Below are 57671 nucleotides of genomic sequence, written 5' to 3' on the forward strand. Positions count from 1 at the left end.
GGAATCAAGCAAAGAGACATCTTCGTAAATTTAATGGAATACCAAAAGAACATTTTCACTTATTTATTAAAGAGTGTCAATTTAGATTTAATAATCCAAAAGTTGACAAACAGTTGGAAATTATATACAATTTAGCAAGAAAGGAGCTTTTTTAGTTATCTAGGACAGCCCCTAATTTTTTATAATTTTGTAATTTTAACATATGAAAAGATTTTTATTATTGCTATTTATTATAATTAATATTCTTTCCTATAATTTGTTTTCATATATAGAAGAGAATACTAATGATATAGAAGAAAACACTAATCATTTTTTTGATAGTTATTTAATTATTAGAAAAAGTGATATTAAATCTTCTAAATCTAAGAACTTAGCAGAAATTATAAAAGAGTTTAGTAATATTAACATAAAAAATAAAAAAGTATATTCTCAATCTACTTTTATAATCAATGGAAATAGGCTGAATGATGAAGAGAAGAAGATATATTTGTTTTTGTACGATAAAAATAATATAGATTCTATTGATATAAGATATAATATTTATGATGGAAATATAATTTATAATATAGTTACTTCTAGATATTCTCAGGGTGAAGAATTGATTTATAAAAACATATTGGAAGGTGTTTCTTTAGAAGTTACGAATCAGAAAATATCTTATAAGAAAATAGAAACAAATTCAAGTAAAACTTATGGCAGTCTAAATGTATTAAATTATAAAATAAAAAAAGATGATAACTCACTTAATTTTAAATTGGATACATCTGGAGAGGAAAAAGGTTTTAGCGGCAGAAAGAGTAAAAATGCAGATTTAAGAACATATTTAAAAAGTGATGTAAGTTTTAATTTGAAACCTATTGATGAGATAAGTTTTACAGGTAAATATTTTTTAGATTTGCAAACAGATATTGGTTTACTCGGACAAAATGAAACAAATAATATAAAAACTCAAAACATATATCAAGGGGGTACTTTTGGAATAAAATTAAAGCCTATTGATTTTATAATAATAGAAAGTATGTATTTTATAACAAGCAAAAAAGATACTTTAACTATTACAAATAATAGATATTTAATGGCACAGGGAAATAAAACAACTATTACTTTTAATATACCATTAGCTTCTATTAATTCAAGCATTAGATTAAAAGGCAATTATTCTTATCTTTCAGGAGCAAATACATATAATTTAAGCGTTAATAATAATTCACTTCCATGTCTTCCAAAGCATCAATTTAATACATCTTTGGAATATGTTTATGGTGTTAATTTAAATTATGAATATGCTTTAATGTTTAATGTACAGTATATAGGAGATGATTATAATAATACTACTAAAAGTGATACTGATAAATCTTATACTACTTTTGATTTAATATCTTCTTTTAATTATAAAAAGACACTTTCTCTAAAATATGGAATAAAAAATATCCTAGATATAAAATATGAAACTATAAAAGGCTATCCTATATCAAGCAGAGAATATTTTGCAGATATTACAGTAGTTTTTTAACCCCTTATAGTTTATTTTTTATTTAATTAAATATTAATACATGAAAAGTTAAATAGCTTGCAAATAAACACCATAAAATATAAGGTATTAATATATAGCTTGCTGCTTTTGATATAGTTTTAAATTTCATCATTGTAATTATAATTAGTATATCTAAAATTATTATTTCTATAAAACCAAATAATGGACTTTTTAATCCAAAGAATATATAAGTCCAAAACATATTTAAAATAAATTGAACGATAAAAAGAAATATATAATTTTTAATATTTTTCTTTATTTCTAAATCTTCTTCATCTATATATTTATTAATTATAATAGCTATTGATATACCCATTAAAACATATAATATACTCCAAGCTATAGGAAATATTATATTTGGCGGGTTTAGAGGCGATCTATTTAGAGAATTATACCATAAAAAATTATCAGCTTTAACAGATATTCCAGCTAAATATCCCATAAACAAACAAATGGCAATAGTTATAATAGGAATTATAAAGTATCTTTTTTTCATTTTATACTCCTTATAATTACTTCATATTATAATTATAACAAAAATATAAAAATTTAAAAAGAATTATAATTCATATATTGACCATTTTAGTTAATTATTTATCTTCTTTTACTATTTTTTTATATTTCTCAGATAAATGAGTTTCTAGTAAATCTTCTAATTTTTTATTTGTATAATAGTTAGCCTTTGCTTTAGCAACAATATCCATAGTATCTTTTTTTGGTATTTTAATTGCTTCTCCAGAGAAAACATTATAATTATTATGCATTATATTTAGAGTTTTATATGCCATCAATGCTGCTATTAAGCAAAAATGCCTATATCCAATTGCCTTTTTTTCTATTTCCATTATATATTTTATAGTATCCTCAAAATCGTCCATGGCATTATCAACCATTTTATTTAGAATCTCTATAGCCTTATCTCTATAAGTTTCATCTTGAAAATATGATGCTATATTATCATCATTAAATAAATTTTTAGGCCAAAATATTCTGTTTTCTTTAAAATCATTTCTTACATCTTTAATGATGTTTACTTTTTGAAGGAATCTTCCAAACTTTTTTGCTTTTTCTCTGTCAAGCGATAAGTTGTCCAAAGCCCTAATAAGTTCCGTTAAGTATACTCCCACAGTTCCCGCAACATAATAACAGTAATCATTCAAATCTTCAAAATTGTTTATAGTATGGTCCTGATAATATATCATTCCATAACCCATCTCATTTAAATATGATATAGACATATTTTTGATATGAGAATCAAAACTAAAAAATGTTTTTAATACCAAATCAATGTTTTCTATCAATATTTTATCATTATCATTTATTGTTTTTTCTAATACTATACGTTTGAAATTATCAAGATTTTTAATATTTTCTAAACTTGAATATTTTAATATATTAATAAATCCTGTTATTAGGGTTTCTTTATCATTGGTGTTATGAATAGAATCTTCTATAGTGTCTATAATTCTTGCTAGTAAATATTGAACTTCCACTTTAGATTTTTTATTTTTATCTAATAGCGGTATAGTTAAAGCAAAGCTTCTAGATACTAAATCAAGTAAATATTTGTTTGTAATTTTTGTTCCCATATTTCTTCTCTTATATTTTTTCTAATAATGTTACGCAATGTACGGCTACTGCTTTACCTTCACCTACAGCATCCATTTTTTCGTTTGTTTTGGCTTTAATAGAAATATTATCTATACTAGTATTAAGAGTTTTTGATAGATTTTCTCTCATTAAATCTATAAAGTCTCTCATTTTAGGTTTTTCTATAATGATAGTAATATCAGTATTTGATAATATGTAATTTTTTTCTTTCATGATTGAAATAGTTTGTTTTAATAGTTCCATAGAGGATATATCTTTATATTTCTCATCATTATCTGGAAAATGACTTCCTATATCTCCCAAAGCTAATGCTCCGAATATAGAATCTATTAAAGCATGTATTACAGCATCGGCATCTGAATGACCTTTTAATCCTAAATGATATGGTATTTCTATTCCTGCTAAAATCAATTTACGATTTTCTTGAAATACATGCGAATCATATCCATATCCTATTCTCATTGTTTATCCTAAAAATATTATTTATAAAGATTATATAAAAAAACAAAAAATTGTCAAAATAATATATTTTTAATTAAATAAAAAAATAAGCCATTATTTTACTAATGGCTTATTTAATGTAAGAAAAATATAAAAAAGTTTATTTACCTGTACTTGTTATTATAGTAGTTGTATCTTCTATTCTATTTTCTGGTATCTTTATTAATCTCAAGTCAAACATTACCATGAACATACAAGGCAAGAATATAAGTGTAAGAAGAGAAGCAAACAAAAGTCCATAAGCTAAAGCCATAACTATAGGTATAATGATATCAGCTCTTCCTCCTATACCATAAACAGTAGGTAAAAGTCCAACTACAGTAGTAACAGTAGTTAAAAATACTGGACGAAGACGCTGCTTAGCTCCTTCAACAATAGCTTTAGCTACTCCTTTTTTACCACCCTCAACGCCTTCATCTATGATTTTGTTGATGAGGTCAACAAGTATAATACCATTGTTTACAACAACACCTGCCAAACCAATGATACCTACAACACCCATGAATGATAAAGGCATTCTGTGAATAGCAAATCCAAGAAGTACACCAATTAAACCAAATGGAATAATTATCATAATCATAATAGGCTGTATAAATCTGTTTAACTGAAGTAGTAATACAATGTATACGAATATGAAAGCCATAGCAAAACTAAAAGCTAATTGCTTTAATGCTTTTACAGTTTCTTTAGCCTCACCACCGAACTCTAATTTTAATCCTCTATACTGTTTTGAAAAATCTTTATATTTCTCTCTAACAGCATTCATAACCTGCTGAGAAGTATTTTTACCATATTTTATACCTGCTGTAATTGTTATAGTTCTTTCACCGTTATAATGTTTTAGAGTAGCAAGTCCATCTGCTTTTTCAATAGTAGCTAAGTTTTTAAGATAAATTAATCTTCCAGTAGAGTTTGGTATTAATAAATTTTCTAAATATTTTGTATCATAAGTATATTGATCATCAAATTGTACTCTAAAGTTTAGTTTATTATCAAGTTCTTGTATATATGTAGCCTCTGTACCATAGTATGCAGTTCTTACTTCATTAGCAACACCAGCAACATTTACACCAAGTTCAGCTATCTTGTCATAATCAAACATAACTCTCAATTCTTCTTTACCTATTTTGTCATCATCATCAATATCTATAACACCCGGAACAGTAGCTAAATATGCTTCAATATCTTCTTTAGCTTTTTTAGCAAGTTCAGTATCATTACCAACTATTCTAATGTCTACAGGATCACCAGGGTCAACACTTCCTTTTGTATTCATAGTAAATACAGGAACAGTTTGTCTAATATCTGTTTTATCTATTTCCTCATTTATTAAAGCAACAAGCTCATCAGCAGTTCTATCTCTTTCTGCCGCAGCAACTAAATAAACCATAATACCCGCTAAACTTCCTTTCTCTTCAGAAACAACCTCTTGGTCAACTTGCTTACCAACAAGAGAGTATAAAGCTACAAGCTCTTCTGGTTTTACTACACGTGATACAGCATCTTCTATTTTAGCTATGCTTTCTGTTGTAACTTCTTTTGTAGTACCTGTAGGCATTTCTATATTAATTACTATTGTATCTGCACTTGTATCATAAATAAGCACGAAATTTTTAAAGCTATTTTGTGCTAAAAATATTGAAGCTATAAACATAACTACAAAAAAGCCTATTACTATGTATCTTACTTTTATTAGTTTTTCTAATGCAGCACCAAAAGGTATTTTCATTTTATCAAATAAAGCATCTTTGTCGAAATCAAGAGGGTTTTTGAAATTAAATCTTTTCTTTTTAGGCTTGTATGATTTGTATTTATCCTCTTTATCTTGTAATTGGTTTGGAAGCAGCAAAGTAGCCTGAAGCATACTAACAACAAGAGTAAATATTACTATTTTTGGGAATATATTTAATATTTTACCCATCATACCGCTTATTGTGAGCATAGGGAAAAATGCAGCAACAGTTGTAAGTGTTGAAGCAAGCATCGGCATTACAACATCGCTTACAGCAAGTCTTGTAGCTTCAAGTCCTTTATAACCAGCCTGCTTAAAGTTAAATATATTTTCTGATACTACGATTGAATTGTCTACTATCATACCAAGTACAGTAATAATAGCAGCTAATGACATAGTGTTAAATGTTATGTTTGACACTTGCATATATATAAAACAAGCAAACATTGTAACAACCATACCCAAACTTGTAAACATAGCACTTTTGAAATCCAAGAATATAATCAAAGTTATAAATATAATTACAAATCCTTGAATAAGGTTTGAAGTTACAATACTTAAAAGTGAATTGATAGTTCTTGATTTATCGCCCATAACAGATACTTGAATATTATCTGGTATTAAATCAGCATTTTCTTTTAAATATTGGTTTACAGTTTCAATAGTTTTAAGAATATCAGCATTTTCGTTTTTAACTATATCTAAAGAATAACCAGAAGCTCTGTTTACTCTCATTAAAGTAGTTTTTTCTTCAAAGCCTTCTTCTATACGAGCTATATCATTTACCCTTACTCTTTGACCGTTAAATGTAGAACGTATTATAACATTGCTTGCTTCAGTTGGAGTTTGAAATTCACCGAAAGTAACAACAGTTTGTTCTTTACCAGCAGATTCCATATCACCGCCAGTAGCTCTAACGTTTCTTATACTAAGAGCATTAACTACATCGCTTAAAGAAATATAGTTTTCCTGCATTTTTATCGGGTCTACATATACTTTAACTTCAGGGTCAGTTCTTCCGTTTATTCTTACATCAGAAACACCGTCAAGCCTTACAAGTTCATTTTCTAATCTTTGACTTACATCGAATAATTCTCTCTCATCGCCTTCCATCCCCTCTTTAAAGTGTACAGCTAATGTATATATAGACATCTTGTTAGGGTTTAAGTCGTAGGTTGTAACCTCTTCTACATCTTCTGATAAATCTGGAATATTTTGCATCTGCCTAAATATTTCATCTTTTACAGGCTGTCTGTTTGGTATAGTTTCATCTAATTTTACTATTATAATAGCAACATTTTCAATAATTGTTGTATTATATTCATCTATACCAGATATACCTTGTAATTGTTCTTCTATAGGTATAACAGCATTCTGCTCTACGTCAAGCGGAGTAGCACCTGGATATGTTACAGCTATAAGCATCATATCCAAGTCTGTAGATGGAATTGATTCTTTTCTTAAATTAAAATAGTAATAACCTCCTACAAATAATACAGCCATTACTATTATATTAACAAGCATAGTTTTCTTCGCAAAAAATACTATAATTCTTTCCATATATTAGTTATTCTCCTTGATATTAACTTCTTTTTTTACACACGTTTTTTATTGATAGTCTATAGCAAGTAATGCTCTATAGTCAAATATAGTTGTAATAAACTCATATTGTAAGTTTAAGAGCTCTGTTTGTGTTGCTACCAAATCTAATCTTGAAGTAAGCAAATCATCTATTTCTAAACGTCCTTGATCAAGTTTTTGAAGCTGTGTGGTTATTCTTGAGTTAATTGCTCTAATTTGTGCTCTTTTACTATTCATTAAATTTTTATAGGTTTCAAATTTATAAATATATCCCTGAAGCTGTGTGTTATAATCTTTTTCAAGCATATCATATTGAGCTATTATTCCGTATAAAGAGTTTTCAGCCATTTTGTATTGAGCTTTGTTAGCTCTGTTTCCAAGAGGGTAGGAGAATTGTACGCCTGCAAAAAAATCAATATTAGTCATACTTCCAAATGAATTAAAATAACCAGAAGTATTCGGACTTACTCCATTTAAACTTACACTTCCTACTATATCTAAATTTGGCAATGTACCATTTTTTATAGCAGATAAAGCGTATTCTGCTCTAATTTTTGATTGATATGCTATTTGTCCATTAACACTATCAGCAAAAGCAACTGCCTCCATAGTCATATTGCTTCCCAAATCTAAATAAGAATCCCAAGTAGTATGATCTGGTTTAAGATTAGTTACAGGGAAGAAGAAACTTATAGTAGTTAATAGTGTATCCAAAGCGATTTTATTTTGTGCATAATAATCGCTGTAAACTAAAGTCTGTGTTCTAGCATTTTGATAAGAGTCATTATCTATAAGTCCATTATTGTATCTGTCTCTCATCTGATTTTCAAATCTTCTTGCTGTAATATACATGTTTCTATAATATTCCAATAGCTTTTCGTACATTATCCATTGATAATATAATTTTTGATAAGCTACTAACACACTAGCATCATCTAGTCTTCTTTGAAGTTTTGCTATATTTAAAGCGTATTCAGCATCTTTTATAGGGTATCTATCTAATGCTCCAAAGAAGTTTCTTAAAAGAGGTTGAGTTACTTCTAATGTTAATGATGGCTGATAATTTTGAAACTTTGTTTTTGTACCATCAGGTGAAACTAAATCTCCTGTGAGAAAAGAGTTGTGTGTTAAGTTTACAGACCATTTTGTACCTGTATATGGTATTAAACTTCCAAGTCCAATTCCTGCTTGAATACCTGTAGCACCAATAGATGGACTTAAAGTAGGAGCACTATATCCTGATGATAAACTTCCATATTTACCAACTGCTCCAAATTGTGCAGATAGGTTAACATCTCCACTAGATTTTGCACTAAGCAAATTCATTTCAGCATTTGTTTCTGTTACGGCATTGATTTTTAATTCAGGTATCAAATCTCTAATATTTTCCATATATTTTGCATAACTTAATGTATTAGTAGTTTGAGCGTATACTAAATTTATATTAAAAAATATTGATAATAACACAATAATGTTTTTTCTCATTTATGCTCCTTTTTAATAATCAAAACTTAAGTTCTAAAACCATATTTGTATACATTTTTACTTCCAAGTAAAAGTAATAATGTTTTATATAATGTATCAATTAAACCATCTAAATTAACTTCTAAATCTTTATTTTTTCTTTTTTCCCCCTTATAGTAATAAAGCTTTCTGTCTAAGTTATAATACTTGTCTAATATTAATTCATTACCTATTCCTCCAACAGTGACTATCATATGCATATAAATGTCATGTGCATTAAGTACAGGAGTAAAATATTTTTCATCTATTTTTTTATCTATAAATATTAATAATTCACCAAACCAATAATTTAATATAATGTCTTTATTAATATTATCTTTTAATATTTTTAATCTCTCCATATTGTTGAAAAACATAGGCTGTAACTCAAACATTATTTTTCCAAATTCTTTTGCCGTTACAAAAAAAAAAATTCTAAAAGCATTAAATAATTCAAATATAGCCTTTTCAGGATCATTACTATATTTATCTATTAGTTCTTTTGGTCTTACAGGTACAGTAATGGTATTAAGTAAAGCTACAACAATTTCATCTATATTTGAATAGTATTTGTAAACACCTCCTTGGCTTAAGCCAGATTCATTAACTATATCTTTCATTGTAACGCTATAAGCAGGTTTTCTCTGAAAAACTCTCATAGCAGCTTTTAATATTATTTTTCTCTTATTTTCAAAATATTCTTTATCTACTTTTGGCATTTTAGTTTTTTTGTGTTCACCTCATGTAAATAGAGTTAATAAAAATGACATTGCTGTCGTTTTTATTTGGAAACTAATATTAATACAATTAAAAAATAATGTCAATAGCAAATTTATGAAAAATTATTTAGAAGTATATGTGATTATAAAATCTAAAATAATATTTTTATTTATGATTAGAGCTAAACCTTATTAAGTTTTTTGTTTTTTTATACCAATACCGAAAGCTACCTACTCGGTAAAGAAATTGCATTTAATAATGAAGTATAGTTTTTTATGTATAGACGAAAATATAGATATTATTTTATATTTACATGTTTCAAAAAGATAAAGCTAAAACACTCGCACTTTTTTGTCCTTTGACGAAGTCCACACCATGTAAGGCGGAAAAGAACAATAAAAAATTAATAAAATATAATCACTTTAATATGTATTAAAGATTTTTATATTTTCGAAGTAAGTGCTTGTGTGGTAAAGTCATTCAAATAATAAATTTAAAAACTTAAAAAAATCACTATACTCCTTCATGCCTTTTTGTTATAAATAATTATAAAACATAAGTATTTGATATAATTCTATAATAATTTAAACTATTACTTAGGTCTTGACATTGGAGCATACTCTAATGCTATAATTAAAACAAAAAAGACTAGGGGCTTAAATTATGACAATAGCTGAAGTAAGCAAAAAGACAGATTTATCAACCGACACTTTGAGGTATTATGAGAGAATAGGGCTTATACCAGAAAATAGAAAGAACTAGAAAGCGGTAATTATACTGATTATGATATAGGCTGGATAGAGTTTGCTAAATGTATGCGAAGTGCCGGTATGGGTATAGAGTCATTGATAGAATATAAAAAACTCTACAATAAAGGTGATGCTACAATAGAGGCAAGAAAGCAATTACTATTAGACCAGAGAGAGATAATAGAAACTAAAATTAATGAGCTTAAAGAGACTTTATAAAAATTAAATTACAAAATAAATAATTATGATACAAAGATGAGGGAGTGTGAAATAAAATTGTCAAAGAAATAATTAAATTAAAATAATGAGGATAAAAAAAATGAAAATATTATTAAGCTTTTTAATTTTTATAATGACAGCATGCAATTCTATTTATGGAGATAGTACAAATATGAATACTTTAAATAATTATGTTTCCTTAAAAATCAATAACAAAGAATACAAATTAATATTGTATGATAATGACACAGCGAGAGATTTTTTAAAAATGCTCCCATTAAAAATTACAATGAATGATTTAAACAGCAATGAAAAATATCATAATTTAAGTTCAATACTCACAACAAAAAGTGAAAGGGTAGGCAGTATAAAAAGAGGCGACTTTATGCTATACGGCAATAATTGTTTGGTGTTATTTTATGAAAGTTTTTCAACATCATATAGCTATACAAAAATTGGATATATAGAAAATACAGACGGCTTAAAAGATTCACTTGGAAGTGGAAGCATAGAAATAACTTTTAGTGCAAATTAGTTTTTTGAAGATTAATTTATCAACTAAAATATTTATGCAATTATAAGATTTAGTATTTTTAATTATGATATTGATTTCATTTTTTAATTATGAAGGAAAAGTATATGCAAAAAAGAAAACTTGGAGAGTTAGAAGTTTCGGCTGTTGGTTTAGGGTGTATGGGTTATGGCGTAGTCTATGATGAGAATTATGATAAAAAACAATTAATATCTATCATACATGAAGCTATAGAATTAGGTATTAATTTTTTTGACACAGCGGAAGCCTATGGTCCATACAAAAACGAGGAGATTGTAGGCGAAGCATTAGAAGGTCGTAGAGATAAAGTTGTAATAGCTACAAAGTGCGGAATAAAAACTGTAAATGGAAAGCCTGTATTAGATGCAAGAAAAGAGACTATAATATCATCTCTAGAAGGTTCATTAAAAAGACTGAAAACTGATTATATTGATTTGTATTATCTTCACAGAGTTGACCCTAACACGCCTATTGAAGAAGCGGCAGATACAATGAAAAAATTAATAAAAGAAGGCAAAATTAAACATTGGGGCATTTCAGAGGCAGGGGCAAACAGCATAAAAAAAGCTAATGAAGTATGCAAACTCACAGCCATACAAAGCGAATATTCTATGATTTGGAGAGAACCAGAAAAAGAGATTATACCGTTATTAGAAGAATTAAATATTGGTTTTGTGCCTTTCTCTCCATTGGGTAAAGGTTTTTTAACAGGCAAGCTTAACAGCGATTTTTCAAAAAATGATTTTAGAAGCTCTATTCCAAGATTTCAAAAAGAGAATTTTGATAAGAACAAAGCATTGATTGATATTTTGGAAGAGATTGCTAAAGCTAAAAATGTTTCAAAGGCTCAAATAGCATTAGCTTGGGTGCTTCATCAAAAGCCTTTTATAGTGCCTATATTTGGAGCAAGCAAGATAGAGAGATTAAAAGAGAATGCTTATTCTGTTAATGCGGATTTTAGCAAGGAGGAATTAAATAAGATAAATGAAGCTATTTCACAAATAACGATAGAGGGCGACAGGTATCCGAAGGAGCATATGGAGATAGTAGGAAAATAATTTTATAAGTTTTAGATTTATTTCAGAACAGGTTATAAATATTTATATTGTTTTTTTGTTTTATTCAACTTTTTCCCGCCGCAAAAAGTTGCAAAAAGTGCAAGTATAAAATTACTACTAAATAATACTAATTTATTTTTATGTAATATGAATTATTAAATTTAATCTAAAATATAGCCTTTTTGCTTCTTTGTGGCAACAAAAGAAGTGGGGGTGTGGGGGCTAGTCCCCACAAATACTAAAAAACTTATTAAATAATTTTATCAAACAGTTTTGAAGTAAGTCCATTAAATAAAAAATAATAGGAGCTTAAAATGAAAATGTTGATAGCTTATTATTCGCATTCAGCAAACACTAAAAAACTTGCTGATACAATAGCAAAAATTATAAAAGAAGAATCACAAAATACTGTGGTAGACTTTTTTAATACAGAGCCTGAGAAGGCATATTCGCCAAACTACAGCACCGTATTAAACGAAGCTAAAAGAGATATAAATAGCGGACATAAACCAAAATTAAAAAACAGCATAAAGAGCATAGACGATTATGATATTATATTTGCAGGAAGTCCTAATTGGTGGAACACAATGGCTCCTCCGTTAAATACGTTTTTGAACAGTTTTGACTTTTCTAATAAAATAATAATGCCTTTCTGTACGCATGGAGGCGGAGGGTGCGGAAGCATTAAAAGAGATATAGAAAAAGAATCAAAATCCAAACAGGTAGCAAAAATATTAAGCGTGTACGGAAGCTCTGTAACGAGTGCTGAGAGTGAAATAAGAAAATGGGTTAAGGATATATTAATAAAATAATAAAAAGGAGAAAATAAAATGTCTGATTATAAATATCAAAAATCACCAGAAAAAACTTTATTCATAAAAAATGGAGAAGGCAAAAAGTTTAAAGGAGCCAAAGAATATTTTACAGGCGATGTTGAAGTAGAGATTATCACAGAGCCTAATGAAGATTCTCATTTTTCTGTAGCCTATGTAACATTTGAAGCAGGTGCAAGAACAGCATGGCATACTCACCCTTGCGGTCAGCATTTAATCGTAGTTGAAGGAATAGGACTTACACAAGAAGAGGGCGGAGAAGTTTTAGAGTTTCACGAAGGAGAGGCATTATACTGCCCAAAAGATAAAAAGCATTGGCATGGAGCTTCACCAGATTGCAAAATGAAACATATTGCGATAACAGGCGACAAAGACGGAAATAATGTTACTTGGTTAGAGCATGTTACTGATGAAGAATATAACGCCTACAAGAAAAATAAATAAATTTTAAGCTAAATGATTATATTTTATTTTAATATCTGGGGCTTTGCCCCAGACCCCACTTCTTTTGGTGCCCTAAAGAAGCAAAAGGACTGCAATTTTATATACTAAAATTATACTGAAAATTATATAACTAATTTTATTAAGCTCTTCTGAAATAAGTATAATAAAAAGCCCTCCCTAATAAATATTAAGACAGGCTTTTATTAATATATTATTGCATTTTCATTAATGTTCCTTCATAAGTAGCTGAATATGATTACCCTTGATATTCCATAGTACATACTAAAGTATCTTTAGGAGCATTATTATCTGTAAAATCAACTTTATGTTTTAAAGTCGATTTTGCTCCCTCTTCTGTAACTTCAGAAGTAAATTCAAATACATTATCAGATACTTTATTAATCTTATCTAAAGCTATTGTTTGCTGAATAACTTCATCTTTGATACTGCCGTCTGCATTAATTGTAAAAGATGCCGTCATTACTTCTGTGGCAGCAGCATAACCGCTTACTTTACTTACTTCTCCCCCCCATGTTCCTTGAAACTTAGCTACTTCTTCTTTTGTTGGCGGTTTAATTGTAGGGCCTGTGGTAGGGTCTGTGTTCTTATTACCGCAGCTAATTGCCAAAAAACTTAATACAATAGTAATAATTAATAAAATTTTTTTGTTCATGTTGAACTCCTTTTTAATAATTTGTGTATTTAAACATTATTTCATTTTCGTTAATGTTCCTTCATAAGTAGCTGAACCTAATTTCTCTTGATTTTCAATATTTTCCATAGTACATACTAAAGTATCTTTAGGAGCATTATTATCTGTAAAATCAACTTTATGTTTTAAAGTAAATTTTGCTTTAGCTTGTTTAACTCCAGAAGTAAATTCAAATACATTATCAGATACTTTATTAATTTTATCTAAAGTTATTGTTTGCTTAGTATACCCATCTTTTATACTGCCGTCTGCATTAATTGTAAAAATTGATTCAAATGTTTGTGGCTTAATAGCATCATCACCGCTTACTTTACTTACTTCTCCCCCCCATGTTCCTTGAAACTTAACTACTTCTTCTTTTGTTAGCGGTGTAGGTGTAGATTTAGGAGCTGGTGTAGGTGTATGTGTACCTGATCCGTCTGTAGTGCCTGAGTTGTTTCCTCCTGTTCCTGTAGAATTCTCATTACTACAACTTACGCCGAATAATGATAAAGCCATTATCATTACAAATATTGATAAAATCTTTTTGTTCATGTTGAACTCCTTTTTAATAATTTGTGTATTTAAACATTATTGCTAATACTTAATTGCGAAACTAAAAAGTAAAGTGATATGCTTTAGTGTGAATAATTGTTTTAATAGAATTGATTAACCTATCAAAAGATTGCAATACAAAATATAAAAGTGTATTTAATAATTGATAATATTTTTTTAGAGAATTATGCTGTGAGCTGTGAGCTGTGAGCTGTGAGCTGTGAGCTGTGAGCTGTGAGCTGTGAGCTGTGAGCTGTGAGAGTTAAGCTCATTGATGAAATACTAAATAATTTACCCTTAATCATATAGAAAATTATAGCAAATCTATAATTTTATGTCAATACCTCTACATAAAAAATTGTGCACAGGTGCCAAACATATTGCAGTTAGGAATTCCTTAATTTATTAAAGTATAGCATAGGTGTATCATAATTTAAAGCAGAATGTATTCGTTTATGATTGAAAAAATGATTATATTTTTGTATGTTTTTATTTGCTTTCTTTAAGGTTAATTCTTTAGTACAAAAATCATAAAATTCTTTTTGGTCTAGCCTATGTGTACTCTCTACTACACCATTGTATCTTGGTGTTGCTATAGGAATATATCTTCGTTCTAATTTATTTTTTAAGCAGTATTCATCAAAAATATTTATTTTAGGAGTATTAATACAGCGATAAGTATATTCTATACCATTGTCTGTTTGTATAGCTTGTATCTTAAAAGGTGAAGTTTTTAAGACATATTTTAAGAAAGATAAAGCACTATAAGGTGTTTTATCCTCATAGATTTGCCTCCAACTATAGCGAGTAGCTAAATCGACAGCAGTAAATTGATAAACTCTTTTTCTGCCTAATTTGATATATTTAGTGTCTATTTGAACTATTTTGCCTTCTTTTTGTATTTTAGAGACAAATTTTCGTTTATCATATCGCTTCTTTTTCTTTTTTATTTTGTATCTCCAAAGATTATTTCTTTTTAGTACATTCTCTATAGCTGTAACACCTATCTTAATGCCTTTACGATTTAAATATGCTTTAATATAATGCTTACCTCGATATTCTTTAGTATAGAGTTCAATAATTAAATTAATAGCTTCTTGATTATTAAAGATATTTGGAGAAGTTTTCGGTCTAGTACTAAAATTAGCAACTGTTCCAGTATTTTTATGTTTCTTAATCCAAGTATAAAAAGTAGATTTGGGTATTTCTTCTATCTTTAGAAATCTTTTAATATTTTTAGTTTCTAATGCTTCATCCACTATAAATAATTTAAATTCTGTGCTATAATCTTTTTTCATAGTAGTATCCTTTATTTATTTTCTATATCAGAATATTATAACAAGGATACTGCTTTTTTTATACTAAAAAATGTCCAATATCTCATACTCCTAAACAGACCTAAATATGTACAAAATGTATATTATTCTGGCAAAAACAAGTGCCATACTATAAAAATTCAGACTGCTATTAATGCTGATAGCAAAAAAATTATAGATTTTGTTTTAGATAAAGGAAGCGAACATGATTTCAATATCTATAAAAATACAGCAGAACATTTTGATTGTAAAAGTAGAATATATGTAGATAAAGGTTATTATGGAATTAATAAATATCATAATAAAGTTTTAATCCCCAAAAAAAACAAAAAGAAAATACCATTAAATAAAAATGAATTAAAACAGAATCAAAAAATTAATAAAATCAGAATACGAATAGAACATGTTTTTGGAGTTCTCAAACGATATAAAATACTTTCTACTCGATATCGAAATCATTTACAAAAGTTAAATACAAGATTTTTTATATTAGCATCAATATATAATTATCAGTTAAAAAATGACTTTTGAAACAAGTCTAATATAATACAAATCAGAAAAAAAAGATAGTATTAACTATTAATAAAGTTGTTTAGGAGCCATACATATTGCACGTTTTTTAGTTTAAAAAAAGCAGGTATTCCTTATAATTTAATTAATTAAAATAAAACAAAAGGAATACCTATGAAAGAATATACTTCAAATCAAAGAAAAAAGATAGTTATAAAAATCAATAAAGTTAAGAATAAAGAAGTATTAGCTTTAAAATATAAGATTAGTATTAGAACATATTATTATTGGAAAAGCCAATTAGAAACTTATTCTATTATAAAACCTAAATCTACTAAACCTAAGAATAATAAAAATAAATTGAAAAATAAAAAGATTATTAAAAGAATAATTGAAATAAGAAAATTATATGGTTATGGTAAATTAAAAATAAAAAAACAATTAGAGTTAGAAAACATTAAAGTAGGAACAACAGCTATAGAAACTGTCCTAAAAGAAAATAATTTGTATAGAAGTAAAAAGAAAAAAATTAAGAGAAAGCATAAAGGAAAACATGCAATTTATATCAAGGAGGCAGGAGAAAAGGTACAAATAGATGTTAAATATGCTTTTTTTGGAGAAATACGTTATTATCAATTCACTGCTGTAGATTTAGCTACTCGTTATAGTTGGAGAGAAATCTATGAATATAAAACACCTTCTAGTGCTTTATCTTTCTTAAAATATGTATTGAAAACTTCACCTTTTAGGATACAAGCTATACAAACAGACAATGGTATAGAATATACTTATCGCTGTATTAATACTCCTAAAATAAATATTTTTGATGAATACTGCTTAAAAAATAAATTAGAGAGGAGATATATTCCTGTAGCTACACCAAGATACAACGGTGTAGTAGAAAGAGTACACGGCATAGACGAAAGAGAATTTTATTCACGATTAAATAAAAATATCACAGTAGAATTATTAAGAGAAAAATTAAAAGAATATACACATTTTTATAACAATCAAAGATTGATTTCTTCGTTATTGTATATTACAATCAAAGAAAGAATCAAAAATATTATAGCAAGTAAAAGTACAATATCTATGGCTCCATGACATTATATACATAAATTATCGGAATTATGTTAATATAATGATAGAATTATTCATTTTTTTAATATAGTTGCTATTATATAAAATATAATTCTATCTGTATGTTTATTGATAGGATCAAGGTTTAATATATCTTTTATCTTTTTCATTCTATAAAGAATTGTATTTCTATGCATATTTAATTCTTCGCAAGTCTTATTTATATTCATATCATATTTGCTCATCGTTATAATAGTTTCTTTAAAGGAAGAGTTTTTTTTGATGAGGGCTAATTTGTTTTTTAAAATGATGTTTGAATTAATATAGCCTTCATTTAATATAATATATTCCAAAATATAATTATCTATAAAATATAATCCGCTATAGTTATTTATATATTCACATAGGAAATTTGCCTGTTCATAACTATTATATATATCTTCTAATCTATTAACTATACATCCGCACATAAAAGCAAAGTTAATATTTATTTCTTTTTTTAAACTATTAAAGAATAGTTCTAATATTTTATTTTTATCTGAAGTTTTATTTTTTATATCATTAAAACTTTTGATTATAAGAAATAGTCCGTTTCCTATATATGTTATAATATCTTGCTTATAGTAATAGATAATATTTTGTATTTTATTTATTATATAATCTACCATTTTTTGCATATTATAATTATTATTTTTTTCTATTTTTATTATGCATACACTTCTTTCAATATTAAAATTATAATTGTTATTTTCTGCCCAAATATTAATAGAAGATATATGATGAATAACTTCTTTAGAGATTATTTTATAGACATAATTATTTAATGCTCTTTGCTTGGAGATTTTTTTATCTGTATCTATTTCTTTTTCTATAAGTATTTCTGTAAGCATTTTGACAATATTAGCTATAAGTTTTATTTCTTTAGGGTTTCCAGTGACTCCAACTACACCAATCACCTCATTATTAAAAATTAGAGGCATATTAATACCGGGTTTGGCACTTTCTTTATCGCTGTCTACAGAGTCAAAATATTCTATAGTTTTAGCATTTTTTATTACATCTAAAGCTCCTGAATGTATTTTTCCTATTCTTTGTTTATCGCCGCTTGCTATAATTTCAGCATATTCATTCATGATATTAATATTTACTTTATAGTCAATATTGTCCATAATTTTTTCTACTAATTTTTGTGCTGTAGTATTATCAATAGACATAATTATACCTCCTATATAGCAAATAATAATTAATTGTAGTATTTATTTTTAATAAAATCAAATTGATAATTAAGATAATAGTTATAAAATAAGCATATAAAATATTTAGTTATTTCACATGTAATAATATATTTTATATGCTTTTTAATGTGTAATAAATTTTTAAGATATTATATAAATTATTTATTAATTTAATATTATAGTATCTCCTGTTGAGAAATTACATACTTCTATAGCATTATCATTTTTTATGAAGTTTTTTACTTTATCTCCTGAACAATGACAAAATCCTGCTTTTTTAAGCCCTAACTTTTTAATATCGGTTATAGTGTTTTTTATTCTTTTTTCATCGGCTTCAACCAAATGTATTCCTCCAAAGATATTTGTAACTGGAGTATTAAAATAATCACTTATAGTTTTAGTCATATTAACAATACCGGGGTGAGAGCAAGCAGTCAATAATGTGAGTTCATTTTCTGTTTTTAATACCAAGCATATTTCATCATCGAAGTTATCAACATTCATATTTTCTCTAATATTTCCATATTGAAAATAATTAGCAGACATTTCGTATGATGTATCTCTTTTGAAGTTACTAAAACAATATGTATAATCATCTATTTTATAAATATCTTTACAAATAATATGTTCTATATTGTTCTTTGCCAAAAAAGTTTCATTAAAAGGGTTGCCTATATAAGTATATTTTCCATTATCCACTCTATATTTGCGTTGGAAAAAACCATTTCCAGTGATAAGCTTTTTTATTTTATAATTATTAACAACATCAACAAATCCGCCGCTATGATCATAATGTCCATGACTGCATACAACCACATCTACTTTATTTAAATCAATATCCATTCTCTGAGCATTATATAATAAATTATCACTAGAGCCAAAATCAAATAATATATTATTGTATGGGGTTTGCACAAATAAAGAGAGTCCATGCTCATATTTTAATGATTTATTTTCTGACGGACTATTTTCTATTAGTACAGTTACAGCTACCATATTTTATTCTCCAATAATTATTTTAGAAACAAAGATAATATAAATACTATTATAATAGTTGTCAATCCTTGTACTAAAGTAACACCTGTTTGGCATTTATAAGCTTGCTGCGGAGTCATATTAGAGAATTGTGACACTACCCAGAAATAAGAGTCATTAGCATGAGAAACTGTCATAGCACCTGCTCCTATTGCCATTATTACTAATACTTTTTGAATCTCAGAAGTAAAGCCTAAAGTAGCCATTAGAGGAAGCATCATAGAAGAAGTTACTATCATAGATACAGTAGAAGCTCCCATTGCTGTTTTTAATAACATAGCAATGATAAAAGGTAAAAACACACCTATATTAAATTGTAATAAAGAACTGCTTAATATATCGGCTATAGGAAGTCTTTTTAATATTTCTCCAAAAGAACCGCCTGCTCCTGTAATAGCTAATATAGATGCTGAGTTTAATATACCTTCAGAGATTATTTTTAAACGTTCATCTTTAGATACTTTAGTGAGCAAAGTCATAGATAAAAATATACCTAATAGCAGTGCTATAACAGGGCTTCCTATGAATGAGAAGAATGTTTTTATTGCTCCGTCACCAAAAGGATTTGAAGGGAAATCAGCTATAGATTTTAATGCTATTAAGATGATTGGCAATAGTATAGGAGAGAAAGAGTGTAAGGCTCCGGGCAATTTGCCGTATTTTTGCATCAAATCATCTACATTATCATTGCTGTTAGCAGGTATGTATATTTTACTAGCAACTTTTTTAGCATATATTATAGCCGCTATAACACTGGGTATAGATATTAATAGTCCAACTAAAATAACTAAACCCAAATTAGCACCTAAGGTACCAGCCATAGCTATAGGACCCGGAGTCGGAGGTACTAAACAATGTGTAGCATATAAACCTCCACTTAATGCTGTACCCATTATAGACAAAGATATTTTTGATCTTGAAGCTAATGCTTTTGATATTGGAGATAAAATAACAAATCCAGAGTCACAAAATACTGGAATACCTGTTATATAACCTGTTATACCCATTGTTAATACGGATCTATCTTTGCCTACTATTTTTAATATAGTATTAGCCATAGTTAGGGCAGCTCCTGTCTTTTCCAAAATAGTTCCTATAATAGTACCGGATATAATAACAACACCTATACTGCTTAATATACCGCCAAAACCGCTTTGTACTTTCAATACAACATCATTTACTTTCATACCTGATAGAATACCAACCAATACTGATATGGTAATTAAAACTACAAAAGGATGCTGTTTAAATTTACTTATTGCTATTATCATAACTATTACAGCAATAACTATTAAACTAAAAATATAAATACCGTTCATATTATTATTCCTCCTAAATTTATAACTAATATATAGATTTTAGTATATAAAAAAAGTTTTGCTTTACCTTGTATAGTAAATACAAAAAATTATATATTTATTGTGTTTTATAAACAAAGAAAATATAAATTAATTGACTATATTAGTATATATAAAAATTTTATTAAGGATTAAAATTGTGTATAAGATAGTAATAATACCAGACTCATTTAAGGGAAGTGCAAGCAGTTTAGAGGTTTGCGAATGCATAGAGAGAGGAGTATTAAAGGCTGTTAAAGATGTAGTTATAAAAAAAATACCTATAGCAGACGGGGGTGAGGGTACAGTTGAAAGTGTGATTTATGCTACTGGTGGAGAGTTTATAAGAGTTGATGTAAAGAACCCTTTAGGAAAAACTGTTAAGGCTAAGTATGGTTTAATTAATAATAATCAGGCTGTTATAGAGATGGCTGAGGCTTCTGGGATTACATTAGTGAGCGAGAAAGAGAGAAACCCATTAAAATATTCTACATATGGAACAGGGGAACTTATAAAAGATGCTATTAATAGAGGAGTTAAAGAGATACTTATAGGCATTGGGGGAAGTGCTACTAACGATTGCGGTATTGGTATGGCTAATGCTTTGGGGTATAGGTTTTTAGATGAGAAAGGAGAAGAACTTGAAAGCATTGCTGAGAACATGATAAAAGTAAAAAGCATAGATGACAGCAATGTTGATAAAAGACTTTTTGACATAAAAATAAATGTGGCCTCTGATGTTAAGAATGTGCTTTATGGAGAAGATGGAGCTACTGCTATATACGGCAAGCAAAAGGGTGTTACTAAAGAGAGTTTTGATGTGCTTGATGATGGGCTTAAAAATATTGCTAATCTAATAAAAGAAAAATATAAAAAAGAAATTGACTTTATAGAGGGTGCTGGTGCTGCCGGAGGTTTAGGAGGCGGGCTTATTGGTTTTTGTAATGCGGAGATTAAAAGCGGAATTGATGCTATGCTTGATATAATTAATTTTGAGAAAGAGTTGGATGGTGCTTCTTTAGTTATTACTGGAGAGGGAGCTATTGACGGTCAGACAAAAAAAGGAAAGGTTCCTGTGGGAGTTGCTAGGAGAGTAAAAAAATTAAACAAAAACATTTCTGTTATTGCAATTGTTGGAGATATTAGAGAGGGTGCTGAGGCGGTTTATGAGATGGGGATAGATTCTATTATGCCTGCTTTAAAGAGAGCTATGCCGCTTGAGGAGGCTATTGCTAATTCTAAGGTTTTGATAGAAGATGCTTCCGAGAGGGCTTTGAGGTTTATTAATATCAATATATGAAAAATTGTATTTATTTGTTTGCATATGGGCTTATTATATATTTTGCCTATATGCAATGATTTTATTTCAAAAAAATTATTCTTTAAAAATCATTCTTTAAAAATATTATTTAAAAAATATTATTTAAGTAAAGTTAAATTAGTTTCTATAAAAATAGCATATTCAATATTGCTTCATAATAAAAAATAAGTTTCTAATTTTATATTGCACAGGTGCCAAACATATTGCAGTTAGGAATTCCTTAATTTCTTAAAGTATAGCATAGGCGTATCATAATTTAAAGCAGAATGTATTCGTTTATAATTGAAAAAATGATTATATTTTTGTATGTTTTTATTTGCTTTCTGTAAAGTTAATTCTTGTGTACAAAAGTCATAGAATTCTTTTTGGTCTCGGTTGTGTGTACTCTCTACTACACCATTATACCAAGTGGAGGCTACAGGACTATAAACCCTTTTAATATAGTTTTTCTTACAAAATATATCTAATGGATGTTCAGTATTAAATGAATGTTTACGGTAAGTAAATTCTGTACCATTGTCCGTTTGAATACAATGTACTCTAAAAGGAAAATAATCTATAAGTCGTTTCATAAAATCAATGGTACTGTATGGACTTTTTTCATCGTATAAATATCTGAAGCTCATTCTTGTTGCTAAATCTACAGCAGTAAATTGATAATAACGTATTTCACCAAAAAAAGCATATTTGACGTCTATTTGTACCTTTTCTCCTGCTTCTTTAATATAAATCGCATGCTTTCCTTTATGTTTTCTCTTAATTTTTTTCTTTTTGCTCCTATACAAATTATTTTCTTTTAGGACAGTTTCTATAGCTGTTGTTCCTACTTTAATGTCTTCTAACTCTAATTGTTTTTTTATTTTTAATTTATCATAACCATATAATTTTCTTATTTCAATTATTCTTTTAATAATCTTTTTATTTTTCAATTTATTTTTATTATTCTTAGGTTTAGTAGATTTAGGTTTTATAATAGAATAAGTTTCTAATTGGCTTTTCCAATAATAATATGTTCTAATACTAATCTTATATTTTAAAGCTAATACTTCTTTATTCTTAACTTTATTGATTTTTATAACTATCTTTTTTCTTTGATTTGAAGTATATTCTTTCATAGGTATTCCTTTAAATTTAAACTATATATATTATAAGGAATACCTGCTTTTTTTAAACTAAAAAACGTGCAATATCTGTGGCTCCTAAACATTTCTAATTTTATATAGCAATTGATTTTATATTTTTTAGATTTATAATAGTAAACATAATTTAATTAACATATTTATTTAAAATTATATAATAAATTATAATAAAATGATAAAATAATAAGGAAACACAACAATGAACAAAATTATACCTTTCTCGCCGCCTGATATTACAGATAATGAAATTGAGGCGGTGGTGAATGTTTTAAAATCTGGATGGATTACTAGCGGACCTGTAAACAAAGAGCTTGAAGAGGAGCTTTGTAAATATATAAATGTTAAGAGGGTAAAGCTATTATCTAGTGCTACTATGGCTATGGAGCTAGCTTTAAAAATATTCGGTGTTACTGAGGGCGATGAGGTGATAGTGCCTGCTTATACTTATGCTTCTACTGCTAATGCGGCTATACATTTGGGGGCTAAGGTTGTGTTTATTGATGCGGCTGATGATGATTTTAATATAGATTTAGAAAAATTTGAAAAGGCTATTACAAGTAAAACAAAAGCTGTTATTGCTGTTGATGTTGGCGGTAAACCTTCTGATTATGACGGCATTATAAAAATACTAGAAAGAAAAAGAGATTTATTTACTCCATTAAATACAAATAAATATCAAAAGCAATTAAACAGGGCTTTATTTTTGCTTGATGCTGCTCATTCTATTGGTGCTGTTTATAAAGGAAATAGGGTAGGCTCTCAGGCTGATTTTTCTTCTTTCTCATTTCATGCTGTTAAGAATGTTACAACTGCTGAGGGTGGGGCTTTGAGTTTTAATGATATTGGAGATATTAACGCTGATGAGATTTACAAAGAAGTGTCTGTTTGGGCTTTGAATGGTCAGAATAAAAGTGCATTAGATAAAACAAAATTAGGAAGCTGGAGATATGATATTGAGGTTGCGGGGTATAAGTGCAATATGAGCGATATTCATGCGGCTATTGGTTTATCGCAATTAAGAAGATATGATGAGATGCTTAAAAACAGAAAAAACATTGTGAATATATATAACAGTGTTTTGGGAGCGAGCAAAAAAGTTATGCTTCCTGTTTTTAAAGACGATGAGGCTGAATCATCTTATCATTTGTATTTGATGAGAATTAAGGATTATGAGGAGGCTGATAGGGATTTACTTATAGAAAATATGTCAAAACTTGGAATAGTGCTTAATGTGCATTATTTGCCTCTTCCTTTTCACAATGCATATAATGTTTATAAGGATTATGCGGATAATAATTATATAAATGCTTTTAATTTGTATAAGAATGAAGTAACTTTGCCATTATACAGCAGCCTTAAAGAGGAGGATGCTTTATATATTGCTAAGAATATTTTTAGGTATTTGGAGAGCAACTGAGATTAGTAAGCATTTTTGTTTATCAGATATATTATCAACTTTTTTGTCGCTCTCGCACCACAGGCACTTCCTTCGGTCGCGGTGCGGACTTCGTCAAAAAGTTGCAAAAAACGCAAATGTTTTGACTTTATATTTCGGTAATATGTATAAATGAATATAATATTTATATTTTTATTTTATATATAAAGCTATACTCTATTAAATGCAGTTCTTTTGGTTCTTTTATACCAATAAAAGAACTGGGGTCTGGGGCAAAGCCCCAGTTATCAAAATAAAATAAAATAAATTAAAATTGAGTAATCATAGTGATTTATATTTTTGTTAGTTTGATTATTATTATAATAGCTATTATTTTCTGCTATCTCTATTATGAAATAAAAACACATAATATAAAAAAAATAAATAATAATCTGCAAATAATGCTCGCGGTTAAAACTTATGATAATGACTTAATTAACATAATAAAAGATGATGATGTTAAAGGAATAATCATTAACATAGCCGATATTAAAATAATTGAAAAACTAATAAAAAATATAAAAAAAAATCTAAACAAAAAAATATTCATAGCATTAGACGAAGATTATAAGCCAACGCATAATTTATTTTTTGACCAGCACTTTAAGGTTTATCAAAGCTATATTGGTGAGAGGCAAAGCGAAACTTATGCCTACGATATTGCTAAAAAAAGAGCGTCCACTCTTAAAACTATTGGCGTTAATATGTTTTTATCTCCTGTGGTAAATACTCTCTGTAATGAAAAATCTCATCTAAAAGAGCATATCTTCAGCGGCGATAAACAAATTGCTTCAAAGTTAATATCTCAAACAATTAAAGCGTATAAAGACAAAGACGTCCTCACCGCCGCAAAATATTTTCCAAAATACTATGATGATGAGTTATATATAGAAGATAATATAAAAAATGTAGAAATAGACTCTAAAGAAACTTTTTTGTCGGCAATAGAAAGCGACTTTTTTGTGATGAGCCATATTAAAAATGAAAAATTATACAGAGATTATCTTTTTAATAGCCTTAATTTTAAAGGCGTTGTAATGACTGATTATATTAATAAATACTCTCTTATAAATAATAATTTGCTTAATGTTATTGATTATAGGTTTTATAAGGCAAACAGGCAAAAGATAAAAAATATTAAAACAGAGGATGGTGAATTATGCGTAAAAATTTCAAAGCTGTTAAGGAAATTATAATTTTATTTAGTTTTGTAATTGTTGGATTCTCTATTAATTCTTGCACCAAAAAAGACAGCATCACAGAAGATGAAAAATATATTTTGGACTTAAAAAAGAAATATTCTTATTTGTCTAACTATATAGATGAAGTTAATAATATGAGCATTGAAGAGAGGCGAGGGCTTCTTACTATGGTGGGCATCACAGACACAGTATTAAGCGAAGAGACTATAAAGACATTAAAAGATAATCATGTTTCTGGAGTTATACTATTTAATTACAACATAGTAGATGAAGAGCAATTAAAAAAATTAACATCAGACTTAAAGAAATATGTTAACAAAAATATGTTAATCTCTATAGATGAAGAAGGAGGCGAAGTCTTTAGAATACCTTTCGACAAATACAAAGACATTTCAGCAAAAATGATAGGCGACAGCAACAGCAGCGAATATGCCTACAACATAGCCTACAACAAAGCAAAGTTTCTAAAAGAAATGGGAATTAATATGATACTCTCTCCATTATGCGATGTGCCGAGCAATAAAGATTCTTATATATACAATAGAAGCTTTTCTACAAATGTTGAAATGGTTTCAAAGATGGTGGAAGCTACAATAAAAGCTCAAAAAGATGCAGGCATTATAAGCGTTGTTAAGCATTTTCCTGGTCATGGAGATACTTCTGTTAATTCGCATAGTGAGTTTCCTGTGATAGACAAGACTTTAGAAGAACTTAAAAATAAAGAATTAATACCTTTTCAAAAGGCTATAGATTTGGGTGCTGAGATGGTTTTAGTTTCGCATATAAAAAATAAATATATAGATGATACACTTCCTGCAAGTATGTCAGAAAAATATAGAAAGCTGCTTGAAGAAGATATGGGCTTTGATGGCGTAATTATTACAGATGACCTCGTTATGACAGGCAAGATTGAAAGCACTATCAATTATGGCATAAATCTTACAAGCAATATTTATAAGAATGTAAAAGATATGTTTAGAAATATTGAACCGGATATAATTTCATGTGCTAATGTATTAAAGATAATGAGAGAAAATACCTAACACATAAAATTATTATTTAGTTATTATTTAGCTTTTTTTTTTTTCTGTTGCTGTTTGGATTTTCTTTTATAAGTGAGAGTAGAATCCAAACCTTTATCAACAAACTCATTTATGATATTTACTACGGTATGATATGTTACATTATATTGTTTAGCGATATCAGTATGTGTCAGCCCAGTATTCTTCTTCTCATCTAAAGCCAATATAATGTTTGCTCTCGATATCAATCTTTTAGATTTACCCTCATTTTTGATAAACTCTTTAATCTTTTGTTTCTCTTCATCTTTTAAAGATATTATGTGTTTAGTAGTTATACTCATTTTTTTAACCTCCAATTTTAATACTAAAATAACTAATAAAGATATTGTTTAAGTTAATAACAATATTTAACTTAAATATATATAGCAAAAAACACAAAGAAAAATATAAAAATACCATTTAATTCATATCATATTTTAATGGGAAATATAACATATTATAAAAAAATATCAATATAAAAATATGTTAATAATTACTGTATATCCAATAATTCAAATTTTACCTCCTTATATGTTTTTTTCATACCCCTTAAATAATATAAACATATGTTTTTAGTATTATGTAAAAAGTTTTCATCGTTTATAGAAGATAAATTTATATTAATATTTACTATAGAGCATTTTGCTGCAGCATATAGTATTGTATACGCACATACTATATCGCTTATAACGCCCTCATTGCCATATTTGTGAATTATCTCAAAATGCTCTAATAACTCATAACAGCTTTTAAGCGTTTGAAGAGGAGGCTCTAATGCTTTTTTTGCTGCTTCAGAAATAGCATTTTTTCTTATCTCTTTTTGTTCATCATTGTCTTTAGGCAATTTGTATGCGTCCATAATTAATTGAAACATATCAGCATCTTTATCTACAATTTCTATTAACTGATATTTTATTTGTTTTATATTTTCTACAGCATTATTGAAGGCAATTTGTTTTTCTATTTCTAATTCTTTAAACTTTTTTTTGTTTACGGTGAGATGAGCAACCATTCCAGCCAAAGCACAAGCCAAGCTGGCAGCAACAGCAGTAACGCTTCCGCCTCCCGGAGCAGGCAATAATGAATCTACATCATTAATATAATCTAACATGCTTTTGTTTATGAGCTTTTCCATTTTTCAATAATCTCCTTAAAAGTTTTTTTAATGTTTTTTTTGTGATGCGGTTAATAATTTATTTGAGAGTTCAATATACTAATAAATTGATATTTTGTCAAAATTTGTTTTTTAAAATTTATGTATTTGTGGTGGCTTTGCCCCCCTGCGAAGCGTGCCCGTAGGGGTACACGCCCCCACTTCTTTTGGCGACCGAAGGAAGTGCCTGTGGGTATGACCCAAAGAAGCAAAAAGACTGCATTTAATGGAGTATAGCTTTTTATGTATATCAAAATATAGCCATTGTTTTATATATTCCAAAATATAAAGCTATAACATTTGTACTTTTTGCAACTTTTTGCTACGGGAAAAAGTTGAATAAAAATAAGAATATAAATTATAGCTTTTATGCATATACAAAATATAAATATTATTTTATATATTCCAAAAAGATAAAGCTATTATCACTTCCTCTTTAAGTGCTTAAACTGCTCTTTTGTTGCTTCTATTACCTCTTCTAATGTCATACTCTCTCTGCCTAACGCCCTCTCTAATTCCTCAATCTTTTTACTCTCTTCAAGCAATGCTTTTTCTCTCTCCCTTTTTTGTTTTTGAAGTTTTCTTGCTCTCTCTAATAATTGCTCTTCTGTATAATAGGGCTTTATGAGTTTTTCTTTATCTCCCTCTCTTAAATAGATTTTTAAAAAACTTAAAAAATCAAGCCATAATGTTGGTATGTTGTTTTTCTCTCTTGCTTTTAATTTGGCATATTTAATACACTCCCTCCAATCATACTTTCTCTCGTTAAAAATCTTTAATAAGAGTTCTTGTTTTTCTTTGCTTTTAAAGCCGTATAACTCAGAGATTTTGGAAGCGTTGTTGTAAGTAAAATTATTAAATACTTGGCATAGTTCTAAAACAAAAGTATCAAACTCTGAGAGAAGAAAGTTGTTATTAATTATATTATTATTTGTATTATTAATTATATTATTATCTTTAACTTTTTCTTTAATACCATCTAAGCAATTTTGATTATGCTCTTTTATATTATTTGATAAATCTGTATCATCATTTAATTTAATCCTATTAGCTAATTTTATTTTAGCCAATGAAAAAGCATCATCGTTTTTATTGGTATTGTTGTTTTTATTAATGCTTTCATTTTCTTTATAGCCTTCAATGTTGATGTTTTCTTTAATGTTACTGATTTCTTCATTTTCTAATTTTTCATTATCTAATTTTTTATTTAATTCTTTGTTTTCTAATTTTTTATTTTCAGTATTATTTATATATATCTTTCTCTTGTCTACATTCTTCTCTTTTATATCATAAACAACCCTTATATAATTATGCTCCTTTAACTCTGATATGCATCTCGATATGCTTACATTGCTCATAGAATACAAATTAGCAAAATAGGCATTTGTGGCAAAACAGTAGCCTTTCTCATTGCTGAGGGCTGTAATCTCTCCATATATTAATCTTGTGAGAGGGCTTAATCTTTTATCGTATCTCACGTTTGCGGGTATTACGGCATAATAGTTTTTTTTGTCTTTATTATTATTATTATTATTATTCATTATAAAAACCACCTCTAATAAATTTTCTTTATACTAAATTCAATTTTTATAATGATTTATAAGCTTAATTTTTGTATTTTTATAATTTTTTGTAAATTTTTTTCTAATTTTTTATGATTTTTCTTATAATTAATATGGTTTTATTACGATTTTTAATTATATAGTATTAAGAAATATAAATTTCAGGTTAAACTGTAAAAAAAAGTAAAAATTTGTAAATAAATATTGACATTTCTTGATAATTTTTGTATATTATAGTTAGGGAGTTTATTATTGATGTCTAAAAAAGGATATTCACTTCTAATTATCGTTTTTGTAATGCTGTCTTCTGTATTATTTGCTGATGATTGGATGGTTCCAGCTTCTTCATTGCCTCAAAAAGCACAAGCCTTCATTGCTTCCACCTATCCGGGTGTTGCAATATGGAAGGTAGAGCTAGATGACGGAAAGTTTGAGGTGGATTTATCTAATGGGGTTTCTATAGACTTTTTTATGAACGGCGATTGGAAGAGCATTGACGGTGAATATATGGGTGTGCCTAAAAGTGTGCTTCCTGCCAATATAGCAAATGTTGTTGATAATACTTATCCTTCTTCTATAATCATAGAGGTAGAAAAGGAGTGGGGCAATTATAAAGTAAAGCTCAATAATATGATGGAATTATACATTTCAGCTGACGGTCAATTAATGGGTCAGAAATTTGACGACTAAAAAATAATCAAAAATAATACCAATTATATTTTAATAATATAAAATATATGAATAGATATAAAATATAGCCTTTTTGCTTCTTTGCGGCAGCAAAAGAAGTGGGGTGCTACCCTAAGGGCACGCTTCGCAGGGGGCAAAGCCCTGCAAACAATTAAAATAAATAAAGTTAAAAATTTTTAGTATATATTTAAATAACTAATTTATGTTTTTGTTTTATTCAACTTTTTCCCGCCTTCGCACCCATACCTAAAGGTACTTCCTACGGTCGCAGGCACTTCCTACGGTCGCCCTGAAGGACTCCCTTCGGTCGCGGTGCGGACTTCGTCAAAGTTTTCGCCCTTCGGGCACGCTTCGCGAAAGTGCAAGTGTTTTAGCTTTACATTTTGGAATATATGAAATAGTATTTATATTTTGTATATATCTAAAAAGTTAGACTTTATTAAATGCAGTTCTTTTGGTTCTTTTATACCAATAAAAGAAGTTGGGGTACGTACCCTAAGGGCACGCTTCGCAGGGGGCTAGTCCCCGAAAATAATTAAAGAATAATACGCATAATAGTGGCGTTGAACAATATAAATAATAATGCCTATAAGGCAAAACAAAAAATGAGACTAAAAAATAACAACCCGCACGCATAAAAGATATTTATTAATAAGAAGCTATATCGTGCGGAAAGGTGCTGCGGCTCGCAGTTGACAAACTTCAATTTTTTCAGTATATATATAGCATATTTTATTTACAAAAAAACGGAAAACTTAAATATGGAAAATATTAATGACGCTTTAGATTATCTATACTCTTTTATGAATAAAAAAAATCTTCATAAAAAAAATAATAATCATATAAGCAATGTAGAACACATTTTAAATATATTAGGCTATAAACAAAACTTCAAAGTAATACATATTACAGGCACAAAAGGAAAAGGCTCTACTACTTTGAGTTTGGCTCATATGCTTAGTGCCTGCAATTACAAAACAGGTGCTTTTATATCCCCTCACATCATAAACGAGAGAGAGAGAATATCTATTAATGATGAGTGGATTAGCGAGAATGATTTTATTTCTATAGTGAAAAAGATAAAGGGTATAATTGAAGAAAATAAGCTTGATGAGAGCATCACTGTTTTTGAGTTTTTTACTATAATAGGTTTGTATTACTTTTTTATTAACAAAGTAGATTATGCTTGTATAGAGGTAGGCATCGGCGGGAGGTTTGACTGCACTAATATCGTAGACTCTTCAATTAGTATATTAACTTCTATCTCCTATGATCATATGGAAATATTAGGAAACACAATAGAAGAGATAACTTATCAAAAAGCAGGAATCATAAAAAATAATTCTATAGTAATATCAGCAATGCAAGAGAAAAACTCTATTGAAATAATAAAAAATATAGCAAAAGAAAAAAATTGTAAGTTATATGCATTTGGTAAAGATTTCTATTCTAAAATAATAAAAAATACAAATAAAATATTAGAGTTTGATTATATAGAAAAAGAAACTAAATATCATTTTACAACCACACTTTTAGGAGAACATCAAAGCGAAAATATAGCATTATCATTCAAGGCTTTTACATTATTAGAAAACAAAAAAGAAAATATAGAAAAAGCAATAGACTCACTTCATAATTTTAATATAAAGGCAAGATTAACTTTTATAGAGAGAAACCCAGACATCATAGTAGACGGTGCTCATAATGCGAAATCATTAAGCAGAATATTAAAGACTATTTATAAATGGTATGATAGCGTAGTTATATTATTTGCTCCTATAAGTCAGAAGGATGTTGGCGGAATGTGTGAGATATTAAAAGAAAATAAAGATATTATTATAATAAGCTCTACCAAATCAAAATATAAAGATTCTGACAGTTTTAAGACTTATGAGTATTTAAAAGAAAAAGAGAATGTATATCATATAGAGAGTTTTGACTTGGCTGTAGAAGAGATGAAAAGAATATCCAAAGAGAAGAATATTCCTGCATTGGTGATAGGCTCACTTTACAGTGCAAGTGATTATATTAATTTGAATAAATAAAAAATAGTGTCTTTATTTATATGTAATTATATTATAAGACAGCATTGACTTATAAATAATTAATTTTTGTTTATGTAATTATTTATTTGCTTGTTCATATTTATGCTGCCGGGCTGTTCATATTTGTTTATATATCTTTTTATTGTTAAAGACATAGCAAAAGAATTTAATGTGAAAAATATTAGCAAAATACATAAAATATTTTTTTTGTTAATAATAATATCTTTGTATTTTAATATAAAAAGCAAAATATAAGAATAACTTATAGAAAATACTCCGTATAAATAGTGAAATGAGCCTGAGCTAGGAGGAGCTATCATAAAAAGTAAAGTTGATACAATCATAGATAATAATAATATTAAAAACATATCTCTTAGAGCTGATTCTTTATTATTTAATATAAGTTTTTTCTTGAAGTTGTTGAATATAATATAAAAACTTCCAATTAAACAGATTGCTGATAATATTAAACTTAATAACAAAAATATAAATCCAAAAATAAGCGGCGGATTTGAAAACCAAAAATCAATTATATTATCCAATTTTTTTATAAAAAGAGCAGATATTTCATTAGTAGGAAATAATATAAATGCCTGATATTTAGGAAAAGCTATATAATTTATAGAGCTTTTTTCCATTAATATAGAGTATGTATTATGGAAGTTGTTTTTTATTTCGTATACTAAATATGGGAGATATAATAAAAATGATATAAATACTCCGATAATGAAATATGGCAAATATTTAAATGTTTTTTTATATTTTATTATCAAATATATAATTACTGTAGGAACAATTGAAAAGAAAACAGAAAAATGTGCCTGAGCCATTATTGCTAAAACTGGAAATATAAATATAGCAGATAGCTTTGTTTTTAATTCGTTATCGTTGCATATATATTCAAATAAAAATATAAAAAATATAAAACTAAATATAAGCGTTAAATTAGGATTCCAAAAGTTCGTTAATGCTCTAATAAGATAACCATTACATAATATAAGCACAGACATAAAAGATGTTATTATTAATCCAAATCTTTTAAAAAACCAAAACAAAAATATTAATATAATAGATAGGCAAAATATATAATTTATTATTTTAGCAATATAAAGGTTTTCATTAGCTATTTTATAAAATAGTGTATATGTAATATAGTATATTCCTCCAGGCACTCTTAGTGTTGTAAATTCATCTTTATATGTATCAGATATTTTAAATCTTGTTCCAGTATATGGAATAATTTTTTTTCATACCATCTATGCATATCATAAAAATGTTGAAAATCATCTACTGTAAATCTATATGGTATTATAGATAATGATGTGTATATATTTATTATAATTGATAATATTATAATAAATATGGCAATAATATTTAATTTTTTATTTAATTTTATCGTTTTATTAATTTTATATTTAATAAATAATAAAGTCAATAAAATATAATAGCAATATATTATAATTTATGTTATTATAAAAAGAGTATAATATTTAAGGTTTAATAGATGAAAAATATTGCTATACTTGGCAGACCTAATGTCGGTAAGTCAACGCTTTTTAATAGATTTGCAGGAAGAAGAAAATCAATAGTTGATCCTACAGCTGGAGTTACAAGAGATATCAGCATAGCTAAAACATATATTGATGATATAGCTTTTAATGTGTTTGATACAGGCGGGCTTTTAGACACTAGTGAAGATAGTTTAAATGAGAAGGTTCGAGAAAAGGCATTAAAGACTGCCACAGATGAAGCTCACTTGCTTTTATTTGTTGTAGATGCTCATCAAACACATCCAGATGACAGGCATTTTATTAACACTATAAGAAAATTAAATAAGCCTATTATACTCGTTGTAAATAAAATAGATTCTCACACTCATAACAATCTAATTAATGAATTTTACTCTCTCGGCATAAAGGATATTATAGCTATAAGTGCCGAGCATAATAACGGTATTGATGATTTGAGAGAAAAAATCCTTGAAATTTTTGAGAGGGCAGGCATTGATTTAGAAGCAGAGAGGGAGAATAGTAAAAGAGAAGAAGATAATAAAAAAGAAGATAATGTTTTAGATGATGATGAGTTGTTTGAAGAAGAAGAAGATTTTGATGAAGACTATAATGAAGATAAAGATAACAAAAAACAACGCAGACTAGATGACTATATAGCAAAAAAGAAAATCATAAACATAGCCATAGTAGGAAAGCCTAATGCAGGAAAATCCACTTTATTAAACACATTAATCGGCAAAGACAGAAGTATTGTTTCAAATATTGCAGGCACAACGAGAGATTCTATAGATGAAACATTTAATTTTAATGGCAATGATATTTGTCTTGCAGATACTGCGGGAATAAGAAAAAAGAAGAATGTTAACACAGATATTGAATATTATAGTGTAAACAGGGCAATAAAAGCAATAGAAACTTCTGATGTATGCATACTAATGCTTGATGTTTTTGAAGGTTTAACCGACCAAGATAAAACTATAGCAAACCTCATAATAGAGAGAAAAAAGGGCATAATAATAGCGGCTAATAAATGGGATATAAGAGAGAAGGGCACTACTTGGAATGATTATGAGGCTTATATGAAGTCTGCTTTTCCAGTGCTTAATTATGCTTTTTATGCTAGGGTTTGTGCTGCGAGAAAAAATGATTCTGAGAAACTATTATCTTTAGCCATCAGGGTGGCAAAAACTAGGCTTCAGAGGTTTGAAACGCATGCACTTACAGAAACTATGGTGAGAGCTACAAGAGAGTATTCAATATCAGCAGGGGGCAATCCATTTAAGATATTCTATGTTACTCAAACTGGTGTTAATCCGCCTGCTTTTGCCGTATTTTGCAATCATCCTCATAAATTAAACTCTCATTATAAAAGATATTTAGAAAATAGATTTAGAGAGATGTTCGATTTTAGAGGAACACCTATTATACTTAACTTTAGAAAGAGAGGAAAAAAATATGATAATTAAAGTTTTAATAAGCATAGTTATATCATATATAATTGGTGCTATACCGTTTTCGTTTATAATAGGAAAGATTAATGGATATGATGTGAGAAAAGAGGGCAGCTGCAATCCGGGGGCTAGTAATGTACTTAGAGTATGCGGCAAAAAGGCGGGTATTGCTGCTTATATTTGCGACATAGGCAAGGGAATGATTGCTGTAATTGTGCCTAGCTTTATTCTTTCTGATATAATTTTAACTCATAGCTATATTTTAGTTTTTTGTGCTGTAGCTTCTATACTTGGTCATGTATTTTCTATATTTTTAGGCTTTAAGGGGGGTAAAGGAGTAGCTACCAGTGCCGGTTCTATGTTTATGCTTGCCCCTGTAAGTTTAATTATTACTATGGTATTTTTCTTTATAGGTTTATTTGCTTCAAGAAAAACTGTTGCTATTGGCTCTACTGTTGCTGCTTTGGCTTTTCCTATTGTATTGAGTTTATTATATTTTAAGGCTAATTTCTTATATAGAATATTTTTTAATGTTAATTATGTTGTTTTGCTTCCAATAGCTATACTTCTTGCAATATTTATTATAATAAAACATATACCAAATTATAAAAGAATTCTTAAAGGCGAAGAGAACAGTTTTTCAAAGAAATGATTATTATGTGAATTTATTAATAAAATATTTGTTTAGTAAAAAAATGAAAAAAGTGTGATTATTTTTATATTTATATAAAAATAATTAAAAAGGCTTGAGTATAAAATATTTATATTCAAGCCTTTATTAAAATATTCAAAAATTATTTATTATAGACTAATTTCTAATATTTCTAATACCTTATCACCAGCAGGCACTTTTATAGTAACAACATCTCCAACCTTTTTTGTAAGAAGTCCTCTTGCAATAGGCGTAACTATAGTAATCTCATTTTTAGACATATCAGCCTCTAATTCTCCTACAATTCTATATTCAGAAACTGTATTAGAATTTTTATCTTTAACTTTTACTCTTTTTCCAAAAGTTACAATATCTTTATTCATTTTTGATGGGTCTACTATTTCACATACCGCCAAATCGCTTTCTAATTTAGATATTTGTGCTTGGAGAAGTCCTTGTTTCTCTCTTGCAGCATGATACTCTGCATTTTCTTTTAGGTCTCCTTTCTCTCTTGCTTCAGCTATTATAGCAGGCAAAGTATCAAACTCTGCTTTTAATTCTGATAGCTTTTCTTTTACTTTATCGTATCCTTCTTTAGTTATAGGTTTTCCCATGTTAATATATCCTCTCACAGACTTATTATGTATAAAAGTCTATTATATAATAATTTTTAATATTTACAACTATTCAAATGATAAATTGTATTGTTTATATAAATATTATGAATTTGTAGCACCTTTGATTAATTTATAAAACCAAGTATCTTCTGAATTATTTAGAGGGAGAGTATATTTTGTGCCGTCATCATCTGTAAAAATAATGCTTTTTTTTGAGTAATTAATGCTAATATTATAATTATCTAAATTTTGAATAGAGTTTGTGTTATTTATATCTTTTATATATTGAGCTTCGGTGATATTTGTTATATTTTGATTTCCTTTTTTGTTTATTATAGTACCGCTTATATATGTGATATTATTAAAGCTGTTTGTATTTTCTCTTTTTACAAGTATAAAGTTAAGAGTTTCATTAGTAATATCATTTCCGTTTGCATCTTCATTAAACATAAGTATGCTTACTTTATCGCTTACATACAAATTACACCCTACAAGAAAAAATATAGTAAATAATAAAATAAACTTTTTCATAAACCATAACCTAAAAATAATAATATTAAATATATTTTATAATTTTTATAAATATAATCAAGTTAATAAAATAATTAATTATTATTTAATAAAGATGATAATAATAAGAAGTAAGTAAATAAAACTTGACAAAAATGACACATAATAGTAAAATAGCATTTAATTATTATAAATTTGAGTATTATATATAACTTTTAAGGAGAAAGAAATGGCTGTACCTAAGCATAGAAAATCGAAATCTAAAAAGAGATCAAGACAAGCTGCTAATGATAAAAGATTTTTAGGTTCTTTATCAATCTGTCCTCAATGCGGAGCAGAAAGAATGCCGCACAGAATTTGTCCTGAATGCGGATTTTATAAAGATAGAGTAGTAAAAGCTAATAAAAATCAAAATGCTGGTTAATAAATAATTAGGATTATCAATGAATTTATCCATAGATGTTGCTAGCGGTGAAAAACCTCTAGATGAATTAGTTGATGGTGCAATTAAGGCGTTGTCTTTAAATAAAGATGTTAATTTAATATTGGTTGGCAATGAAAAAGATATAGTTAAATCTTTATCATCATTAAAATATAATAAAAATCGTGTAGATATAAAGCATAGTGATTCTATCATAGAAATGACAGAAACACCTGCAGTTGCTGTTAAACATAAAAAGAATGCTTCTGTATTAGTAGCTGCACGATTGGTATCAGATAAAAAAACAGAAGGTTTCTTTTCACCGGGCAATACAGGTGCTACTTTGGCGGCTGCACTTACAGAGATAGGCCGTTTAAAAGGAGTTATGCGTCCCCCTTTAGTATCCACAGTTCCTAAAATAGGCGGTGAGTTTTGTATGATGGATATGGGGGCTAATGTTGATTGTACACCAGATTATATGGCACAATTTGCTGTTATGGGAAGGGTTTTTGCTAAAAGATACATGAATATAAATAACCCAAGAGTTGCTATTTTAAATATAGGTGAAGAAGACAGTAAAGGTAATGCTGCTGTAAAAAAATACTTTGAAAGATTAGAAAAAATGAAAAAAATAAATTTTGTAGGCAATGTTGAGCCTAACAGCATGTTAAAATCTGATATAGCTGATGTTGTGCTTGCAGACGGCTTTGACGGCAACATAGTATTAAAAAGCATTGAAGGAACTGCTAGTTTAATGGTGCATTTGCTAAAGAGCGAAATAAAAAAGAGTCCTCTCAATATGATGGGGGCAGTTATGATGAAGTCTGTATTTAAAAATTTAAAGACACAGATGAGTGCTGATTCTTATGGTTCTGCTATATTGCTTGGATTAAATGGGGGAGCTTTTGTTGGACATGGTACTACTGGTAGAGTTGGTGTAACAAATGCTGTACTTAATATGTATAAATTCTTGGATGCTAAAATAAATGAGAAAATATCTAAAGAACTTTTAGATTCTGGTGTAAAAAGAAGAATTTTTTAAAAGGGTTTTTATATATGGTATATATTAAATCTTGTAAAGCTACTTATAAAAATAAACAAACCTCTATGCCTGCATCTGAATTAGCTATGGAGTCTATTAAAGATGTTATAAAAAATATAGATCCATTAACTATAGATGCTATTATTTGTGCTACTGTTACTAAAGACTATATTTATCCTTCTACTGCTTGTGTATTAGGAGGTAAAATTAATGCCAAAAATGCTTTCTGTTTTGACATAGAAAGTGATTTTACTGGTTTTATATCAGCTTTAAGGCTTGCTTATGCTTTTGTAAAAAGTAATAGATATAAAAACATATTAGTAGTAGCTGCAGAATCTTTTTATATTTGCGATGATACTAATAGATTTGATGATGCTTCTGTAGCTGCTATGGTTTCTAATGAAAAATCAAACATTGAGATATCATTTATAGATTCTGTTACAGATGGAAATGCTTTAGAGAATTGTTATATCCCTATGGGAGGAACTGCTAAGCCATATACTAAAGAAGGCGTTAATAATAAAGAACATTTCATTTCTATAAAAAATGATGATATATTTGAAAGTGAAGCAAAAAAAGCCGCACTATACGTAAAAGAAACTTTATCTAAAAATAACATAGAACCTACTTACTACATACCATCATATTCTAGCAAAAATGCTTTTGATGCTTTTGTTAATGCTTTAGATGTTTCTAAAGAGATTGTTTACACCAAAATGGAGAATGCAAACTCTTCATTAAGTGCTTCTTCTGGGGTTGCTCTTTCTATGGCTTTAGAGGATGGAAGTATAAAGAAAAATACTAAATTAGCTTTATGCAGTTATGGAAGCGGTTATACTAGGGCTGTTGCTGTATTAAATATTGATTAAATATTAATTTATATAAATAAAATGTTATATTAAGGACATATATTATGAAGTTAGGTAAATTTCGTTTTGGGGGTGTACATCCTCATGATAGTAAAGATACTGCTCAAATAGCTTCTTCTGCTATGACCCAAGCTCCAAAATCAGTTTTAATATCTATGGCACAGCATATAGGTGCTCCTGCTAAAATGTTAAAAAACAAAGGAGATAAAGTTCAAAGAGGGGAGATGATTGGAGAAGCTAGCGGATATGTATCTGGAAATGTGTTTTCTTCTGTTAGCGGTACTATTGCTAATATAGAAATTGCTCCGCAGCCTTTGGGTAGGGGAGCTAGTGCTTTTTTAATCAATTTAGATGCTGAAGCTAATAATGTTGATTTTGCTCTAAACAATAATTATATGGCATTATCTGCAGAAGAAATGTCTAAGAAGATTCAAAAGGCTGGTATAGTTGGTATGGGAGGAGCTACTTTCCCTACTAATGTTAAAGTTGATGGTGCGGCGAAGGGTAATTGTGATACTTTAATTATTAATGGTGTTGAGTGTGAGCCTTATATTACTAGTGATTATAGGCTTATGATGGAGTATACTGAGGATTTATTCAAAGGTATAGAAATTTTAAGAAAGATTATTCCTTCTGTAAAAAGAACTGTTATTGGTATAGAGGCTAATAAACCTTTAGCTATTGAAGAGATGGGAAAGGTTGCTAAAAATTATAATGTTGAAGTAATGCCTTTAAGACTTCGTTATCCGCAGGGGGCTGAAAAGATGCTTATTGATGCTGCTGCTGGTAGGGTTGTACCTGTAGGTAAGCTTCCTATGGATGTTAGTGTGTTGGTTGTGAATGTGGCTACTTTATATGCTATATATGAAGCTGTTGCTAAAGACAAGCCTTTAATAGAGAGAATTGTTACTGTATCCGGCGATGCTATAAAAGAACATAAAAATATTTGGGTGCCGCTTGGTACGCCTATTTCGCATATAGTTAATGAGTGCGGCGGACTTATTTCTGAAGATGTGCTTGTTATAGCGGGCGGTCCTATGATGGGGGCTAGTGTGCCTAGTTTGGAGCAATGCGTTAATAAAGGTACTAACTCTTTACTTTTATTAGATAAAAATAAATTGCCTAAAGAAGTGGAATATCCTTGTATTAAATGCGGAAGATGTGCTGATGCTTGTCCGCTTCATCTTGCTCCTACTGATATAGCTCATACTGCTAAGGCTAAAGTTAAAGATAAATTAAATGCTTTAGATATAGCTACTTGTTTTGAATGCGGATGCTGTTCTTATATTTGTCCTTCCAAAATACCTTTGGTACAATGGATTAGATATGGTAAAGATTTGTTAAGGAGATGAGATAATGAAGTTATATACTGAATCTTCTCCTCATATAAAAGATGGAGATACTACACAAAAAATTATGTTGAGAGTAATTATTGCTCTTTTGCCTGCTATTATATATAGCGTAGTATTATTTGGCAATAGAGTAATTTTATTATATCTCGCTTCTATTATTACTTGTATTTTATGTAATATAATTGTTAGAAAGGTGCGAAAACAGCCTGTGCTTCCTGATTATGCTTCAGTGGTTACGGCTTTGCTTTTAGTGATGACTTTACCTTCTAGTGCTACTATTACTATGGTTGTTATTGGTGGTGTTGTTGCTATTGTTTTTGCTAAGGAAGTTTTTGGCGGTTTGGGTTCTAATATATTTAACCCTGCTTTAGTTGGAAGGGCTTTTTTACAAGTTGCTTTCCCTGCTCAAATGAGTGCTTATACGCCTCCTGTTAGAGTGCCTTTCCTCAATTTATTTGCTGATGGACTTAGTAATTTAGTTAATACTGTTACTGGCGGTACTCAAACTATTGATATGATTACTGCTCTATCACAGGCTACTCCTCTAACTTTTATGAAATTCACTTATAATAATAATATCAGCACTTCTCTAATAGAACAAATTAAGTTTGAAGCACACTATTATGTTCAAATGCTCGTAGGAAGCACTGGCGGAGCTATAGGTGAAACTTCTGTTATACTCCTTACAATAGGCGGAATATTCTTAATTGTTACTAAGACTATAGATTGGAGAATACCTCTAGGAATGTTCATCTCTTTATTTGTAGTAAGTTTAATACTTTGCCTTGCTATGCCTGGAAAGTTTGCTTCTCCTATATATCAAGTATTTGCAGGCGGATTTATTTTAGGTGCTTTCTTTATGGCTACTGATATGGTTACTTGTCCTTCTAGTCATTTAGGTGCTTGGATATATGCACTATTAATTGGTGCTGTACTTGCAATACTTAGGGCTTTTGGTTCTTCACCAGAATACACTATGTATTCTATATTAATAGGAAACATGTTTATGCCTCTAATAGCTATGTATACTCGTCCTAAACCTTTTGGTAAGAAAGAGGCTATAAATATTGAAAAACAACAAGGAGCAAAACAATGAAAAAAGAAGTTACATATAAAGCTGTAATATCTGTTACAGTAACTGCTCTAATTGCTGGATTTTTATTATCATTTGTTTATTCTTCTTTTGAGAAAGATATTTTAGCAAACAATGAAAAAACTGTATTAAATGGTGTTAAGGCTGTTATACCTAATGCTGATAATATAGAAGGTCCTATTACTGAAAATGCTACTTATCCATATTATATTGGTACTAAGGCTGATGGTTCTGTAGCTGGTTATGCTATACTTTCTTCTGCCGGCGGATATAATGGTCAAAACAAAGTATTAGTTGGTTTTAGCGGCGATGCTACTACTGTTACAGGAATTGTTGTTACTGAACAGGCTGAAACTCCGGGACTTGGTGCTAAAATTGTAGAGCCTAGTTTTAGAGATCAATTTGCTAATAAAAGTTCTGTTGTGCCTCTTACTGTTGTAAAAGGTATAAAACCAGAGGAAGCTCTTGATGCTCAAATAGCTGCTATAAGCGGTGCTACTATATCATCTACTTCTGTTGTTACCGCTGTTAATAGTGCTAATGAACAGGCTGTTAGTTTATTTGTAAAATAATAAATATATAAATTAGTTTATAATAAGAGCTTCATTGTTATGAGGCTCTTTTTTATAATACTGAAAATTATTAAATCTTGTTTGAAGATATTAAAATAAAGGTTTATATTTTATTTAATAGACAATTATTATGATTTGGTACTATTTTTTATTTGCACTTTCGCGAAGCGTACCCGAAGGGTAAAAACTTTGACGAAGTCCGCACCGCGACTGAAAGGAGTCCGCACCGCGACCGAAGGAAGTGTCTGCGACCGTAGGGAGTACCTTTAGGTATGGGTGCGAAGGCGGGAAAAAGTTGAATAAAAAATTACATAACAAAGCATAGTTGTTTTAGGGATATGATAGCATATACTGTTTTTAATAGTATAACATATATTGACTAAAAAAATATATTATTGATTGCCGTATTTAGCTCCGCTTTTTATTAAATAATCTACTGTGTTGCTATATCCATTTTCATTTGCTAAATCTAATGGTGTTTTCCCTTCATTATTCTTTGTATTTATGCTTAAAAATGTATTATATAAATAAAAACTTATAGCATTATTGTTGCCGTAGCTTGCTGCAATATGAAGTACGCTGTCGCCATTAGAGCTTTTAAAATTATATATAGTAGGGTATTTTTGAAGTATTTTATTTAATAGGGCATAATCTCCAAAAGCAGAAGCATAAAATATTCCATTATATCCTTTTGAATCTTCCATATATATATCAGCATTACTGTCCATAAGCATAGAAACTATATCAATATTTCCTTTAAATATAGCATATTCTAAAGGGGTTGTTTTATCAAATATCAATTCTCCGCTAAAATTAATACCTTTTTTAGAATAGTAATTAGTATAATTGTCTAATGTTTTATTTATATCTATTTTATCAGTATAGCTTAAAAGTGTATTAAGAGCGTTAGTTTTATCATAATGAATAGCATAGAGGAGCGGAGTAAATCCTTCAGAGTTTCTTACATTAATATCAATAGTGTTAGAGATGGCATTATGTATTAAAGCGGCATCATCTTTATAAATAGCATCAAAAAGAATCTTACTTTCTAATTGAGCTGATTGATATTCATTATTTTCTTTTTTATAATAAGAAGCATCATCATCCGGCATATTATCATATAAAAAATCTTCCATAATATTATTAACATTATTTGCCTGAATGGTATTTAAATTATTATATGAATTTGTGCTGTAAATATTAGTATCTGAAAAACTACCCATTATATTTTCTATACTATCACCATACAACAAATCTGAAGCAGTTTTGCCGTCATAATTTTTTATAGTATAATCAGCCCCCTTTAATAATAAAAATCTATAAGTATTGCTATTATTATTTTTTACAGCCAAATGCAAAGGAGTATCTCCATTAACATTTTGTATATTTATATTAATAGGAGTTCTATTCATAAGTGCAATTAAAGCATTAGTGTTTCCAAGTGATGATGCATTATGCAAAGGAGTGTTTCCGTATATATCTACTACCCTATAAGAATTACTGCTGTAGTTTAAAATTGTATCAATAACTTCAGCACTAGAAAATCTAGCAGCATACATTAAAGCATTGTCTCCTAAACTGTCTTTTCTGTTTATGTCTGCCCCATAATGTAAAAGTGTGTTTATTATATTAGTGTTATTTTTAAATATAGCATACTGCAAAGGGCTGACATCACCCAAATATACATTGCCCCTAAACTCTGCTCTATCTTCATTAAAATAAACTTCATCAGCTGGTATATAAGAAGTTTCTATATTTATAATATTTGTATTATTTTTTCTATAACTTAAAAGTTCATCAACCATATCATATTTATCAAGATGTATAGCATAAGTGAGAGGAGTTTCATAAGCCATAATTATAGAGTTCATATTAAAATTAGAATACATCATTATATCTCTTAATGCATTAGTATCTGATGTTTGAATAACTCTTGCAATAAACATGTTTTCATTGTAAGTGTTTGTATTATTATCTTCTTTGTTTTCTAAGTCAATAGCAGAACTTTCTCCTGATAATATATATTCCGGAGTAACTCCATAATTATCAGCTATATCTTTATTAGCACCAAGTTTAATAAGAAGATTATAAGCATCTTGTTTTTGATAATATGCTGCATAGTATAAAGCAGTGCATCCATTAGAATCCCTATCATTAATATTCATATCAACATTTTTAACTAAGAAATTAATAGTATTTAAATTATTAAAAGCAGCAGCATAATGAAGCCCATTAAGATTGCCGTTGGAGGTTCTATCATTAACTATTACTTTGTCTTTTTGAAGGAGCATTCTTATAATATTGCTGTCTCCAAAACCGCATGCATATAAAAATACAGAGTTGCCCTCATTGTCTTTAGCTCTAACATTAGCCCCCTTGTCTATAAGCTCTTTAACTGCTTTTGAATTATTTTTAAATATAGCAAACATTAAAGGAGTAGCTCCTCCTATATTAACGCTATCGCCTTCATATTTATTTACAAACGGATAAGCTGCAAAATCATCATGAAGTCTATATTCAATATTAACATCACTATACTCAAGAAGCACTCTCAAAGCCCTTTTATTGTTACATTCAATAGTATATAAAAGCGGAGTTAATCCCATTTCATTTGTAGCAGAAAAGTTCACTCTGTATTTTAAAATCTCTCTTAAATCCCTTTCATTTTTCTTTTCTTTTATAGCCAAAAATAATTCACTTTCTTTTTGATTTATAGCGTATATATTAAAATTAACAGAAAAAAGTAATATAATTAATAAAAATATATTTCTAATCATAGCATCAATTTCCTAGTAAACATAATATAAAAAATTATATAATAATAATAAATTAATAACAACATTATAAAGAAAAAATATAATATTACTATAACATTTATAAAATAAAAAAATAAAACCTTATAATGAAATATTTATATATTTATCATAAGGTTTAATAATTAAAAAAAATAAATATTTATATTGTTTTAATATTTAGTATATAAAATATAGTTAGTATTACTTGCTTAACTTGCACTTTTTGCAACTTTGACGAAGTCCGCACCGCGAAGGCGGGAAAAAGAACAACAAAAAATTTATATAAAATAGTAGTTCTAATATATACTAAAAGTTTTTAAGTATGTCAAAAAATATTTTTATGTTTTTTATTCTCGGGGGCTAGCCCCCGAACCCCCAGTTCTTTTATTGGTATAAAAGAACCAAAAGAACTGCATTTTATGAAATCACCTTTAGGTGTACATTAAATTTTAGATGTTATATTACATCGAAGATATATTGTAAAATATAAAATTGTAGTATTTGCAATTTCTCGAAACGTGCCCAGATAGCGAAAACTTTGACGAAGTCCGCACCGCGACCGAAGGAAGTGCCTGCGACCGTAGGAAGTACCTTTAGGTATGGGTGCGTAGCTGCGGGAAAAAGAACAACAAAAATTGACAAACTTAAAAATATAACTAATCATTAAAGAATATATCATCAGGCTTTAAGCCCTCATTATTAGCAATTTCTCTATCAGCACCAAGTTCTATAAGCAAATTATAAGCCTCTGCCTTGTTATTAGCAGCAGCATAATAAAGAGCAGTCCAGCCGTCATTATCTTTAGCATTAATATCAACATGCAGTCTCTTTACCAAATAACTAATTACTTTAATATTGTCGTAAACAACAGCCATCTGTAAAGCAGTTACATTTTTTTTGGTTCTGCTATTAACTAAACTTTTATTTTTGCTCACTAAACTACTGATTATACGAACATTTCCAAAAGCAGCCGCATACAAAAAACTATTCCACCCCTCTTCGTCAGAAGTGTTAATATTAGCATTTTTTTTAATGAGTTTATTTACTATTCTGCTGTCGCCGTTGCTTTTAAATATTGCATAAAGTAAAGGAGTAGCACCCCCTATATAAACAGCCTCTCTGCTGAAATTATCTAATGCCGTATAATATCCGTTTGGAAGAGTTGATTCTAAATTAATATTCTCACAGTCAAGCAATACATCAACCGCTTTTATGTTTTTATTTCTTATAGCAAAATGCAAAGCACTAAGTCCATATCCGTCTTCAGCATTAATATTAGCACCATTTTCTATACTCTTTTTTAATTTTTTTATATCATTATCTCTTATAGCCTCAAATAATTCCCTATCATTATCACTTAATTCATTATACTTCATCATCACAAGCTCTCTAAGCCTAGTAGAAGGATACATTCCATTATTGTCTGTAATCTGAGTATCAGCTCCTAATTTTATAAGAAGCCTGTATGATTCAATACTTTGAGAATTAGCAGCATGATAAAGAGCTGTCCAACCGTCAATGTCGCGAGAATTAATGTCAATATTAAAATTAGTGCATATATATTCTATAACCTCATAATTATTATAACTGCTTGCAATATGAAGTATATTAACTCTAAACTCTGTTTCACTATTAATTAAACGCGGATATTTTTCTGATATTAATTTTAAAATGTCTATATCAGAAAAAGCAGTAGCATACATAATGCTATTATAATTTTTGTCATCTCTCTCTTCTAAATATGAAGTGTCTAGATTATTTATAAGTAGCTTAATAATATCTTTTTTATCATTATAAATAGCATAAAGTAAAGGAGTAGCCCCTTCTAGGTTGTTTTCATAATCTTTAGGAAGTCTGGATTGTAATATTTGTGTGTCATTTTCTATTATATATTTTATATAGTTAATATCATTATCTTCTATTGCTGTAAATATATTGTTTATATAATAGTCATCAGCATGCAAATTAGAAAATATTATTATAATAATAAATAAAATAAATATTTTTTTAATCATTTTTATACTCACAAATTAAAAAATGCTGCTAGTAGTTTGATTATCCCTCAAATCTGTAATAGTAGAATTGAGGTCATATTCTCTTCTAGGAAGTCCTGCATTAGGGAAATCGGTAAGAGTAAATTCAATCCAAAACTCCTTATTCCAATAAGAACCCTTAACCGAACCGCTTGCAATATCTGAAGGAAGAGAAGAAGGAGATATAGAGAAAGTAGCCCTTAATTGCCAGCCGTCTAATTCATGCCATAAACTAGTATTTATAGAACTTAATTTAAATAAACTGTCTATCCTCTTTTGAGAATCTCTAAAATTGAAAGAATCAACAATATCCCAAAAAGGATTAACCCAAATTTCATTTTCTCTTTCAGCATATGTTTTTATATATCTGTAAGCTTTGTCGTTTCTGCTTGTTGTGGAAAAACTAAAGGTAAATTGTTCTAATATTTTTAATTCAAAACCAAGTGAGAATGCTGCAGAGTTATATTTATAATTAATAAAATCATGTTTATATGTTATATCAAAGAAGAATCTAAAATCATTTTTATAACCGTCAAAAAATTTCTTTTTACCATTTCTTACTAATATCCAATCGGTGAGATTATCTATAGGAATAGGTACATGAATGAGAGTATTTATAGCGTTTTGAGTAAAGTTTGTACCAAGTAGGTTTTTAGATAAATCATAAGAAATATAAGAAGAATCATAATAGAGTCTTGTAGAACCTCCTACTTCAGTTGTTAAAAATCTATTAGTATTATGTATAAGTTCATAATTTTTAGTTTGTGCTTTATATGTTGGTATAAGGTCATAACCTGTTCTAATACTTCCCCTAATATCCCAGTTTAAATTAGGTATAAAAAATATGCTGTATCCTGTACCACCTGCATTTAAACTTGTATTAATACTATGACTGCTAAAATCTCCGCTTTGGTTTTCATTAGTATATGCAGCATCTTTTTGTTTAAATCTATAACCAATGCTGTATGATGTGTCCCATGTTACAGACGGAGAAAAATAATTATCAAGTTTATATGGAAGTATAGAATTAGGTAAAAATACAGAAAGATTCATAGAGCTTGCTAAGCCTAAATATGTATTATCTCTGTCATAAATTAAATCTTCCGATTTAGGATTGATACTTTTTTGATAAGCATAATCCATATTAAAATTAGGAGTAAATCTCATAAATAAATTAGTAAAACTCCTAGATAATCCTCCATTTAATTGTAAATTATTTCTTTCAGCTAATTTTTCATTTAATTGTTCATTAAGTTTAGGGTTATCATAAAATGCTATACCTTCAGAGGTTTTATAATCTATTGTGTGAGAATAATTCATACTAATATTATAATTAATATTAAAATTAGGGAAATAATAAGAAGTTTCATCACCAAAAATAGAACTGTAGCTTGCTGATAAAGAAGGTAAAACTAATCTGCTAGGTTTAGGCATATAATAGTCGAAGTTTGTGTTATAATTAACAGATAAGTTTCTAACAGCTGTGAGATTCCATTCAGCACCTGCTCTCAAATTAACACCATATATACTACTGTTAACATATACAGAGTTTTCTATATAGCTTTCTGGATATGAATCTCCTATATCGCTCAAATTTCCTGTAATAGCTGTAAATAATGATAATATATCCAAAGCCCCTCTTTGATTGTAAAAATCAGACTTAAAATATAAATCACTATTTAAATTTAATTTACCAGTAAGATAAGCATTGATATTTTCTCCGCTATATAACTGTATAGTATGATCATACTGAAACTTATATCTAGGTACAAATTTACCTGGCTTACCATCAGCAAAATAGTTAACATATCTAGTACCAAAACCAATACTAGAAGATATATAAGAATCAAGTAAATAGTATTGTCTGCCCAAAGCAAACATAGCATCTAAAGACAAATTATGATATTGACTAGTATATCTAATTTCATCTCCAATAAGAAAACCTAATTTTTGATAAGCATCGAATCTTATTCTATGGCTAACTCCATACAAATTAAAAGTTTTACTGTTTTGCATATAAACACCTTCTCTCAAACTTTGACCGAAAGTGCTTATAATACCAGTACCAACATTGTTTTGAATAAATAAAGGAAAGTAAAATACAGGCTGTCTTCCAACTCTATATATACTGTTAAATATTAGTACCTTTTTTGTATCCCATAAATAAACCCTTGATGCCAAAAAGTCATGTGCTACAGGGGTTAGTCTTGAAAAACTTACGCTACTGTCATTAGCAAAAAAATCTGGGTCATTGAATTTTATTATATTACCTTGAAGAGTAAAACTTTGAAATTTTGTATTACCATTATATAAAATACCCTTCTTGTCATCTTTATTAAGCATGAACCATTCGCCATTTAAAACACTCTCTCCAGATTCAACTTTTAAATTACCAGAAGCAAATATTTCACCTGTTTTCAAACTATAAACAACTCTATCAGCAGTCATAACATTATTGTACATTTTAAGCTGTACATTACCGTATAATGCTATTAATTCCTCTCCCGCTTCTTCTATCTTATATCTTTCAACATAATCAGCACTTCTAAACTCTATCTGCCCCCCGCCTGTATTAATACTGCTTCTTGACACATTTCTTATATTATCTTCACCTGTAATTTTTATAACATCCACATTAACTTGTCTTTTGATAATTCTTGCCCTTAAACTAGACTCATCATCATAAGGGTAAATCTCTATACCATAATTTCTAGCATATTCTGTTAATACATAATATGGAGTAAAATTAACAATATTAATAAAAGAAACAGGATTTCTTTTAGCATCGAATTGATTTATTTGCATTAATGCGTTTTCATTTGTTCTAATATTATTATTATTATCTTGATTATTATCTTGTGCATATAAGTATGCATTAAATATTATTAAAGATAATAGTAATATCAAGATTCGCATTATTGCCTCTTAAAAATCACATTTATCTTTGTTTAAGAAAATTTTATTTTAAAGAAATTACGTTTTCCTATTTTTAGTATGCCCTCTTTATTTATATTAGAGTTTATATCCGTAATCTTTTCATTATCTAAAGTAACACTTCCCTGAGAAATTAATCTTTTTAAATTAGATTTACTTTCATTTTTCATGCATACAGATAAAATATTTAAAACATTATCATCTTTACCCACAACAATTTCTTCTATTTCATCAGGTATACCCTTAGAGCTGAATATTCTTTTAAACTCTTCTTCAGCATTATTAGCATCTTCTTCTGTATGATATAGTTTTACAATCTCTTTAGCCAGTATTGATTTAATATTTCTAGGATTATCGCCTTCTTCTATAGCCTTCTTATAATTTCTTATATCATTCATAGGTATATCTGTCACCAATTCCATATATTTAAGAATTAAACTATCAGGTATGCTCATAGCCTTACCATACATATCTTTAGGACTATCATAAACACCTATATAATTACCTAAAGATTTGCTCATCTTCTCAACACCGTCTAAACCTTCAAGCAAAGGCACAGTTAAAACTGCCTGCGGAGATAGTCCATATTCTTTCATTAAAGTTCTTCCAACAAGCAAATTAAACTTCTGGTCATTACCACCAAGCTCAACATCGCATTCTAAAGAAACAGAATCATAACCTTGTGCTAATGGATATAAAAACTCCATCATACTTATAGGCTGACCATTTTTATATCTCTTAGAAAAATCATCTCTCTCTATCATTTGTGCTACTGTATATCTTGAAGTAAGCCCGAGTACATCGGCAAAACTCATCTTACCAAGCCATTTAGAATTAAACTCAACTATAGTTTTTTCAGGGTCCAAAATTTTAAATACTTGCTGTTTATAAGTTTCAGCATTTCTTAATACATCTTCTTCACTTAATCTAGGACGAGTTTTTGTTTTACCGGACGGATCTCCTATTCTTCCTGTAAAATCTCCTATAAGAAATATTACTTTATGTCCAAGCAGCTGAAAATGTCTCATCTTTCTTAAAAGTACAGTATGTCCTAAGTGTATATCTGGAGCTGTGGGGTCAAAACCTGCTTTTACTGTTAATTTCTTTCCGCTTTTTAGTTTTTCTTTTATCTCTTCCAAGCCTATTATTTCGCTTGCTCCTCTTGTAATTAATTCTATAGATTCTTCTAAACTGTATTGTTTCTCTTCCATAACTTATACTAGCCTTTATAAAATTTAAAATATATGAATCTATAATAATGTAAATTTTAATTAAAGTCAATTATTTAATAGAGAATAATACAATCAATAAAACTTAATTTGTAAATGAGTTTTTTATATAAAAATAGAATGTAAAAGAATAATGTTATAATTTAAAAAAAATTAATAATTAGGCTATTATAGTATATAATTATATATTATTTTTCCCTTGAAAATATTTTTATATGTATTATAATAAAAAACTATAATTTTATTTTTAGTTAGGATTGGTATGTATGGATAATTTAGATTCAATTCGAGAGCTTTTTGAGCAAAATATATCAAATGCAAAAAATCAAGTAGAGATAGACGAGATAAGAATTAATTTTTTAGGGCGTAAAGGTAAAATTACAGAACTTCTAAAAAATATGTCATCTATAGAAAGTATTGAAGAGAAAAAAGAATTCGGTAAAAAAATAAATGAACTTAAATTCTACTGTGAAAATACTTTAACAGAAAAGAAAAAATTATTAGCAGATAAAGAATTTTTAGAATCTTTAGAAAAAAATAAAATAGATATAACAATGCCCGGAAGAAGACCTAAATCTGCAAGCGTTAACTTACTTACTAAAGTAGAAGAAGAAATTGTGAGTATATTAACAGAAATAGGCTTTAGAGTTGTAGAAGGCAATGAAATAGAAGATGATTTCCATAATTTTGAAGCTTTAAATATACCATCTTATCACCCTGCAAGAGACAGTCATGATTCATTTTTTGTTTCTAAAGAACATGTATTAAGAACTCATACTTCAGGCATGCAGATAAGAACTATGATGGAAACAGAGCCTCCTATAGCAATAGTTTCTCCCGGCAAATGTGCTAGAAGAGATGCTATAGATTCAAAACATTCACCTATATTTCATCAAGTAGAGGGGCTTTTAGTTGATAAAAATGTAAGTTTTAATGATTTGAAAGGAATATTAGAATTATTTTGTAAGAAGATGTTTGGGGATAAGACTCAGATTAGATTAAGACCTGATTTCTTTCCTTTTGTAGAGCCGGGTGCTGATTTGAGTGCTACTTGTGTTATATGTGGTGGTAAGGGCTGTAAAACTTGCGGAGGCGAGGGCTGGCTTGAGCTTATGGGGGCTGGTATGGTGCATCCTAATGTATTTAAGCATGTGGGTTATGATGCTAACAAATATACTGGTTTTGCTTTTGGAATGGGGATTGAAAGAGTTGCTATGATTAAATATGGCATTACAGACATTAGAATGTTTTATGACAATGATATAGATTTCTTAAAACAATGGTAAATTATTAGTTGAGGTTATTATAATTATGAGAATTCCTTTGAGTTGGTTAAAAGAATTTGTTAATTTAGATGGTTTAGAGGTGGAAGAGATTGCAAGAAACATCACTCTTTCTGGAAGCGAGATTTCTTCTATAGAAACTACAGGCGGAGATATAGCTGGCGTTATAATAGGTAAAGTTTTAACTGTACACAAGCACCCTGATGCTGATAAATTGAGTGTATGTAAGGTTAATGTGGGTGATGATGTACTTTCTATAGTGTGTGGTGCTCCTAATGTGAGAGAAAATATATATGTTCCTGTTGCTATGATAGGAGCTAAACTTCCTAATGGACTTACTATAAAAAAGGCTTCTATTAGAGGTTTTGAAAGTAATGGAATGCTTTGTTCTAGAACAGAGTTGGGGTATGAAGAAATTGAAGGTGTTTATGGTATTTGGATATTAGATGACCATATAGACAAACTAAATATAGAAGATAAAGACAGTATTTTAGGTAACTCTCTTTCAACAATAGTAGGTTCTACAGATCATATATTTAATGTAGAAATTACAGCAAATAGGGGAGATTTGGTTAGTATTATAGGTTTTGCCCGTGAATGTGCTTTGGTTTTAGAGAAGAGGGTGAGCATACCTTCTGTAAACACTTATGATGCTACAGGCGGTAATATTGATATTACAGTAGAAAATCAAAACTCTTGCTACAAATATGTTGGAAGACTTATAAACAATATAACAGTTGGACCTTCTCCAGATTGGATGCAAAACAGACTTAAAAAATGCGGTATTAACCCTATAAACAATATAGTAGATATTACAAATTATGTTATGCTTGAATATGGTCCGCCTCTTCATGCTTATGACTTTGATAAGGTAAAAGATGGAAAAATTATAGTAAGAAATGCTAAAAGTGATGAGAAAGTTAAACTTTTAGACGGCAGAGAAATTGACCTTACAGACGAAGTTTTAGTTATTGCTGATAGTGAAAAGGCTATAGGTGTAGCTGGAGTTATGGGTGGGGACTCTACTAAAATAGAAGATACTACTAAAAACATCTTAATAGAAAGTGCATATTTTGATCATATAGCTGTGAAAAAATCTACTATAGCAACCAATACAAAAACTGATGCATCATATAGATTTGAAAGAGAAATTGATCATACTCTTACTTTAGTAGCATTAAACAGAGCAGTTGATTTAATAGTAACATTAGATAATAATGCTAAAATAGTATCAAAAGCTAAAGAAGTAAATGTAAAACAATTTGAAGCTACAAGAATAGTATTTGACTGCGGACTTGTAAAGAGATATTTAGGTCTTGATATGAATAAGATGCAAATATCTTCTATATTCAAAAGATACGGCTTTAATGCATCTGCTTTGGGTGAAAATAGTTTAAAAGTGGATATTCCTTTTTATAGACATGATCTTACAATAGCAGAAGACCTTATAGAAGAGATAGCACGTGTTTATGGATATAATAATCTTGATTCTAATGTGCCTCATATTAAATGTAACCCTATTAAAACAGATTATGCTGATATAAGTTTTATTAAACATAGAATGGCTTCTTACGGACTTTATGAAACTAAGCAGTATTCTCTTGGCGACAGTAAAATGTTTAAAAATATAGGTTTTAAAGATGAAGAGTTAATTAGTGTTGTAAATCCTCTAACAAGTGAAATGGATGTTTTAAGACCTACTACATTAGTTTCTTTGCTTAATAGCATAGCATACAATCAAAATCACAGACATAAAAATGGTGCTTTATTTGAAGTTGGAAACATATTCTACAAAGAAAATGATAAGTTTGTAGAGGAGAAGCATTTATCTGCTGTTATGTTTGGGCTTTATCAAGAAAAATTATGGAATAAAGAATCAAGAGCTTATGACTTCTTTGATATGAGCGGTGTTGTAGAAGAGCTTCTTATAAAAGATTTAAAAAGCAGTGATTACAATTTAATACCTAGAGAACATGATTGGTTTATACCTACTATGTCTGCTGATATAGTGATATTTGGTGAAAAAATAGGTATTATTGGCAGAATTCACCCTAAAATATTATCTCTATTTGATATTAACACTGAAGTTTATTTTACTGATATTAATATAAGATATGCCGTTGAGCTTATCAAAAAAAGAGTAAAAAAACAGCAGTTAAAAGATATAGGAAAATACCCTGCCGTATTTAGAGATTTGGCACTAGTTTGCGATAGAAACATTGAGTTTAGCAAAGTAATAAAATCTATTTCTAAGTTTAATGATATTATACAAAATGTTGATGTGGTGGATAGGTATGTAGGAGAGCAGGTAAAAGAAGGCAAGCAATCTATAGCAATATCTATAACTTATTATGACCCTAACAAAACCTTAAGGGAAGAAGATATTAATTCTGTAGAGAATTCATTGCTTGAAATGCTTAAAACAAGATTTAGTATAGAATTGCGTTCATAAAAAAGTAGGAGATTATATACTATGAAATATGATGTTATATCTTGGGAAAATATTGATGAGGCTATTGAGGTTTTAGCTAAGAAAATAGAAGAGTCAAAAATAAAATATGAAGTAATTTATGGGCTTGCTCGAGGTGGGTTAGTGCCTGCTGTTATGCTTTCTCATAGATTAAAAGTGCCTATGGTTCTTAATATGGAAGAGGTGTGGAGATTAAAAGTAAAAGATAAATCTGTTTTAATTGTTGATGATATATCTGATACGGGTGAAACTTTAAAATATTTTTATGATCAGAAATTTGATATAGCTACTTTATTTATTAGAGAGCATACTAGTAAGATAAGACCAAAATATATATATAAAAGCATAAATCATGATGATTGGCTATTATTTCCTTGGGAGACTAAGTCTTCTAGTAAATAAAAGTATTATAAAAAAATATTTTTAATTATATGATTTCATTTCATTAAAAAGATTATATAATTCTGTTGCTTTATTTTTTTAGTAATTTTATATTTTTGAATGTTTCGCTATTTTCTAATCTTATATCAGTTAATATACCAATATTATTAACTTTTTTTTGAAATAAACTAAAAATAAAACTTAAATTATGTTTAATAATCATCGTCTTAAACTTAAAATAAAAAATAATTTGTTATAATAAATACTTGCTGTTATAATGCCGATAATGTAAAGGATACTTTATATATAATTTTGTATAGTTTAAATATATTTATTTATAGTATATAATAAAGTAATAAGGTTTTGTAAATTATGAATTATATTTTTCATAGCGTAATTATAGAATTAGGCGTATCTACAATAGCAGCTGCTATAGCATTAGTCGCTATAATAGTGCATTTTTATATATTTTTCAAACTATATGGAGAAACTCAGTTAATAGCATTGTTTCTTTCTATATTGTGTTTTATTTTTACACTTTCAGAGACAATAAATATAATAGTTTCGTTATCTATACAAGATGTAAAATTATCTCTTTTAATGTATAAAATAGAACAAATAGCAATATCATTAACCATACTTCCATGGATTAGATATGTAAAAACTACTTTAAAACTGAATGATAAATTACACTCTTTTTTAGATAGAGCAGAAAGTGTAGCTATATTTTTATTTATGGTAATATTAGTTATTGCTTTAATATATTCACAATTATTTGTATCTACAACAGAAGTAATTACTACATTAAATAGTTCTGCTGCTAATAGTGTAAAAATAAGAGGAGCAATAGGACCTATATATATTTTTAGAGATTTTATCTTTTCAGTTTATAGTGTAATAATAATATGTATGCTGTTTTATGAAATATTTGTTAATAAGATATATCAAGTTAATATAGGTGTATTAGTGTTGGTATCTCTTATATCATTAGCATTTTTTGATGATTTTAATGGAATTTCTACTTATTCAAAATATTCTAGTAATTATCTACTGTTTCCAGCTTTTTCTTTTTCTAGATTTTCTTTAGTTTATATGATTTTTAATATTTTTTCAGTTTATGGTTATACTGTTAATTTTATTAATACAGTTTATAAGAAATCTGATTCTAAAGATTATGATTTGGAATCAATTAAAGCTCAAGATGCTATTATTATTAACACAGCAATTAATACTTTATCAAAATTGCTTGAGTTTAAAGAACATTTTCATAGTCTTGTAGGTACTTTAGTAGATAAGGTGAAAAATACAAATTTATCTGTTAATAATTTAAAAGGCGAAATAGCTAAAGTAATAGATAATACTAATGAGTTTATTACTATAGAAAATTTCCAAGTAAATGACGGTAATACAAATATAGAAAAGATAGAACAGCTTATAGAAACATACCCTAATTTACAAGTTAGTTCTGAAATTCAAAAAAATATGCTTGAGGAATATATCAATATATTGCAGGAATCGGTAAAAGAAGTTTATGTTTTACAATCCGAGAGCGTTCATATATTAAGAAGTTTTGAAGAGTTTCAATCTAATATAGAAAAAGAAAGAAATGCTATAATAAAAATATTAGATAAGGCTTTGATATTCAATCAATTATCTTTTCAAATAAATAAGATATTATCATTTATGACGAATATGCAAGATAAAGTAAAAACGCTCTCTATTAATTCTAGTATACAGGCTTCAAAATCCGGAGAATGGTATCATAACTTTAATGTAGTTTCTAAAGAGGTTTCTGAGTTGGTAGTGGAGACAGGAAATATTACTCAAAATATGCAAAAACTTTTATTTCAAATAGAAGAGATTTTTAAAAGATACAATTATGCAAGTAATAGTATAAAAGCAGGTATTATGGAATTAATACGTGAAACTTCTTCTCATTATAATAGATTAATAAAATTCAATAATACTATGGAAAGACAAAATGATTATAATATTAATATTATAAAGAGTACAGATAAAATATATAATTCCATATCCGACATGAGTACTAT

48 protein-coding genes and 2 pseudogenes (1 of these 50 running past the window's edge) are annotated in these 57671 nt (G+C 28.3%); 27 read left to right on the plus strand and 23 right to left on the minus strand.

What is annotated here, in order from left to right:
* Positions 1-155: pseudogene (locus EPJ72_RS10180) on the plus strand (IS1595 family transposase); the annotation flags it as partial.
* A 47-nt stretch (positions 156-202) separates the two neighbouring features.
* A complete protein-coding gene (locus EPJ72_RS10185; RefSeq protein ID WP_147732045.1) occupies positions 203-1513 on the plus strand; it encodes a TonB-dependent receptor domain-containing protein in 1311 nt (436 codons plus the stop codon).
* Positions 1514-1535: 22 nt separating this feature from the next.
* Here the strand turns inward: EPJ72_RS10185 and EPJ72_RS10190 are convergent, their stop codons facing one another.
* The 6 genes from EPJ72_RS10190 to EPJ72_RS10215 form a co-directional block, all read right to left on the minus strand.
* Positions 1536-2030: a TspO/MBR family protein gene (locus tag EPJ72_RS10190; protein WP_147732046.1), complete on the minus strand. Its 495-nt coding sequence runs from the start codon at positions 2028-2030 to the stop codon at positions 1536-1538.
* A gap of 94 nt (positions 2031-2124) precedes the next feature.
* A complete protein-coding gene (locus EPJ72_RS10195; RefSeq protein WP_147732047.1) occupies positions 2125-3123 on the minus strand; it encodes a squalene/phytoene synthase family protein in 999 nt (332 codons plus the stop codon).
* 10 nt (positions 3124-3133) lie between these two features.
* Positions 3134-3607 (minus strand): 2-C-methyl-D-erythritol 2,4-cyclodiphosphate synthase, encoded by a 474-nt coding sequence (gene ispF / locus EPJ72_RS10200; protein ID WP_147732048.1) that lies wholly within the window; start codon positions 3605-3607, stop codon positions 3134-3136.
* Positions 3608-3746: 139 nt separating this feature from the next.
* Positions 3747-6938, minus strand: a complete 3192-nt coding sequence (locus EPJ72_RS10205) for an efflux RND transporter permease subunit (RefSeq protein WP_147732049.1) — start codon at positions 6936-6938, stop codon at positions 3747-3749.
* 48 nt (positions 6939-6986) lie between these two features.
* Positions 6987-8444 (minus strand): TolC family protein, encoded by a 1458-nt coding sequence (locus EPJ72_RS10210; protein ID WP_147732050.1) that lies wholly within the window; start codon positions 8442-8444, stop codon positions 6987-6989.
* Between the two features lie 26 nt (positions 8445-8470).
* Complete coding sequence (locus EPJ72_RS10215; protein ID WP_147732051.1) at positions 8471-9181, minus strand: TetR/AcrR family transcriptional regulator; 711 nt, start codon at positions 9179-9181, stop codon at positions 8471-8473.
* Between the two features lie 664 nt (positions 9182-9845).
* On the opposite strand from EPJ72_RS10215, the pseudogene EPJ72_RS10220 reads away from it, so the two are divergent.
* From EPJ72_RS10220 to EPJ72_RS10240, 5 genes and pseudogenes are all read left to right on the plus strand, one after another.
* Positions 9846-10222: pseudogene (locus EPJ72_RS10220) on the plus strand (MerR family transcriptional regulator).
* A gap of 28 nt (positions 10223-10250) precedes the next feature.
* Positions 10251-10685, plus strand: a complete 435-nt coding sequence (locus EPJ72_RS10225; protein WP_147732052.1) for a cyclophilin-like fold protein — start codon at positions 10251-10253, stop codon at positions 10683-10685.
* A 104-nt stretch (positions 10686-10789) separates the two neighbouring features.
* Positions 10790-11761 (plus strand): aldo/keto reductase, encoded by a 972-nt coding sequence (locus tag EPJ72_RS10230; RefSeq protein ID WP_147732053.1) that lies wholly within the window; start codon positions 10790-10792, stop codon positions 11759-11761.
* 314 nt (positions 11762-12075) lie between these two features.
* Positions 12076-12573, plus strand: a complete 498-nt coding sequence (locus EPJ72_RS10235; RefSeq protein ID WP_147732054.1) for a flavodoxin — start codon at positions 12076-12078, stop codon at positions 12571-12573.
* Between the two features lie 18 nt (positions 12574-12591).
* Entirely contained in the window at positions 12592-13038 is a 447-nt protein-coding gene (locus EPJ72_RS10240; RefSeq protein ID WP_147732055.1) for a (R)-mandelonitrile lyase, read from the plus strand.
* Positions 13039-13294: 256 nt separating this feature from the next.
* Here the strand turns inward: EPJ72_RS10240 and EPJ72_RS10245 are convergent, their stop codons facing one another.
* The 3 genes from EPJ72_RS10245 to EPJ72_RS10255 all read right to left on the minus strand — a co-directional run bounded on the left by EPJ72_RS10245 (position 13295) and on the right by EPJ72_RS10255 (position 15582).
* Positions 13295-13711 carry a hypothetical protein gene (locus tag EPJ72_RS10245; RefSeq protein WP_147732056.1) on the minus strand — a complete coding sequence of 139 codons (417 nt, stop codon included), beginning with the start codon at positions 13709-13711 and terminating at the stop codon, positions 13295-13297.
* Positions 13712-13747: 36 nt separating this feature from the next.
* A complete protein-coding gene (locus EPJ72_RS10250) occupies positions 13748-14284 on the minus strand; it encodes a hypothetical protein (protein ID WP_147732057.1) in 537 nt (178 codons plus the stop codon).
* 386 nt (positions 14285-14670) lie between these two features.
* Positions 14671-15582: an integrase core domain-containing protein gene (locus EPJ72_RS10255; protein ID WP_147732058.1), complete on the minus strand. Its 912-nt coding sequence runs from the start codon at positions 15580-15582 to the stop codon at positions 14671-14673.
* 84 nt (positions 15583-15666) lie between these two features.
* Here EPJ72_RS10255 and EPJ72_RS13790 point away from each other — a divergent pair, with 84 nt between their 5' ends.
* Positions 15667-16131: a transposase gene (locus tag EPJ72_RS13790; RefSeq protein WP_439897271.1), complete on the plus strand. Its 465-nt coding sequence runs from the start codon at positions 15667-15669 to the stop codon at positions 16129-16131.
* 153 nt (positions 16132-16284) lie between these two features.
* Positions 16285-17214 carry an integrase core domain-containing protein gene (locus EPJ72_RS10265; protein WP_147732059.1) on the plus strand — a complete coding sequence of 310 codons (930 nt, stop codon included), beginning with the start codon at positions 16285-16287 and terminating at the stop codon, positions 17212-17214.
* Positions 17215-17264: 50 nt separating this feature from the next.
* Here the strand turns inward: EPJ72_RS10265 and EPJ72_RS10270 are convergent, their stop codons facing one another.
* From EPJ72_RS10270 to EPJ72_RS10280, 3 genes are all read right to left on the minus strand, one after another.
* Positions 17265-18404 (minus strand): CdaR family transcriptional regulator, encoded by a 1140-nt coding sequence (locus EPJ72_RS10270; RefSeq protein ID WP_147732060.1) that lies wholly within the window; start codon positions 18402-18404, stop codon positions 17265-17267.
* Between the two features lie 186 nt (positions 18405-18590).
* Positions 18591-19421 (minus strand): MBL fold metallo-hydrolase, encoded by an 831-nt coding sequence (locus tag EPJ72_RS10275; RefSeq protein WP_147732061.1) that lies wholly within the window; start codon positions 19419-19421, stop codon positions 18591-18593.
* A gap of 17 nt (positions 19422-19438) precedes the next feature.
* A complete protein-coding gene (locus tag EPJ72_RS10280; protein ID WP_147732062.1) occupies positions 19439-20779 on the minus strand; it encodes a GntP family permease in 1341 nt (446 codons plus the stop codon).
* A gap of 178 nt (positions 20780-20957) precedes the next feature.
* On the opposite strand from EPJ72_RS10280, the gene EPJ72_RS10285 reads away from it, so the two are divergent.
* Positions 20958-22097 carry a glycerate kinase family protein gene (locus EPJ72_RS10285; protein WP_147732063.1) on the plus strand — a complete coding sequence of 380 codons (1140 nt, stop codon included), beginning with the start codon at positions 20958-20960 and terminating at the stop codon, positions 22095-22097.
* A 230-nt stretch (positions 22098-22327) separates the two neighbouring features.
* Here the strand turns inward: EPJ72_RS10285 and EPJ72_RS10290 are convergent, their stop codons facing one another.
* Entirely contained in the window at positions 22328-23233 is a 906-nt protein-coding gene (locus EPJ72_RS10290; RefSeq protein ID WP_147732064.1) for an integrase core domain-containing protein, read from the minus strand.
* 223 nt (positions 23234-23456) lie between these two features.
* On the opposite strand from EPJ72_RS10290, the gene EPJ72_RS10295 reads away from it, so the two are divergent.
* The 3 genes from EPJ72_RS10295 to EPJ72_RS10310 all read left to right on the plus strand — a co-directional run bounded on the left by EPJ72_RS10295 (position 23457) and on the right by EPJ72_RS10310 (position 26937).
* Positions 23457-24674: a DegT/DnrJ/EryC1/StrS family aminotransferase gene (locus EPJ72_RS10295; protein ID WP_147732065.1), complete on the plus strand. Its 1218-nt coding sequence runs from the start codon at positions 23457-23459 to the stop codon at positions 24672-24674.
* Positions 24675-24979: 305 nt separating this feature from the next.
* On the plus strand, positions 24980-25888 hold the full coding sequence (locus EPJ72_RS10305; RefSeq protein WP_147732066.1) for a glycoside hydrolase family 3 N-terminal domain-containing protein: 909 nt from the start codon (positions 24980-24982) through the stop codon (positions 25886-25888).
* Positions 25852-26937: a glycoside hydrolase family 3 N-terminal domain-containing protein gene (locus EPJ72_RS10310; RefSeq protein WP_147732067.1), complete on the plus strand. Its 1086-nt coding sequence runs from the start codon at positions 25852-25854 to the stop codon at positions 26935-26937. Before EPJ72_RS10305 ends, EPJ72_RS10310 begins: the two co-directional genes overlap by 37 nt.
* A 23-nt stretch (positions 26938-26960) precedes the next feature.
* On the opposite strand, the gene EPJ72_RS10315 is transcribed toward EPJ72_RS10310, so the two are convergent.
* The 3 genes from EPJ72_RS10315 to EPJ72_RS10325 form a co-directional block, all read right to left on the minus strand.
* Positions 26961-27257 (minus strand): helix-turn-helix domain-containing protein, encoded by a 297-nt coding sequence (locus EPJ72_RS10315; protein WP_242004991.1) that lies wholly within the window; start codon positions 27255-27257, stop codon positions 26961-26963.
* A gap of 191 nt (positions 27258-27448) precedes the next feature.
* Positions 27449-28090, minus strand: a complete 642-nt coding sequence (locus tag EPJ72_RS10320; protein ID WP_147732068.1) for a cyclodeaminase/cyclohydrolase family protein — start codon at positions 28088-28090, stop codon at positions 27449-27451.
* A 443-nt stretch (positions 28091-28533) separates the two neighbouring features.
* Positions 28534-29649 carry a helix-turn-helix domain-containing protein gene (locus EPJ72_RS10325; RefSeq protein ID WP_242004992.1) on the minus strand — a complete coding sequence of 372 codons (1116 nt, stop codon included), beginning with the start codon at positions 29647-29649 and terminating at the stop codon, positions 28534-28536.
* A gap of 276 nt (positions 29650-29925) precedes the next feature.
* Here EPJ72_RS10325 and EPJ72_RS10330 point away from each other — a divergent pair, with 276 nt between their 5' ends.
* Positions 29926-30360, plus strand: coding sequence for a PepSY-like domain-containing protein (locus EPJ72_RS10330; protein ID WP_147732069.1), 435 nt, complete (start codon positions 29926-29928; stop codon positions 30358-30360).
* 761 nt (positions 30361-31121) lie between these two features.
* Positions 31122-32405 (plus strand): bifunctional folylpolyglutamate synthase/dihydrofolate synthase, encoded by a 1284-nt coding sequence (locus EPJ72_RS10335; RefSeq protein ID WP_147732070.1) that lies wholly within the window; start codon positions 31122-31124, stop codon positions 32403-32405.
* 59 nt (positions 32406-32464) lie between these two features.
* Here the strand turns inward: EPJ72_RS10335 and EPJ72_RS10340 are convergent, their stop codons facing one another.
* Positions 32465-33415: a hypothetical protein gene (locus EPJ72_RS10340; protein ID WP_242004993.1), complete on the minus strand. Its 951-nt coding sequence runs from the start codon at positions 33413-33415 to the stop codon at positions 32465-32467.
* A 494-nt stretch (positions 33416-33909) separates the two neighbouring features.
* On the opposite strand from EPJ72_RS10340, the gene der reads away from it, so the two are divergent.
* Together der and plsY are read left to right on the plus strand one after the other, a co-directional pair.
* Positions 33910-35382, plus strand: coding sequence for a ribosome biogenesis GTPase Der (gene der, locus EPJ72_RS10345; RefSeq protein ID WP_147732071.1), 1473 nt, complete (start codon positions 33910-33912; stop codon positions 35380-35382).
* Positions 35372-36019, plus strand: a complete 648-nt coding sequence (gene plsY, locus EPJ72_RS10350) for a glycerol-3-phosphate 1-O-acyltransferase PlsY (protein WP_147732072.1) — start codon at positions 35372-35374, stop codon at positions 36017-36019. The genes der and plsY overlap by 11 nt, the downstream gene beginning before the upstream one ends.
* 149 nt (positions 36020-36168) lie before the next feature.
* Here the strand turns inward: plsY and greA are convergent, their stop codons facing one another.
* Together greA and EPJ72_RS10360 are read right to left on the minus strand one after the other, a co-directional pair.
* Positions 36169-36633, minus strand: coding sequence for a transcription elongation factor GreA (gene greA / locus EPJ72_RS10355; protein WP_147732073.1), 465 nt, complete (start codon positions 36631-36633; stop codon positions 36169-36171).
* Between the two features lie 105 nt (positions 36634-36738).
* Complete coding sequence (locus EPJ72_RS10360; protein WP_147732074.1) at positions 36739-37167, minus strand: hypothetical protein; 429 nt, start codon at positions 37165-37167, stop codon at positions 36739-36741.
* A gap of 208 nt (positions 37168-37375) precedes the next feature.
* Here EPJ72_RS10360 and rpmF point away from each other — a divergent pair, with 208 nt between their 5' ends.
* Genes rpmF through EPJ72_RS10390 form a run of 6 tightly spaced genes read left to right on the plus strand, consistent with a single transcriptional unit; the run spans position 37376 to position 42495 of the window.
* Positions 37376-37570, plus strand: coding sequence for a 50S ribosomal protein L32 (rpmF, locus tag EPJ72_RS10365; RefSeq protein WP_147732075.1), 195 nt, complete (start codon positions 37376-37378; stop codon positions 37568-37570).
* A 19-nt stretch (positions 37571-37589) separates the two neighbouring features.
* Entirely contained in the window at positions 37590-38609 is a 1020-nt protein-coding gene (plsX, locus tag EPJ72_RS10370; RefSeq protein WP_147732076.1) for a phosphate acyltransferase PlsX, read from the plus strand.
* A 14-nt stretch (positions 38610-38623) separates the two neighbouring features.
* A complete protein-coding gene (locus EPJ72_RS10375; RefSeq protein WP_147732077.1) occupies positions 38624-39478 on the plus strand; it encodes a 3-oxoacyl-ACP synthase III family protein in 855 nt (284 codons plus the stop codon).
* A 44-nt stretch (positions 39479-39522) separates the two neighbouring features.
* Positions 39523-40830: an electron transport complex subunit RsxC gene (rsxC, locus tag EPJ72_RS10380; protein ID WP_147732078.1), complete on the plus strand. Its 1308-nt coding sequence runs from the start codon at positions 39523-39525 to the stop codon at positions 40828-40830.
* A 4-nt stretch (positions 40831-40834) separates the two neighbouring features.
* Complete coding sequence (locus EPJ72_RS10385; protein WP_147732079.1) at positions 40835-41926, plus strand: RnfABCDGE type electron transport complex subunit D; 1092 nt, start codon at positions 40835-40837, stop codon at positions 41924-41926.
* Positions 41923-42495, plus strand: a complete 573-nt coding sequence (locus EPJ72_RS10390; protein ID WP_147732080.1) for an FMN-binding protein — start codon at positions 41923-41925, stop codon at positions 42493-42495. The genes EPJ72_RS10385 and EPJ72_RS10390 overlap by 4 nt, the downstream gene beginning before the upstream one ends.
* A gap of 392 nt (positions 42496-42887) precedes the next feature.
* Here the strand turns inward: EPJ72_RS10390 and EPJ72_RS10395 are convergent, their stop codons facing one another.
* From EPJ72_RS10395 to tyrS, 4 genes are all read right to left on the minus strand, one after another.
* Positions 42888-45272 carry an ankyrin repeat domain-containing protein gene (locus EPJ72_RS10395; RefSeq protein WP_147732081.1) on the minus strand — a complete coding sequence of 795 codons (2385 nt, stop codon included), beginning with the start codon at positions 45270-45272 and terminating at the stop codon, positions 42888-42890.
* Positions 45273-45946: 674 nt separating this feature from the next.
* Positions 45947-47305 carry an ankyrin repeat domain-containing protein gene (locus tag EPJ72_RS10405; RefSeq protein WP_147732082.1) on the minus strand — a complete coding sequence of 453 codons (1359 nt, stop codon included), beginning with the start codon at positions 47303-47305 and terminating at the stop codon, positions 45947-45949.
* A 15-nt stretch (positions 47306-47320) separates the two neighbouring features.
* Positions 47321-50239, minus strand: coding sequence for an LPS-assembly protein LptD (locus EPJ72_RS10410; RefSeq protein WP_147732083.1), 2919 nt, complete (start codon positions 50237-50239; stop codon positions 47321-47323).
* A gap of 32 nt (positions 50240-50271) precedes the next feature.
* Complete coding sequence (gene tyrS / locus EPJ72_RS10415; protein WP_147732084.1) at positions 50272-51468, minus strand: tyrosine--tRNA ligase; 1197 nt, start codon at positions 51466-51468, stop codon at positions 50272-50274.
* Between the two features lie 284 nt (positions 51469-51752).
* On the opposite strand from tyrS, the gene pheS reads away from it, so the two are divergent.
* From pheS to EPJ72_RS10435, 4 genes are all read left to right on the plus strand, one after another.
* A complete protein-coding gene (gene pheS / locus EPJ72_RS10420) occupies positions 51753-52772 on the plus strand; it encodes a phenylalanine--tRNA ligase subunit alpha (RefSeq protein ID WP_147732085.1) in 1020 nt (339 codons plus the stop codon).
* Positions 52773-52797: 25 nt separating this feature from the next.
* Positions 52798-55221 (plus strand): phenylalanine--tRNA ligase subunit beta, encoded by a 2424-nt coding sequence (pheT, locus tag EPJ72_RS10425; protein WP_147732086.1) that lies wholly within the window; start codon positions 52798-52800, stop codon positions 55219-55221.
* A gap of 21 nt (positions 55222-55242) precedes the next feature.
* Positions 55243-55641, plus strand: a complete 399-nt coding sequence (locus tag EPJ72_RS10430) for a phosphoribosyltransferase (protein WP_147732087.1) — start codon at positions 55243-55245, stop codon at positions 55639-55641.
* Between the two features lie 351 nt (positions 55642-55992).
* Positions 55993-57671: the 5' portion of a methyl-accepting chemotaxis protein gene (locus tag EPJ72_RS10435; RefSeq protein WP_147732088.1), read on the plus strand. The gene runs 259 nt beyond the window's last position; the window shows 1679 of its 1938 coding nt (coding positions 1-1679); it begins with the start codon at positions 55993-55995; its stop codon lies beyond the right edge, outside the window.

Source organism: Brachyspira pilosicoli, assembly GCF_008016535.1.
In the GTDB taxonomy this organism is placed as follows: domain Bacteria; phylum Spirochaetota; class Brachyspiria; order Brachyspirales; family Brachyspiraceae; genus Brachyspira; species Brachyspira pilosicoli_A.

Coding starts and splice junctions, on each gene's coding strand:
- der (WP_147732071.1), top strand. CDS start 33,910: ATGAAAAATATTGCTATACTTGGCAGACCTAATGTCGGTAAGTCAACG.
- EPJ72_RS10390 (WP_147732080.1), top strand. CDS start 41,923: ATGAAAAAAGAAGTTACATATAAAGCTGTAATATCTGTTACAGTAACT.
- EPJ72_RS10375 (WP_147732077.1), top strand. CDS start 38,624: ATGGTATATATTAAATCTTGTAAAGCTACTTATAAAAATAAACAAACC.
- EPJ72_RS10295 (WP_147732065.1), top strand. CDS start 23,457: ATGAACAAAATTATACCTTTCTCGCCGCCTGATATTACAGATAATGAA.
- ispF (WP_147732048.1), bottom strand. CDS start 3,607: ATGAGAATAGGATATGGATATGATTCGCATGTATTTCAAGAAAATCGT.
- EPJ72_RS10225 (WP_147732052.1), top strand. CDS start 10,251: ATGAAAATATTATTAAGCTTTTTAATTTTTATAATGACAGCATGCAAT.
- EPJ72_RS10250 (WP_147732057.1), bottom strand. CDS start 14,284: ATGAACAAAAAGATTTTATCAATATTTGTAATGATAATGGCTTTATCA.
- EPJ72_RS10265 (WP_147732059.1), top strand. CDS start 16,285: ATGAAAGAATATACTTCAAATCAAAGAAAAAAGATAGTTATAAAAATC.
- EPJ72_RS10410 (WP_147732083.1), bottom strand. CDS start 50,239: ATGCGAATCTTGATATTACTATTATCTTTAATAATATTTAATGCATAC.
- EPJ72_RS10235 (WP_147732054.1), top strand. CDS start 12,076: ATGAAAATGTTGATAGCTTATTATTCGCATTCAGCAAACACTAAAAAA.
- EPJ72_RS10255 (WP_147732058.1), bottom strand. CDS start 15,582: ATGAAAAAAGATTATAGCACAGAATTTAAATTATTTATAGTGGATGAA.
- EPJ72_RS10210 (WP_147732050.1), bottom strand. CDS start 8,444: ATGAGAAAAAACATTATTGTGTTATTATCAATATTTTTTAATATAAAT.
- EPJ72_RS10340 (WP_242004993.1), bottom strand. CDS start 33,415: ATGTCTGTGCTTATATTATGTAATGGTTATCTTATTAGAGCATTAACG.
- EPJ72_RS10270 (WP_147732060.1), bottom strand. CDS start 18,404: ATGTCTATTGATAATACTACAGCACAAAAATTAGTAGAAAAAATTATG.
- EPJ72_RS10185 (WP_147732045.1), top strand. CDS start 203: ATGAAAAGATTTTTATTATTGCTATTTATTATAATTAATATTCTTTCC.
- rsxC (WP_147732078.1), top strand. CDS start 39,523: ATGAAGTTAGGTAAATTTCGTTTTGGGGGTGTACATCCTCATGATAGT.
- pheS (WP_147732085.1), top strand. CDS start 51,753: ATGGATAATTTAGATTCAATTCGAGAGCTTTTTGAGCAAAATATATCA.
- EPJ72_RS10245 (WP_147732056.1), bottom strand. CDS start 13,711: ATGAACAAAAAAATTTTATTAATTATTACTATTGTATTAAGTTTTTTG.
- EPJ72_RS10385 (WP_147732079.1), top strand. CDS start 40,835: ATGAAGTTATATACTGAATCTTCTCCTCATATAAAAGATGGAGATACT.
- plsY (WP_147732072.1), top strand. CDS start 35,372: ATGATAATTAAAGTTTTAATAAGCATAGTTATATCATATATAATTGGT.
- EPJ72_RS10290 (WP_147732064.1), bottom strand. CDS start 23,233: ATGAAAGAATATACTTCAAATCAAAGAAAAAAGATAGTTATAAAAATC.
- rpmF (WP_147732075.1), top strand. CDS start 37,376: ATGGCTGTACCTAAGCATAGAAAATCGAAATCTAAAAAGAGATCAAGA.
- EPJ72_RS10320 (WP_147732068.1), bottom strand. CDS start 28,090: ATGGAAAAGCTCATAAACAAAAGCATGTTAGATTATATTAATGATGTA.
- EPJ72_RS10325 (WP_242004992.1), bottom strand. CDS start 29,649: ATGAATAATAATAATAATAATAATAAAGACAAAAAAAACTATTATGCC.
- EPJ72_RS10335 (WP_147732070.1), top strand. CDS start 31,122: ATGGAAAATATTAATGACGCTTTAGATTATCTATACTCTTTTATGAAT.
- EPJ72_RS10215 (WP_147732051.1), bottom strand. CDS start 9,181: ATGCCAAAAGTAGATAAAGAATATTTTGAAAATAAGAGAAAAATAATA.
- EPJ72_RS10395 (WP_147732081.1), bottom strand. CDS start 45,272: ATGATTAGAAATATATTTTTATTAATTATATTACTTTTTTCTGTTAAT.
- EPJ72_RS10230 (WP_147732053.1), top strand. CDS start 10,790: ATGCAAAAAAGAAAACTTGGAGAGTTAGAAGTTTCGGCTGTTGGTTTA.
- EPJ72_RS10360 (WP_147732074.1), bottom strand. CDS start 37,167: ATGAAAAAGTTTATTTTATTATTTACTATATTTTTTCTTGTAGGGTGT.
- EPJ72_RS10205 (WP_147732049.1), bottom strand. CDS start 6,938: ATGGAAAGAATTATAGTATTTTTTGCGAAGAAAACTATGCTTGTTAAT.
- EPJ72_RS10330 (WP_147732069.1), top strand. CDS start 29,926: ATGTCTAAAAAAGGATATTCACTTCTAATTATCGTTTTTGTAATGCTG.
- EPJ72_RS10190 (WP_147732046.1), bottom strand. CDS start 2,030: ATGAAAAAAAGATACTTTATAATTCCTATTATAACTATTGCCATTTGT.
- EPJ72_RS10405 (WP_147732082.1), bottom strand. CDS start 47,305: ATGATTAAAAAAATATTTATTTTATTTATTATTATAATAATATTTTCT.
- EPJ72_RS10315 (WP_242004991.1), bottom strand. CDS start 27,257: ATGAGTATAACTACTAAACACATAATATCTTTAAAAGATGAAGAGAAA.
- EPJ72_RS10430 (WP_147732087.1), top strand. CDS start 55,243: ATGAAATATGATGTTATATCTTGGGAAAATATTGATGAGGCTATTGAG.
- EPJ72_RS10310 (WP_147732067.1), top strand. CDS start 25,852: ATGCGTAAAAATTTCAAAGCTGTTAAGGAAATTATAATTTTATTTAGT.
- EPJ72_RS10275 (WP_147732061.1), bottom strand. CDS start 19,421: ATGGTAGCTGTAACTGTACTAATAGAAAATAGTCCGTCAGAAAATAAA.
- EPJ72_RS10240 (WP_147732055.1), top strand. CDS start 12,592: ATGTCTGATTATAAATATCAAAAATCACCAGAAAAAACTTTATTCATA.
- plsX (WP_147732076.1), top strand. CDS start 37,590: ATGAATTTATCCATAGATGTTGCTAGCGGTGAAAAACCTCTAGATGAA.
- tyrS (WP_147732084.1), bottom strand. CDS start 51,468: ATGGAAGAGAAACAATACAGTTTAGAAGAATCTATAGAATTAATTACA.
- greA (WP_147732073.1), bottom strand. CDS start 36,633: ATGGGAAAACCTATAACTAAAGAAGGATACGATAAAGTAAAAGAAAAG.
- EPJ72_RS10195 (WP_147732047.1), bottom strand. CDS start 3,123: ATGGGAACAAAAATTACAAACAAATATTTACTTGATTTAGTATCTAGA.
- EPJ72_RS10280 (WP_147732062.1), bottom strand. CDS start 20,779: ATGAACGGTATTTATATTTTTAGTTTAATAGTTATTGCTGTAATAGTT.
- pheT (WP_147732086.1), top strand. CDS start 52,798: ATGAGAATTCCTTTGAGTTGGTTAAAAGAATTTGTTAATTTAGATGGT.